Raw genomic sequence first — 57,671 nt, 5'->3', positions numbered from 1 at the left:
TCGTTGCGGCTAAAGCAGACAAAGAAATCAGCTTCCAGTTGATCAAGTTCATACGCGCCCCTTTCTCTATTCGGTTTTGATTCAACAAAGCGTTGTCGCATGGGCTGCGCCACAATTCTATGTATCCGCGCAGAGAAGGTCCTAGTCCGAACCCCATGACTGAAGTTAAAGGGCACTGCAGCTCGTTCCCGGACTCGTGAAGTCTTGAGACAAACCAACCCTGCGTCCGCTTGGATGATAGTCTTCTTTGATCCCATTCCCATCGAAACCGCAATATGCAACGGTCCCAATGCACCCAGCAATTCAACGATTCGATCAAAACGATACACGTCGTAGCCGCAAGGCGTTGGAAACAACCGACACCGAGCTCAGCGCCATAGCCGCGCCCGCGATCATCGGGCTGAGCAACACTCCAAAGATTGGATACAGTATTCCCGCCGCTACGGGAACACCGACCGCGTTGTAGACAAAGGCGAAGAACAGATTCTGGCGGATGTTTCGCATAACGGCCCGGCTCAGCCGCAATCCGCCCACGATGCCTCGCAAATCGCCCTTAACGAGCGTCAAGCCAGCGCTCTCGATAGCCACGTCCGTTCCCGTGCCCATCGCTATCCCCACATCAGCGGCAGCGAGGGCGGGCGCGTCGTTGATGCCGTCGCCCGCCATGGCTACGCGATACCCCTTGGCTTGCAGTTCCGTTACGATGCGCTGCTTGTCTTCGGGGGAAACTTCCGCATGGACGGTATCGATGCCAAGCTCGGACGCGACCGCCTTGGCCGTTCGTGGGTTGTCTCCGGTGCACATGACGACCGAGATGCCGAGCTTGTGAAGCGACTCGATTGCCTCTTTGGAGGACTTCTTGATCGGATCCGCGATGGCGATCAAACCAAGCAGGCTGCCGCCCTTTGCCGCCCAGATGATGGTATTGGCTTTGGACTGCAGTTGCTCCGCTTTTTCCACGAGAGATTGAGGAATCTCGATTCCTTCGGCTTCGATGAACGCTCGCTTCCCAACTCGAATCAGATCTCCTTCTAACCGAGCCTGCACACCGCCGCCCGTGGTGCTTTCGAAGTCGTCGACTTTCGAAATATCCAAGCTCTTCGACTTGGCCTTTTCCACGACCGAGCGGGCTAGCGGGTGTTCCGATTGGGATTCAACCGCAGCAGCCAAGCGCAACAACTCGTTCCCTGAAACGTCACCATGCGCCAACAGTTCAACTACAGTGGGCTTTCCTTCCGTGAGCGTTCCAGTTTTGTCGGTAATCAGGTGTGTGACCTTCTCAGCCCGTTCGATCGCTTCCGCATTCTTGACGAGGATGCCGTTTTGGGCACCTTTCCCAACCCCGACCATTATGGACATAGGCGTCGCTAGACCAAGAGCGCACGGGCAAGCGATGATCAGTACTGAAACCGCCACTACAATGGCGTAGGCCATTGCGGGAGATGGGCCGAACAGCGCCCAAATGCCGAACGCGACAAGGGCCACTAGAACAACCGCCGGAACGAAATATCCAGCTACCAAATCCGCCAGCTTTTGGATCGGTGCCCGGCTACGCTGAGCATCCGCGACCATACCGACGATGCGTGAAAGCATCGTCTCTTCGCCCACCGCTTCGGCCTCCATCACAAAACTGCCAGTCTGGTTGACCGTCGCGCCGATCACTTTGTCACCTACAGTCTTTTCTACCGGAACCGGCTCGCCCGTGATCATCGACTCGTCGATAGAGCTTTTCCCCTCCAAGATCGAACCGTCCAACGGGATCTTCTCTCCAGGTCGCACTCGAAGATGATCCCCTTTTTGGATACGGTCGATTTCCACTTCCTCTTCGTCGCCGTCTTCCTTCAGACGGTGGGCGGTCTTCGCTGCGAGATCGAGCAGACTCTGGATCGCTTTCCCCGTCTGGCGACGCGCTCGCGCCTCCAGCCATTGACCGAAAAGGATCAAAACCGTGATCACCGCTCCAGCCTCGAAGTAGAGAGCGACCTCACCATGCATGCGGAAAGAGTCGGGGAAAAGTTGCGGAGCCAAGACCGCGGTCACACTGTAAAGATAGGCCGCGCCAACGCCCAGCATGATCAAGGTGAACATATTGAGGCTGCGATTGACCAGCGAACGCCATCCACGAGCGAAAAACATGCCACCTGCCCACAGAATGACTGGAGAGGCGAAAGCGAGTTCTAGCCACCCCTGTATCCGCGGAGACAGGACACTCTCAAAGGAGAACCCCGGAATCATGCTGTCGAAAGCAAGCAAGAGAACTGGAAGCGTCAGAATCGCAGCCCATACCGTCTTGCGCTTCAGATCGCGAATCTCGCTGTCGTCTTCCTCCTCATCGTCGCCCGGGATGCCCATCGGCTCCAAATCCATGCCGCACTTCGGGCATTCGCCCGGATGATCCTGCTGTACTTCCGGGTGCATCGGACATGTCCAGATCGTTTTTTTCCGAGCCTTATACGACGGATTCCGCTCCAAGCTCATGCCGCATTTCGGGCAGTCGCCTGGCTTGTCGGATTCGACGCCCGAACACATGGGGCAATAGTACTTGGCGCTCGCCGATGGCTTCACGTCTTCGCCATGTGTGTGCTCATGGTGGTGGCAGCAACTGTGATTCTCCGACGAGCTTCCTACCGCCTTGCTGTCTTGCGAGCTCGCGCCCTGCTCGTGTCCATGACTACCAGTTTCTTGGTGTTGCTGCTTTTCGGACACAGGTTCGTGATCATGATGGCAATGGTGGTGATTCGAATCCGCCTTTGGATGAGAGCGGCTTCCAGGATGGTGTTTCATAGACGTTAGACTATCAGTTTTGCCCTTTGCATTGCTTTCAAAGCGCCGGGAAAAACTTTCAAAATCATGGCATCTTCCGCGACTTCGCTGCGATTTTCCGAAATTCGCGTGGGGTCATCCCCGTCTCCTTCTTGAAGGTCGCCGAGAGATGAGCGGAGCTACTGAAGCCGAGCTCGCTGGCAATTTCTGTGATCGATTGCTCGTCGTAAGCAAGCAGCTCCTTAACTCGATCCAGTCTCTGCAAAGTGAAGAACCGTTCGATCGTCACCCCTTGAGACTTCGAGAATACTTTGCTCAAATGACCGTATTCATATTTCAACTCTCGCGACAGATAACTCGACAGATTCTCACCGAGACCGCTCCCGCGATTACTCGCTCGATCCAACAGCAGACGCTTGATCGCCTCCACTGTTTTCGACTGCCGCGTCTCGAGCAAATCGAATCCATGCTGTTTGATTCCCCTCAGGAATGCTGCTCGCTCCTGGGGAGTCAACTTCTTCGGGAAGGTCGCCTGGCCCATTCGAACGTTCTCGACCGTGAGCCCCAAATCAAGCGCAGTCGTTCGCACGACATCGATGCATCGGCGACAAACCATGTTCTTTAAGTGGATCGTTTCCAATGCCCCTTAGTCTCCTTTCCCGTGAGATTTCATTTCACCCGATCCTGTCACATCAGAGTCTTCATGTCCACCATGGGAATGACCGCCCATCATAAGTAGATGGCAAGCGAACATGATCACGAGAAACAGCGTGTAGGTCACTCCTGAACTGACGCCAAACGACGGCAGGACAAAGATCAGCGCTATCGGGACAAGACAGCCAAACAGATGTAATATTCCATGCTTCATAACTACTTAGGTCTTTGAAAACCCGGAACGAAAACGGATACATACTTTTTCCGATAGCATGTTACCTCTCTCAAAAGGGATTCTCACGTGGAGTCACTATCAAGAGTACGCAGAGCTAAGGATCTTCCGGCTAGCGGCATTTTCGTCTCAAGGAGCCAAGCTTCACCTGTTGTATCCCAAAACACATTGCTATCTCTTCAATCGCCGGAGCATGCGGCATCCAATACCATTTGCGCTACCCTGTTCTTGAGCTCGTCGGAACAAACGGCTTCGACCTTAACCTGCGCCTGGCAACCAACCAACCTAAACACGCCGCAGCTCCTTAGGGAGCCTGAGATAACGAATTCTCCGTTACCGGGGAATCAATGCCAGTGAACAAGGCATCCGGCAGCGAGCTGTTCGTCGGAACCATGAATTAGACCGCAAGCTTGCCCTATCGGACTACCCGAGCCGCCGCCATCATCTTCATCGCATTCTTAAGTACCGAGTGGATTTTCGGCAGGTGAGGCAGAGCTCACGCTGAAACGAGGAAACGATTAAATCTCGTGAGAATCGAAAACTAAATGCGATTGCTCCTGATTTCATCCACGGGCTCAGAACCGAAGCAGCGAATTGCCACGTAGCTACAATCACCGCTCGTACGTTTCCAATTAACTATTTAAAAATCAACGTCTTGTGTAAATATCCAAAAAATGGAGACACACAATCGAATCCTAATAAAAACCTGTTAATCAGCACGTTATGGCGGAGAAGGAGGGATTCACCCCTCTAATTTTCCGCTGTTTTTCGTTTCTGACTTCTCTGTATTTCGTTGTTTACGTGAAGGTTGCGAGTTTTGGAAGGGAAATTTAGCAAACCCAAAACTTCCCGAAAAATTGGAGGTCGGACACTTCGAAGGCAATCGAAATGCCTCAAACAATCTCATTTCAAAATTGTCTAAAGAGGATTGGGATGGGCTCGTAGTTCTCAAACTTCTCGAGGGAAAATTTGAAATGTCCAAGTGGGGAGACTCTCATGAACTCGTGCTATTGCAGCAACCGATAGCTATTCCTTGGATACGATTGATCATCATGGTTCGTGTTTTGGGTTTTCACAAATATTCCAATACGTTAAAACCTCAAAGAAATTAGGGATAGAGAACAGCCCCCAAGTCGCGATCAAAGCGCAATCTCAAGTAAAGGCCTTCCCTTCGCGAAAACCAGGCCTCTCTCATTTCTACATCCTCTCGTCCCTCAACCCCCTTTCATTCAACACCCAACACTCAGGCTTGAAACCAGAAGGTTTGAAACCAAAAGCAGGTTGGAATAGCGCCGCGAATGTCCTTGGCCAGCTTGCCGACGAGCGACTTCACCGCGTCAGACTTTGCCACGCAGCCGATCACCACCCCGCGATCGATTGTCGATACCGAGGTCTTCATGGCACGGGTCGATTTGTGGTTGAACAGCGAATACTTGACCTGCGCCGTTATCGAGGCGTCCTCCATGATGGCAGCTACCTTTTCGTCGTTTTCAAACTTTTCCTTAATCGCGATATCGTTCTGCACGGACTTCACCCAGTCGATCTCCTTGGCGTAAATGTCGGTCAGCTCCTTCTGGGCCTCGCTATCGCTCGGTGCCGCTCAATGTCACGACGCCATAGTGAACGGAAACGTCCGTCGAGGTCGCGCCAGATAGCGTTACGTCCCCTTCTTTCGCCCTGGCCACGACATGGTCGCTATCCGCCAAACATCCCTGCGGCCACGTCTTGTCGCGTTCCAAAGTCGGGAAAGACCCCATCGTCCACGCGTTGTAAATCGGCTACGATCCCCGATCGACTCGACGCAAGGCACGCTGAGTAAGCGCAGGCAGCGTCGCTCCATTACCTATGAAAATCCAAGTCAATACAGGTCACAACATCGATGGACGCGAGACCATGGCCGAGCATATTACCTCAGTTGTGGAATCGACGCTGGGGCACCTGACCGAGCATGTCACCCGCGTGGAGGTTCACCTCAGCGACGAAAACAGCGAGAAAGGCGGACAGGACAAGCGCTGCCTGATGGAAGCCCGTCTCGAACGCCACCGGCCCATCGCGGTCAGCGACGAGGCCGAAACAAGCCATCAGGCCATCGCCGGGGCCGCGGAAAAGCTGAAAAAAGCGATCGGCCATCTCATCGACCGTAGCCACCAACACTAGCGCGATGCAGATGCGAGCGAGCCAATCGCGCAATCCTTATAACGTATCCAATAAACTGCGACGCATCGCTTTCGTGGGAGGTTTCGAGCCTCGGCGATGCGGCATCGCGACCTTCACCCGCGACGCCTGCGAAGCCGTCAGCGCCGCCCTGCCGTCAGCGACCTGCTACGCGGGCGCGGTGAACGACCGCAGCGAACGCTACGACTATCCAGAGCGCGTCCGCTTCGAGATCTCGGAAAAGGATCTCGATTCCTATCGCCGGGCCGCCGACTACCTCAATTTCAACAACGCGGATATCCTCTGCGTGCAGCACGAGTTCGGCATCTACGGCGGACCGGCTGGCAGCCATCTGCTCGCCCTCCTGAAAGAGGTTCGCATGCCGGTGGTGAGCACCTTGCACACCATCCTCCAAACGCCGAACCCCGCCCAACGTAGAGTCATGGACGAGCTAGCAAAGCGCTCGGACCGGCTTGTTGTCATGGCGCAAATGGGCGCTCGGATCCTCAACGAAACGTATGGGATCTCCAACGACAAGATAGACATCATTCCACACGGGATTCCCGATACCCCGTTCGCCGATTCCGAAAGCTTCAAAGTGCAGTTCGGCGTCCAGGGCCGCCAGGTCTTGCTCACCTTCGGGCTTCTGGGACCGGGCAAAGGCATCGAGCACGCCATCAAGGCCTTGCCGGAGATCGCAAAGCGCCACCCAAATGTCGTGTATTTGATTCTTGGAGCCACCCATCCGCATTTGGTCGAGGCCGAAGGCGAAACCTACCGGCTCAGACTGGAACGATTGGCGGCCGATCTAGACATGAAGGAGCATGTCATCTTTTATAATCGCTTCGTTTCACCTGAGGATCTGGCGGAATTCATCGGCGCCGCCGACATCTACCTGACTCCCTATTCAAACATGGACCAGATAACCTCCGGCACTTTGGCCTATGTTTACGGAGCGGGAAAGGCGGTCGTGTCCACGCCCTATTGGCACGCTCAGGAACTGTTGGCCGACGGGCGGGGCGCATTGGTCCCGTTCGGCGACCCAAGCGCGATCGCAAAGGCGGCCTGCGACTATCTCGAGGATCCGGACCTCCATGAGAAGACACGCCGCGCCGCCTACCAGCAAGGGCGCTCCATGATTTGGCCCGCCGTCGCGGAACGCTACCTCGACTCGTTTCAGCACGCCCTCTCCGACCGCAAAACCAGCCCGCGGACCGCTTTCGCGGGCTGGACCCTGGCCAACCGGCAATACGATCTGCCGCCGTTGCGCCTCGACCACATCGACCGCATGAGCGACGGCACTGGGATCTTTCAGCACGCAACCTACAACGTGCCGAATTTCGACGAAGGCTATTGCGCCGACGATAACGCCCGCGCCTACATCCTGTGCAATCTGCTCGCCGAGCACGGAAACGAGACCACGCTCAAAACGACCAATAGACTGGCTACCGTGTATCTCGCCTTTTTGTCAGCTGCATTGGATACGAAGTCCGGCCGCTTCCGGAATTTCATGAGCCACACGCGGAATTGGCTCGAAAAGGCCGGAGCCGAGGACAGTCACGCCCGCAGCCTTTGGGCGATGGGAGTCGGAGCCAGCCGCTCCAAGGACCTCGGGCATCGTAGGCTTTGCGCCGAATGCTTCGAACGGGCCCTGCCGCCGACGCTGCAGTTCTCCTCCCCACGCGCCTGGGCATTCGCTCTCTTGGGTATCGAGGAGCTCTTGCCAACCCTAAGCGACGCGGACTACGCGCTGAACGCCAGAACGACTCTAACCGAAAAGCTGGTCGATATCTGGCAACGGTGCTCCACTCCGGATTGGCCTTGGTTCGAATCGAATGTCACCTACGACAACGCCCGGCTCGCCCAAGCCCTCATCCTAAGCGGATACTCGACTCCCGAACCACAGGCGCTCGAAATCGGTCTGAAGTCGCTCCGCTGGCTCGTATCCATTCAATCCACACCGGGTGGATATTTTCGCCCAATCGGCAGCAACGGCTTCTATAAAAAGGACGGAGCCCGGGCAGAATTTGACCAGCAACCCGTCGAAGCCCTTGCCATGATTTCCGCCACCCTCGTCGCCTATCGCGTCACCCAAGAGGAATCATGGTCCCGAGAAGCCCATCGAATCTTTGAGTGGTTTCTAGGCCGCAACGACCTTGGCCTCCCCTTGTACGACTCCGCCACCGGGGGTTGCTGCGATGGACTCCATCCAGACCGCGTGAACCACAACCAGGGCGCCGAATCCACCTTGGCGTTTCACCTAGCCCTAGCGGAAATGAACAACGCCCAACACTTCGTCACGCTCAGCCCCCATTTGTCCGTATGAACGCGCTCCCCGTCCGCCGACACCCCCTCACGCTCACTCCAGACAGTTTGCGCGTCATCATTCGCTCCTTCATTCCGAGCGCTCCTCAAAGCATTTCGAATATCATACGGCGTGTGCTCGCTCTCAGTGAAGACGAGGTTAAGCGCGAGAAGCACGAGTTTCACAACAACTTCGACGGTCGGCACTACGATATCGAAGCCTCCCTGCTCGAGGTCTTCAAGAAGGTGCAGCTACATATTCCCGAGAAACACCAAATCTCTTATGCGAGAAAGATTCTCATAGGAGCGTACTTCTCGGGAGAATACGCCCTCGAGTCCGCCGCTCTCTTCAATCCCTCGATCGTTCCCCATCCAAACCAGGAGGGCCTACCTGAAGGGTCACTGCATTTCGTCATGAGTCTACGAGCAACCGGCGAAGGTCACATCTCGTCCATTGAATTCCGGACCGGGACAATCAGCTCCGACTGTAAAATCAATTTGGATACAGCGTCGCGCTTCGTCGCCGCTTCGAAGATCTCCATCAATCCTCGCTATCTCAAAAACTGCTTCGTCCTCAAACTTCGCGAGATGGGCTACTACAACAGGCACGCCGAGTCGATCTTGGAACCGCTCGCGGACGAATTCACCTTGAGCGAACTGAACGAGATCGTCGGTACCGTCCGCCACGAAAACCAACCAAGCTCGCACGAACTGACGCGCACGCTCGAGTGCATCCAATGGCTAGCGGATTCCAACTACGAGCTGAGCTTCCCCAAGGAGCTCAGCATGAGCGAGCGCATCATATTCCCGTCCACCTCCAACGAAAGCAACGGCATCGAGGACGCGCGCTTCGTGCGCTTCGTCGAAGACGACGGTTCCGAAATGTACTACGCCACCTACACCGCCTTCAACGGACGGGCCATTCTGCCCATGCTGCTCGAGACCGAGGATTTCCTGAACTTCCGCGTCCTCACCCTCAACGGCAACGCCGTGCAGAACAAAGGCATGGCCCTCTTCCCGCGTCGTATCAACGGCCTCTACGCCATGCTTTCACGCCAGGACGACGAGAACATTCTCATCATGTTCTCCGACAATCTCCACTACTGGAACGACCCCGAAGTCCTTTTGCGCCCCGCCGAACCCTGGGAATCCGTCAAGATTGGCAACTGCGGCTCCCCGATCGAAACGGAGGACGGATGGCTGGTGATCACTCACGGCGTGGGGGCTATGCGGAAGTACTGCATCGGAGTCGCCCTTTTCGACCTCGACGATCCCACCATTATCATCGGCCGACTAACCCAACCCCTCCTCTGCGCCGAAGGCATGGAGCGCGAAGGCTACGTCCCGAACGTCGTCTACAGCTGCGGCTCGCTTGTCCACCAAGGCCATCTCATCGTCCCCTACGCTGCCAGCGACCGCAACACCGCCTTCGCCAGCGTGCCTCTCGACGCGCTGATAGCGGCCCTCCGCCAAGGCCATGTCCCGGAATAGCAGTCGAGTCGTCCCTTGAAAAATACCGCAGGCTTCGCCGTCCAGTCCCACTAAACGTTCGCGTCAGAAAGCGGTCTACAATCACACGGGTATCCAAAACAATGGAAACAGGAGAACGATTCAACAGCATCACTCATATCATCGGCGCCGCCCTGGCGCTGTGCGGCCTCGCCGTTTTGGTTACGTTCGCCTCCCTGCAAGGAGACCCTTGGAAGATCGTCAGTTTCAGTGTCTACGGCGTTACCTTGCTGCTTCTCTACACCGCTTCGGCGCTCTACCATAGCCTCAACGCCGGACCCGCCAAAAACCTGTTCCAAACCGTCGACCACATTTCGATCTACCTTCTAATCGCCGGCACCTACACCCCTTTCACGCTGGTGGCGCTGCGCGGCCCTTGGGGCTGGTCGCTCTTTGGCTCTGTCTGGTTACTTGCCCTAATTGGAATCGCCTTGGAACTTCGCCCAATTGCCAAAAGCCGCGCCCCATCCGTCGCCATCTATCTTTTCATGGGCTGGCTGATCCTCGTCGCCATCAATCCGCTACTCGCAGTTCTGCCCGGCGCTGGTGTTTTCTGGCTAATCCTAGGAGGTTCACTGTACTCCGTCGGCGTCATCTTCTACGTATTCTCTCATCGGATACGCCACTTCCATGGCATCTGGCATCTCTTCGTCCTCGCTGGCAGCATCAGTCACTTCTGGGCCATTATATTCTACGTCAATTCGCCCGTCAGCTTCGGAGCCGGAGGCGAGGCGGCAATATAGGCAGCCGAACTACGGTCCCCTAAGGAATCTAACACCGGCAGGCGGGTAAAACCCCATAGAGGTTTTTCTCTCGCTGGTCTAGATTCGGCTCCCGACGCACGGAATCCGAAATCCACTCTGCCAATGCAATTGGGAAAATCAAAAATAGAACGACCTTCGAGTCGCGCTGACGCGCTGCATTCGCTGCTGAAACTGGTGTGCGAGCTCACCGGCATGAACGCGGCGCTGATCGCCCGCAAAACCGAGAACGAATGGAGAGCCTACGCCGCGCACGAGTGCGAACAGATCGGCATATCTCCAGGCGACACCTTGAGACTAGGCCAGACGAGCTTCGGAACAAACGGTGATTCGTGGGCAACGGTTTTCGGCGAATCGATGCCAAGGGATATGCTGCCGTCTCACCTCACGGAACGTAGAAGCGAACGCCGCAGTTACCTGCTCGTTCCTCTCTTCCGAGCAAACGGAAGCGTTACCGAAGCCATCTGCGCTTTCGACGGCAATGCCGCCGCCCTCGAACCGCGCATCGACGCCTGCCTCACTGTCGTGGCGAATCTCGTCGCCCTCCAGCTCCGTGAGGAAAACACGTTTCTGACTTTGAAGACGACGCTAACGCGCGAGCGGGCCAACAGCCAATCGCGAGAGGAGTTCATCGCCGTTCTGGGCCACGATCTGCGAAGCCCGCTAAACGGGATCAAGGGCGCCACAGAAGTCATCGCTCAATCGGACACGACGCTCAGCCACTCCGACATGATCGAGGTGATACGCGACAGCTGCACACAAATATCGTGTCTCATCGAGGACGTGCTCGACTTCGCTCGAGGTCAGCTCGGCTCGGGAATTCCACTGTCAAAGGGACCCGCCTTAGACCTGTCGCTTTTGGTCGCTATATCCGTCTCCGAACTACGCGTTGCCTATCCGAACCGGCAAGTCGTTCTGCGCAGCGTCGGGAATCTCTCAGCCCGCGTCGACGAGGTTCGCTTTCGCCAATTGCTGTCCAACCTGATCGGCAACGCCCTGAAGCATAGCCCCCTCGAAACACCCGTAGAGGTGAAGCTCGACAGCGGGGGAAACACGATACGCATCACGATTACCAACCAAGGCCCACCGATGTCGCCCCAGACCCTGAAAGAACTGTTCACGCCCTTCGCTCGAGGCGGCCATAGCGGGTCCAAATCGGGCCTCGGGCTCGGCCTGTATATCGCGGCCGAAATCGCCCGGGCCCACGGCGGCAGCGTCGAGGCGCGTTGCGACGACGCCGGCACCACCTTCACCGCATATCTGCCCAACGCGCTCGACTCCTAGCGATCGGCGGAAGCGAAAACGCGATCGAGCAACAACCCCCAGCATACGAGCGATTGCCACGGCCAATACCACCGCAACCCCCGAGTTAGGCACCTCCCGGTCTGTTCAGCACGAGATTCTTGACGGATTGCCTCACTATTCGCCTGCCGCTCGCGCGTCGCGGTGCGATATGTGAGAGCGTCTATAGTTTGGTTTTCTGGATACACTATTTCACTTTTTCGCGACTGCTACTTTTGGTATTCGCGGTAGCCGAGCTGACGGATCATTTCCTGTCGCCCTATCTGGATCCGGCCTTGAGGTAGATGCTCGAGGTAGCGCAATGCCCCATAGCCAAGGGGCTGCAGACAAGGTATAATTTGGCCGAATGAGTGCGCCCCACGCCCAGATTTCAACGAAGCGTACCTATTACTCTAACTCGTATCCTTACGTTAACTACAGGCACTTCCAAGCTCCATCCAACTAAACTTATGAATACACACACGCACGAAGAAATCTCCCAGCAAGCCGAACAACTCTGGCGTAGCCAAGGATGCCCCGAAGGGCACGACACTGAAATCTGGCTCGAAGCAGAGCGGAACTTGAGCGAGGGCAAAAATCTGCCTTCAAGCCCCGAGCCGGATAAAACGGCCAACCAAGCGGCGGCAAAGAAGGAACGTGCCCGCGCCCCGCAGGTCGCGCAATACGAGGCCCCCAAGTCCAAGCCCGCCGAACTGGGCAAGCCCCTCTGGCCCCAGCCGCAATCGTCGTAAGGCTGACCCGCGTCGGGCCTAAACAAGTTCATCAAATTGAAATCCACCTCTTTTGATATGGAGCAAACCCATACTACAAACCGCCGTTTCGTTCTCGCGGAGCGACCGAAAGGAGAGCCGACGGAACGCACCTTGAAGCTCGAAACAGTAGACGTCCCTTCGCCTCGCGATGGCGAGATGCTATTGCGCACGGAATTCCTTTCCCTCGATCCCTACATGCGCGGCCGGATGAGCGACGTTCCGTCCTACGCCCCGCCGGTCGAAATTGGCGACGTCATGGTGGGAGGAACCGTTGCCCAGGTGGAGCTTTCCAGTCTCGATGGATTCAAGAAAGGGGATTGGGTTCTCAGCGCAAACGGCTGGCAAGACTACGCCTTATCAAACGGTGAAGGAGTCACTTCCCTTGGCAGTGATCCGGAGCATCCGTCCTGGGCCCTGGGCGTGTCTGGGATGCCGGGATTCACGGCGTGGGCCGGACTCACCAAAATTGGCCTGCCCAAAGCTGGGGAAACGCTAGTGGTGGCCGCCGCGACCGGACCTGTGGGGGCCACGGTCGGCCAGATTGGAAAAATTCTCGGATGCACGGTGGTCGGCATCGCAGGCGGGTCGGAGAAATGTGAATACGCGCTTAAGACGCTTGGGTTCGATGCTTGCCTGGACCACCACTCCGCTAACTTCAGCAAGGAGCTGGCTGCGGCGACACCCGATGGAATCGATATCTATTTCGAGAGCGTTGGTGGCAAGGTCTTCGACGCCGTTCTGCCGCAACTCAATACCGGCGCCCGCATCCCCGTTTGCGGCCTGGTCTCGCAATACAACGCCACCAGCCTTCCTGAAGGTCCGGATCGACTGAGCTACCTGATGGGTCAGATTCTACGCAAACGAATCACCCTGCGTGGCTTCATCATCTTCGAGGACTTCGGGCCATTGTATTCAGAATTCTCGGATGAAATGCGAGCATGGCTCAAGTCAGGTAAAATCCACTACCGCGAGGAAATCGTGGATGGATTGGAACAAGCGCCCGCCACTTTCATCGGTATGCTAAAGGGCGACAACTTCGGCAAATGCGTTATCCGCGTCGGCCCCTCCACCAGAACGAAATAATAACCACATGAAAGTTCTCATCATTCTCACTTCGCACGACAAGCTGGGCGACACCGGCAAAAAGACCGGCTTCTGGCTGGAGGAGTTTGCCGCTCCCTACTACGTTCTTCTCGATGCCGGCGCCGAAATCACCTTGGCATCCCCGGCCGGAGGGCAACCGCCGCTCGATCCGCAGAGCGACGTGCCCGATGCGCAAACCGAGGCCACCAAGCGCTTCAAAAAAGACGATGCGGCGCAGCGCGCGCTGGCAACCACGACGAAGCTTGCGAAGATCGATAGCAACGACTTTGACGCGGTCTTTTACCCAGGCGGGCATGGTCCGCTATGGGATCTGGCGGAGAACGCCGACAGCCAGCGCATCATCAAAGAATGCTTCGCAGCGGGTCGTCCTATCGCCGCGGTGTGCCACGCTCCGGCCATCTTTAAGCACACGAAAGCGGACGACGAAATGTCGTTGATCTCAGGCCGCCGCGTGACAGGATTTTCGAATACGGAGGAAGAGGCCGTTGGCCTTACGAAAGTCGTTCCCTTTCTCCTCGAGGACCTGCTCAAAGCCAATGGGGGGCTCTATGAAAAAGGTCCGGATTGGGGTTCCTATGTGGTCGTCGATGGCAATCTCGTAACCGGACAAAATCCCGCTTCCTCAGAAGCGGCCGCCAAGGCCCTGCTAAAGCTTCTAAACCGACAATATGATTAACAACCATCAAATCTCTATGAAACTCATTCCTAAGGATAAAGCGCCAAGTCTTACAGTTCCACGTATGGGAGGCGGCAATTGGTCACTCGCTAATCAGCGGCCGGAAACCTTTCTATTGCTGATCTTTTATCGCGGCCACCATTGCCCGATCTGCAAGACCTATCTAGAGAAGCTAAACGACCTTCTTGGCGATGCCTCGAAGCAGGGCATCACCGTCTTTGTCGCCTCCGGAGACACGGAAGAGCGTGCCCGCAAGAGTTGGGACGAATGGAAGATCGACGACATCGACCTGGGGTACGGTATGACCGTTGCTCAGATGGATGAATGGGGTCTTTATATATCGTCCGCGATCGCGGAGGAAGAGCCCTCTGTATTCGGAGAGCCAGGACTTTTCCTGATCAAGCCTGATCATACGATATATTACGGTGCCTACAACTCGATGCCGATGGGTCGTCCCAATATAAACGAAGTCATCGAGTTCGTGAAGTTCATACGCAAAGAGGACTATCCCGCAAGAGGGGAGAAATCAATTGAAACCAAACTCGAAGGGTCGCTGGCCATATCGAATTGAATAGGATCCTCGATAGGAGCAAAGGAAGCGCACTCGACCGACACGGCGAAAAATGAATCAGTTAAATCCGGCGAGCCGATTCCCCTGGTAAAGACAGGACGTCAGCTGTGTTTCTCCCTCCAAGCCATCACCGATCGAAACGAAAGAGCCGGGCATCGGGATGCTTCTTTCCCTGAATGGCGTCCCTGACGATTTCGGCGGCGATAACGCTATAGGAGATACCGTTACTCCCGAAACCGAGAGTGAAAAAGCAACGCGGCAATTCGGGAACAGAACCGATATAGGCCAAACCATCCTTTGTCTCCCCGAAGGTGCCCGCCCAGGCATAGGCGGGGTCAAAATCGATCGCCGGAAACATCTCGCGGAATCGTTTTTCCAGCTTCGCGGCCTTTTTTCTAACACTGGCATCCCGGCGAATGGGGTCCCGGTAGTTTGCGTCCTCACCGCCTACGATCGCCCGTCCATCCACCGTAGTCCGCATGTAGAAATAAGGACGCGCCGTCTCCCAGAGAAGGCACGTTTCCCACCAGCCAGTAAAGGCCTCGATGGGTTCGCTGACGAAGGCGAACGAGGAATTCAAGTTGACGATGTCACGCTTGAGAAGCTCCACGACTTCGTAACCGGTGGCGAAGACGATCCATTTCGCTCGCACGGTCTCAACGGTCTCCGTGGTTGCGGTCACGCCCTTTGGGCTTACCTTATAAGACTTCATCGCCGTGCGGTCGAAGATTCGGCTACCCATCTCCTGCGCGCGCTGAAGGAGGCGGTGCGTGAGCCGGTAAACATCGACTTCGGCCGCCACCATCGAGAGCAGAGCGGCGGGACGGGAAAAGGAAAAACGCGCCTCTACATCCGCCTGCGAGAGAAAGTCCAGCTCGATTCCCGCCGCCCGGCGAGCCGCATACTCCGCCTGCAGGTCTGGCACGTCTTTCTGCCGTGAAGCCAAATAGACACTCGATTTCCAGGTAAATCCGCACGGGTCGCCGATCTCGTCGCACAGGGTTGCGATCTTGCCGATGCTCTCCAGACATACCTGATAGGCCCGTTCGGCATCGGCTTTGCCCATGCGTTCGATCAATTCGGTCAGCGGCGTGTCGATCTCGTATTGAAGCATCGCCGTGCTCGCGCTGGTGCTGCCGCTGGCCACATCGCGCTTGTCCAAAACAGCAACATCCACTCCTGCTTTGGCCAGATGATAAGCGCACAGCGCTCCCGTGATTCCGGCTCCCAGGACAAGAACCTCACATTTCAGGTTCGTCTTGAGCGAGGGATAAGATCGAATGAGACCGCTATTGAGCGGCCAGAAAGGGTGGTCGGAAATCAGATCCATTGCAGTGGTTTTTCGATAGCGAACTCGGCAAGGACTGAGGTGGTGATTTTCCACTTGTCCTAGGTTCGTGGATACGTCGCTAAATCGCCATTGAGAGTTACCCTAGCGAGCGTTAAGCTCGGGATGAGAATAAATCCTCCGCAATCCTGACTCTCTTGGAGTGCGGACCTTTTAGGCCAATCAAGTCCAGCGGTGCCTCGCTATTCATCAGACTTCCCTTCTTCGATGGCCTTCGCGGCTTCCTTTTTATCACCGGCGTCCGGCTCGGGTTCTTCGTTCACAACGGAAGCGGCGGGATCATAGTCGAAAACCGCGAGCATGGGAAAATGGTCGGATCCGATGTCCGGAAGGCGCCGCAGCTCAACGAGGAGAAAATGCTCGGACGCGAACACGTGATCGAGAGGATAGCGCATGAGGCGGCTCCTGGTGTCAAAGGTGTTGAAGTAGCCCCGGCCCACCCGCGGGTCGATCAATCCTCCGATCCGCTGAAAAAGATGCGTGGTGTGCGACCAGGCCACGTCGTTGAAATCGCCTGCGACAATGACGGGTACGTTTCCGAGTTTGTTGATCTCTTTGCCTACCGTTATCAACTCGGCGTCACGCATATCGGAATCTTCGCGCTCGCCGTTTTCGTCCTCACCCGCTTGTTCTTCGGTTCCGTTGTCCTTCGCTTCGTCGGAACGTTTGAGACCGGGCGGGCGAGGATGCAAACAATAGAAGGTTATGACGGTTCCCGACCGGAGCCGTACTTGCGCGCGAATCGACGGAATCTCCGGCTCGATCAAAAACCGGATCTCCTGATTTTCCATTTCCAGTCTGGAGTAAAGCAACATCCCGTATTGATTCTCCTGAGGCTGAAGTAGCGTGTAAGGATAATCCTTTTCCAAGCCGTCGAGCTGTTCAAGCCACCACTGGGTCGGTTCGTTTAGCAAGATAACGTCGGGATCATTGTCGCGAATGATATCGCGCAGCGCGTCCACTTGGCGGTTATCGGAGAGCACGTTGAAGACTAGGAGTGATATGCGATTAGAGTCCTTCTCGGCAAGGCTTCCAGCCATTTCGCGGGGATAAAGCGCCGTGTAAGGAATAATGCAATACAGCTGCCAGACCAAGCCCAATCCAAGCAACGCGGGAAGCGTGTATTCCCAAGGGTGCATTGACCCAAAAAATCGCAGCGCAACGTATCCAGCCAACGTCAACCCCATCAGTACGGCAATCTGGATACGTGGAAAATCCAAAATGCGTATCCACCAGGAGTCGCTACGAATCAATGGTATAACGGTCGCGATGACCAACACCAATGAGAGCAAGCCCGCAATGAGGCGGCAAAAATACAGGAGGGCGTTCACTACTTCAAAGGAGTTCATCTGACAGGTTCACTGGGCGGCGGCGTCCGTTGAGCACCCGATGGAGGAGAGCGAGAAGGCTAGCCCGATAATCGAGGCTTTCCATCCCGCCGATTCTCCCACCGCGCGCCAAGAAACCTCAACGCCCTGCGCCTGCCGGTTCGCTAATTGCCTCAGCGTTGCACTTGGAGTGCGCGAGTTCGTTGAGTGACTTGTTTGCGGCTTTTTCCTCTTTCAGAATGCTCTTGAGTAGAGAGGCGGCTTTCTTGCTGCCAAGCAATTCGGCCCATTCGTGCAGGCAGCCGTAGGTGGCTATCTCGTAATGTTCCACCTTTTGAGTAGCCGCAATGAGGGCGGCATTGACGGCTGGCGAGCCTTTGTATTCCGCCGCGATGTCGTCGCATTCCTTCAACAGACCGACGGTGGCCTCGCACGTTTTTCCCCGCGCCTTTTTGTCGAAGCAGGCGAAGACCTCTTCGAGTTTCTCCACGTGGCCTTCGGTTTCCTTCAAATGCGTTTGAAAGGCACCACGAAGATGTTCGCAAGTGGTAGCCTTGGTCACTTTGGGCAGTGCTTTCACAATGCGTTTTTCGGCGTCATAGATGTCGGCTAGTTCGTCCAGAAATAGATTCTCAAGTGTTTTCATGATTTCTTTTATTAGTCATTGAAGTGTTTGAAAAATCCCCCTCGGCCGGGCTTACCGACTAGGAGGGGGATGTTTTGGTCAACTGTACTTGGGCGCGGTAGAGACGCTTGGCTCGGGCGAACTCGAGGACTGGGCGACGTCAGATCCGTCCGGTTCGTCGTGCCCGGGCACGGACGATTCGCCGGTGGTGGATATGTCTTCGGCCCCGGCGGATTTGAAGATATCTTTGGCTCGGTCAATTTCATCCGAGTCTTCAGTGTGAACGGAGAGCAAGATATTGCCGGCCTTGACCTTGCCCTCATATTGCTTGGCCTCCAGCTCGGGGATGCCCAAGCCAATCAGTCCGCCGGTGATTCCACCTGCTGTCGCGCCGAGGGCCGCGCCACCGAGGGCGGCCATGATCGGACCCTGCGGCAATGAAGGGCCCGACCCCCGGAATGGCCAGGGCGCCTATGCCCACGATCCAACCCAACGCGCCGCCCACGACGCCGCCTGCGCCGGCTCCGGCAGCGGCGCCTTCTGGGGCCTTAGTGTTTTTCTCGTGCGCGAAATCGCGGGTGGTCCCCTTGTCGGGAAACAACACGGAGATGTCGTTGTTCGAGAAGTTCGCCGACCTGAGTTGATCGACAATACGATCCGCCTGCTGGCGGGAGGTGGCGATACAGAATACTGACTTTTTAGACATGCAATTTTCTTTGGTTAAATTGATTTGGTTTCTTTGCGGATTTTTCGATTTAGATACTGCTGGTGGCTACTGCCACTTCCAGTTGGTTGTCCACATTCGCGGCGCGGGCAATCCGGTTGGCGATCTCTCCGATCAACCGTTTCTCTTCAGCGCTGTTAACGGGTCCCCGCAAAGTGACTTTGCCGTCCTTGGTGATGACTTTCACGTTTTTGCCATTTATAGATGGGTTTTGGGTCGCGTTGATCTCTTTGCGGATGGAAGCCGTAGTGGCGGTATCCGCCTTGCTGTTGCCCTGATCCATTGGGGTGAGGGTCCGGTCGTTCCGGTCGCGTAAATTGCGGTCGGTGTTGTCCGCATCCGACGTCACAGCGTTGGCTTTCTCCCCGTTGTTCAATCGGTCCGTCCGTTGATTCCGGGTTAATTCATCACGCCCAAAATTCGACCGATCGGTACGAGAATAGGTGGAACGCTCGCGATCATACTCGTAGTCACTAGCGTCGAAATCCCCCGCTTCCTGTTCTGCGATAGCTACAATGTTTTCTTTTGAGTATCCTTGAAGGACTAAATGGTCCTTGTCTTCAGCGCTACGCGTCAGGCTGCTCATGGGCACACGGACTACATCGTCGCCAATTCCCATCAGTCCACCAACGGAAATAAATACATAGGAGCCAGGTCTGTTATTGGCATTCTCGTTGGTGGCATAACGGGAGTTGCTGTCTTCTAGGTGGTTCTTGTTGCTATCGATGGCACTATCGGAAGAACGCTTGCCCGACTTGTCATTGCCTTGGAGACCAGCCACGGAATGGAGTTTATACCCCAGACTGATATCTTTAACATCGCCAATCTTTTCTCCTGCCCCGTCGTAAACGGAAGAACCAAGAATATTTTTTGCGGTCGAAATTTGATCCAAATAATCCTCAGAGACTCTGGCTACATCTCCCCCGGATCCGGAGGACCACGATTGATCACCGGGAACAGCGGACGTTTTATCGCCGGCCATGATCGGATTGATGGCTATCGCCAGCGATGCGATGGCCAGCGTTTGTATTGTATATTTTATTTTCATCTTATATGTTATATGTTGGATTTATTATGACAATCTCATAGGTCACGCGGCGAAGTGAAATGCCCGTTTTGGTTCCATATTGGATAACCAGATCTTTACGGAACCTGTTCACTACCGGCTTCCACTCTAACATGAGAAATCCACATAAAATATGGGTTATAACCCCCCAAAAAAACATGAGCCTGTCCTAGCTAAGGAATAATATTAGGATGGAGGAATGTATAAAAGAAGCAGTCGAACCAGCCCTCGCAAGCAAGGGGAGCTGATCAAGCTCTTCGTTGCGGGATCCACAGCCAGGGCGGCTGCGGAGATCGTCGGCGTTCACAGGAACCCGCCGCCTCCACTGGGTAATACCCCATTTCGCTCACTGACGGCACGGCGTATATTCTGACGAATATATGACAACCGCACTATCCACTCCACAAAAAGCATCAAACGCACCCAACGCAAAAAAGAAGAGCAAGGCTTATCAAAGCGTGAATCCCTATGACGGGAAAGTCTTCAGGACGTTTGAAGAAATGACCGACCCGCAGCTCGAAACCGCTATCCAAACCGCCGCAGACTGTTTCGAGACCTGGCGGAATACATCCTTTGCCGAACGTGCGACTATCGTCGCCAAAGCCGCCGCTCTCATGCGGGAGCAAGCGGATAATTTCGCCAACCCGGTGACGCTCGAAATGGGCAAGCTCATCGCCGAATCGCACGGTGAAGCCGCCTTGAGCGCGGACATCATCGAGTACTACGCGAAAAACGCGGAAGGCTTTCTCGCCACGGAAAAACTGAAGCCGGCTTCCGGCGAAGCGGAAATCGTCAGCAGTCCAATCGGCGTGCTCTTTGGCGTGCAGCCGTGGAATTTCCCCTACTATCAGCTCGCCCGCTTTGTCGCCCCCAATCTGATGGCGGGTAATGTGGTGATGGTGAAACACGCCGGCTGCGTGCCGCAGTGCGCCATCGCGTTCGAAAAACTGTGGCGGGATGCCGGGGCGCCCGCTGGCGCATACACCAATCTTCAGATTTCGCACGAGCAGGTTAACCAAGTGATTGACGATCCGCGCATCAAGGGCGTCGCCTTGACCGGCAGCGTAGAGGCCGGAAAAATCGTGGCCGAGCGAGCTGGCAAAAACCTAAAGAAGTCCACCATGGAACTGGGCGGCAGCGACGCCTTCATCGTGCTCGACGACGCCGATCTCGCGAAGACTGTGAAATGGGCGGTCTGGGCAAAGATGAACAACATGGGCCAATGCTGCGTCGCCGGCAAACGATTCATCGTGGTCGACTCTTTGGCCGACAAATTCCTCGAAAAATTTCAAGCCGCCCTCGCCGCCCTGAAGCCAGGCAACCCGATGGACAAGGAAACGACCCTCGGTCCGCTTTCCACAGAAGGCGCGCTCTTGAAATTGCTCGATCAGGTCAAAGAAGCCGTCGCCAAAGGAGCCACGCTGGTGATGGGCGGCAAACGAATTGATCGCCCCGGTTCCTACATGCAGCCGACGATTCTTACCAATATCAAACCGGAGAACCCCGCGTTCCGCGACGAGTTTTTCGGACCGGTCGCCCTCATCTTCCGCGTCAAAGACGAAGACGAAGCCATCGCGCTAGCCAACGATTCGGACTTCGGCCTTGGCGGCTCGGTCTTCACCAAGGACATCGCCCGTGGCAAACCGTATCGAAACCGGAATGGTATTCATCAACCACCCGACCTGGACGGCGGCGGATCTCCCCTTCGGCGGCATCAAGAACTCCGGCTATGGACGCGAACTTTCCAGCCTAGGCATCCAGGAATTCGTAAACAAAAAGTTGATACGCGTCGCTTCAATCGACGCGGCTAGTTGATTGCGAACGTCTCGTATACTTTTGCCCGCTTAAGATTGGGAAAGCAGAACGTTTCTCCTACTATGCGCGTGGGCGACTCCGCGGTTGGACTAGAGGCGTGCACCCGATTACTCGAATGCCTGCCGGCCGATAGCGGAGCCGCGATTGCAATCGTCAGTCACGTGAGAAACATGACTACCCAACTTCACGAGATCCTCCCAAGCTTCTTCTCCATGCCGGTGGAGCTGATCACAGAGAAATTCGATATCCAGCCCCGATCGCGTCTAAATCCTTCCGACCCAGCGTGACTTGAATACGCTCGATGGAGAATTTCGGCTTCGACCTGTATCCAAAACTCGGGGATGTCGCGACGTGATCACCGTCTTCCTGCGATCTCTCACCAGTCACTAGGAAGGCAAGCTGATCGCCGTCATCGTCCGGATACGATGGCGACGGGGCCGACGCTCGATGCGGCGTAGAAGAAGCGGGGGCATTCCCATCTCGCAAACCCACGATACAGCAGCGCAGGCCGACATGCCTGAGATGGCATCGCAAGCGGGTACATCGACTTCGTCCACTCACGCGAAGATATTGACGCCAAAATAGTCCAAATCGCTCAGGTAGCACAAACGCATCCGCGACGAGAGCGCGCGCATTCGGGCAATGAGCGACGATCCCATATTCCTCTTCGCCAGCGGGTTATGCCCCATAGCCAATTCCGCGAGAACTCGCTAGTATGCTTCGACGACTAAACCAACAGACGCGCATATTCGTTGTTAGAGCGCATTTTGAACTTTTGCAGTTTCTGGAGCCAAATATGAGGAATCCAGAAAGGGAGGAAAGCCCGGGTGAATGGGGATTCGCCCGGGCTTGTTCGCGGAACCAAGCGCGACGGCCGAGATCGTGTCCCGAGCGTCCTTGAGCAACCGTACGGTTGCTTGGAGATGGTGATTCTGGGCTGGCTGCCCGCGAGAAGGCATCGTTAGCAAACGGGCGTACGGGAGGGACGGCGACTCGGGCGAAGATGCGTGAAGCGATCCGGCACGGTACGTTTTAAACCGAGGAGGACAGAGTTTCCCAAACTGATATCCCAAGCACCGAGCACAGTGGGTTATACCCCATGTGCTCGCGGCGCCCTTTAGCATAGGATGCTCCCACCGGACGTCCCCGCAGTATCCACTTTCGAGGAGGCTTCCTCTTCGCGAAACGACGCCGTCGGCGGTTCCGGTAATTCCTTCATTCTGATGCGAACTTTGCTAGGTAGCGCGAAACAGTCAAACGTGTGGCTCGCCACGAAGCGGGCCTGGGCACGATGGGTGGAAGAGGATGGAGACCAACGCGCCGCCGCCTTTTCCTACTACCTACTGCTCTCGCTCCTGCCTTTGGCCATTCTGCTCGTGACGGCGGGTTCGCTGTTCGTCGGGCGAGAAGAGGCGACGCAAGCGATCGTGAAGTTGGTAGAGCACTACACGCCACTGACCAGCGAGCAGAAGAGCGGGGCCGAGGCGGGTATTCACAAATGGCTGCAGGAACGCGGCAAGATCAGCCTAACGGCGCTACCACTGTTGCTTTGGGGTGCGCTGAAATTCCAGCGCACCCTGATTCGGACCACCAACCGTATTTGAAATCTGGAGCCGTACAACTGGTGGCGCCTGCCTTTTAAAAGTCTCGTCTTGCTCGGCATCACGACCAGCGCGGCGCTAATCGGAGTCCTGCTGCCCAGCCTAGCGCGGCTCGTACAGGAATGGCTCAACGGCTATCTCGAATTTCCCCGGTGGGCCTTCGGACTGTTGTTTTATCTGCTCCCGTGGCTCGTTCTATATTACGGGTTGGTCATGATCTACAAAATGGCCCCGAGTCGCCCCACTCGATTTTCCGAAGTGTGGCTCGAAGCCTTGGGCGCGACGGTCCTAATCCGGCTTGGCGAGCTGCTGTTTCTGGCTTACGCGGTCAGCTTCTCCAACTTCAACATGCTCTACGGCGCCTTGGGCGGCATGGTAGCGCTTCTGATTTGGGTCTATCTCTCTGGCTGCGTGGTCGTGCTAGGCATTTGCGTTATCGCAACGCGAGCGGAGGCACAGAGCGCAAGCGAGGTCGTTCAATCCGATCTAAAACCAGAGTAACCCAATCCTGCCCCATGAACCAAACTACTCGGAAGAGAAGAAGGAACTCGTAAACAGAAAACTGATACAGGTCGATCGGGCCGGAGCGGAGGCCTGATCGCGGCGCGTCCCACTTCCTCAAACGAGCAACCGCCATGACCCCTACCGGTGAAGATATGAAGACCGAATCTCCAGCCAACGACTTTCCCATCGTCTGCGTGGGCGGTTCGGCGGGGGGTCTCGATGCGTACATCCGTTTGTTGAAATGCCTACCAGCAGATATGGGGGTCGCGATTGTTATCGTTAATCACGTGCGGAACGTGGCGACTCAGCTTCACGAAATCCTGCCCCGTTTCACGACCATGCCGGTGGAACTGATCACGGATAAATTGGAAATCCGCCCTGATCATGTGTTCATCATTCCGACCCAGCGCGATCTCCATGTGCTCGACGGGGAATTTCGGCTGCGGCCGGTATCCAAACCGCGAGGCTGGTCCGACGTGATCACCGTCTTTCTGCGTTCCCTAACCAAGCGCTGGAACGGGAAACTGATGGCGGTGATCGTCTCGGGATACGATGGCGACGGGGCCGACGCCCTGTGCGGCATCAAGGAAACGGGAGGCATAACCATCGCCCAGAAACTCGACACCGCCGCCCAGCCGGACATGCCCGAAAGCGCCATCGCCAGCGGGTGCATCGACTTCGTTCTTTCTCCCGAAGATATCGCTGCGAAAATTGCCCAAATCGCTCACGTGGCGACTGAGTAACGGTGAGGCGTATTCGGAATTTTAGTCAGAACTCCCTCCTTAAACGACAACAGCCTATCGAATCGCGACGCCTTATTTTCCCACGTTCGCAAAGAGATGGAGCGTGGCTCAGTCAGCTCCGGAATCCGAGAAGACCATTTGCCCACTATAGCATTGCGGCCTCCGGTAGTCGCCAATACCGTCAAGGGAGCATTTGGGCTCGTATCTTAGTGAACTGCTTAGGCCCCCCATGCTCTCTCACTTGCCGACGGTTGTATGAGCCGTACGTCAGTCCAACCGTCACGGACACCCTCAAATAATGGGAAAAAAGACCCCTTCGAATCCACCGAAAAAAAACACTGCCCGTCCGCGCAAAGCGATCGCCAAGAAAGCGAAGGAACCTTCGCTTGGCTCCAGCCTCGATTTCCCCATCGTGGGCATCGGCGCCTCCGCGGGAGGGCTGGAGGCCTTGGAGCAATTTGTGCAGCACGTGCCGCGCGGCTGCGGCATGGCCTTCGTGGTCATTCAGCACCTCGATCCCACGCGAAAAGGGCTCATGCCCGAGCTGCTTCAGAAGGCGACATCCATGGACGTCATCCAGGTCCAGGATCGAACGAAAATCCATCCCGACTGCGTCTACGTGATCCCGCCAAACAAGGACATGTCCATCCTGCATGGCGTGCTCCATTTGTTCGAGTCCACCGTCTCCCGCGGCTTGCGCTTGCCTATCGACTACTTCCTCCGCTCGCTCGCGCAAGACCGGCAGCAGTCCAGTATCGGGGTCATCCTCTCCGGCATGGGCTCGGACGGAACGCTGGGGATGCGCGAGATCAAGGACAAGGCAGGCCTTACCTTCGCCCAGGATCCGGCCAGCGCTCGCTTCGATAGCATGCCGCGTAGCGTCATTGATGCGGGATTGGCCGACGTGGTGGACGCTGCCGATAAGCTGCCTGCTCGAATTCTATCCTGCCTCAAACGCCCCCCGATTGCCAGCCCGGCCGACGAAAGGGTTGATCCCAAGACCCAAAGCGCCCTCGATAAGATTCTCATCCTCCTGCGTTCCCGCAGCAGCCACGACTTCTCCGGCTACAAGAAAAACACGCTCTACCGCCGGATCGAGCGTCGTATGGCGATCCACCAAATTGAGAAGATCGCCACCTATGTGAGCTACCTGCAGGAAAATCCTCAGGAACTGGACCTGCTCTTCAAGGAGCTGCTCATTGGCGTTACCAGTTTCTTTCGTGACCCCGCGGCTTGGGAAACGCTGCGCTCTAAGATCCTCCCGGAACTGATCAAGGCCCGCTCCCATGGTCCGTTTCGCGCCTGGGTGACCGGATGCTCGACCGGAGAGGAGGCCTATTCCCTCGCCATCGCTATCCGCGAGGCCATGGACGAGGTCGACCCGCACAAGAAAGACTTCAAGTGCCAGATCTTCGCGAGCGATCTCGACAGCGACGCCATTGCCAAGGCCCGCGAAGGGGTCTTTGTCGAGAACATCGCGGCGGACATGTCCCCGGAACGCCTCCGCCGCTTTTTCGTCAAGGTGGAACGCGGCTATCGAATCCGTCCGGAGATCCGCAAGATGGTGGTCTTCTCGCCGCACAACCTCATCATGGATCCGCCCTTTACCAAGCTGGACTTCCTCAGCTGTCGTAACCTCTTGATCTACCTCACTCCGGAGATGCAGAAGCGGCTGTTTCCAATTTTCCACTACAGCCTCAAGCCGGGGGGCGTTCTCATGCTGGGCAGCGCGGAAACCGTGGGCTCCCAAACCGGACTGTTCACCGCCCGCGACAGCAAGTCGCGCATCTTTCAGCGAACGGAATCGGCCGTTCGACCCGAGCCCATCGACTTTCCGTCCAAGTCGTCTTCTTTGAGCGGGGATACATGGAACGATTCACCTGCGCCGTCCAAGGGCCATCACAGCCTGCAAAGCTTGGCCGAGCAGCTGATCCTGCAGCGCTACGCCCCGGCGACCGTCCTGACCGATGAAAAGGGCAATGTCGTCCACATCAGTGGGCGGACGGGAAAGTACCTCGAGCCCGCCGCGGGCAAGGCCAACTGGAACCTCTTCGCCATGGCTCGCCAAGGCCTCCGCTACGAGCTAACCCGGGCCTTCCAGAAAACCTTGCACGACGAGGGCCGCGTTGTCGTGAAGGCCGTTAAAATCGAGGAAAGCGATTCCCCGCAGTACGCCGACCTAACCGTCGAGAAAATCGATTCCCAGGAGCCGCTGGCCGGGATGGTGATGGTGGTGTTCAGCGAAACTGCTGCCGCTCCGACCCGGTCGAAACGCCGCTCCAAGAAATCCGATGCCGAGAACCCGCAGGTCAAGGAACTGGAGCAGGATTTGCAGCGAGCTCACGCGGAGCTTCAGAGCAGTCGCGAGGAGATGCAGTCCTCTCAGGAGGAACTTCGGTCCGCCAACGAGGAGATGCAGTCCACCAACGAGGAGATGCAGTCCACCAACGAGGAGCTTACCACCTCCAAGGAGGAAATGCAGTCGCTCAACGAAGAGCTGCAAACCGTCAATGCCGAGCTGCAGGGCAAACTGGACGAGCTCTCCCGCTCCAACAACGACATGAAGAACCTGCTCAACAGCACCGAAGTCGCCACCCTCTTCCTCGACAACGACCTCAGCGTCCGCCGTTTTACCAGTCCCGCTGCCAAGATCATCAAGCTCATTCCCAGCGATGTAGGACGCCCCATTACCGACCTCGCTTCCGAGCTGCTCTACCCGGAACTGGCCGACGACGTCAACGAGGTGCTGCGCAAGCTTGGCTCCATAGAGAAATCGGTGCGGGCCAGCGACGACCGCTGGTTCACCGCCCGCATCATGCCCTACCGAACGCTGGACAATCGAATTGAGGGGGTGGTCATTACCTTCTGGGACATCACCGACGCCAAAAGGCTGGAGGCGGAATTGCGTCGCATCCAGGGCGAGCTGGAAAGCCGGCTGGCCGACAAGACCTTGGAGACCGACCAAGCCAAGGGCGAACTGAAAGCCTCCCGCGCACGCGAGAGCAAGCGAGATCGGGAACCGTCGCGGTCAAAAAAAGCTCCCTAGCCCCGAACTGCCATGACCAGAAAAAAGAAAGCTGCCGCTCAGACGCCTGGGCCTGAGGCGAAACGTCCAGGGCAAGACAGCGATGCGCGATCGGAGAGCGACGTGCAGAAGCTGTTGCACGAGCTCGAAGTCCATCAGATCGAGCTGGAAATTCAGAACGACGAGCTAAGGCTCGCTCGCGACGAAGCGGAAGACGCCAGAGCGAAATACGCCGATCTCTATGATTTCGCTCCCGTCGGCTTCCTCACGCTTGACCAGAGCTCCCTCATCAAAATGGTGAACCTTTCAGGCGCCAGTCTCCTCGGTATGGAGCGGTCTCGCCTCGTTGGCCGCTCCTTCGCCCTGCATCTCGCCTCGCCCTTCCGCTCGGATTTTCTCGCGTTTCTGGAACGCGTGTTCGCCACAGAGGAAAAGCTATCAATCGATCTCGAACTACTCGTCGAAGGCCAGGAGAACCGTCCGGTGACCGTCGAGGCCCGCCGCGCCCCCGAAGCGGCCTCCGAATGCCAGTTGACCGTGGCCGACATTACCGAGCGAAAGCGGGCAGAGGCGGCGCTTCAACGCAACGTCGCTCTTTTCACCAACCTTTTCGAGCAAGCACCTATTTGCGTCCTTTTCATCGACTCCGCCTTCCGGCTCCAGCAGGCGAATAAAATGGCAGAGCCGAACTTCGGAGACTTGGTTTCTTGTCTCGGTCAGGACTTTCGCGAAATCCTTGGGCAGCTTTGGCCCAAGCGCGTTGCGGACCGCCTCGCCGCCCGCTTCCGGCATACCCTCGAGACAGGCGAGCTCTACATCGCTCCCGAATTTCGCGAGCGGCGCAAGGACACGAAGGAAATGGAGGACTACGAATGGCAGATCCAAAGGCTGACACTCCCGGATGGCGACTATGGCGTGGTGGCATTTTTCAACAACATCACCGAACGCCGAAAGGCGCAAAGCGCTCAGCTGAAGCTCAACCTGCTCACCGCCTCGAATTTGAAGCTCAAGGAGGCAATCGCGCGCCGCAAGGCCATCGAGAAAACCCTTCGCAAAGCGAAGCGGAAGTTAGCCGAACTCCTGAAGCAATCGGACTGCCAGCAGATTCAACTGCGCGACCTCTCCCACCGCATCATCGAAGCGCAGGAGCAGGAACGGAAACGCATCAGCCGCGAGCTGCACGACGTCGTGCTGCAATCGCTGGCCGGCATCAATTTTCAACTGGTGGTCGTTGGCAAATACTTGGCGGAAGATCCACAGAAGTTGCAGCAAAAGGTCGAACGGGCCCAGGGCTTGGTGCAGGACTCCATGGACCTCGTGCACACCTTCGCCCGCGAGTTGCGACCGTCCGTCCTAGACGACCTTGGGCTGATGCCCGCCCTCAATGCCCTCATCAAAAACTATTTGGAAGACAGTGGATTGCGCATCGATCTCAAGGTCTTCGAAGGCGTCGAATGTATCGAAGGTGTCGAACGCATCACGCTATACCGCGTGGTTCAGGAAGCGCTCGCCAACGTCGCCCGCCATGCCCAAACAGACCGTGCGGAAGTCAGCATCCAACGCCACCGCGACACCATCCGCTTGGAAATCACCGACTATGGAGAGGGCTTCGACACACGGGCCGAACGCCTTGCCCGCAAGAAAGGCCGACTGGGCATGCTCGGGATGAAGGAGCGCGTGGAAATGGTCGGCGGCGTCTTCACCGCGCGCTCGACCCTTGGAAAATCAACCACCATTCGCGTCGAGCTTCCCCTTCCCAGTCAAGACGTTGTGTCCAGCAAGCCTTGAGGAGGCTCGGTCGCGGCGCGAAGCCGTCCCCCGCAACATCCGTCGATTCAACAACGGGCGCGGCAATCCCAAGTCGGGCAGACGGTACGAATTGGCCGTGCCACGATGCTCAATATCCGGCGAAAACTCGTCTGCGCCTTACTCTAAAACGCCTTGGGATTTCCCGCAGGCGCCGGAGACCTGTATCCATTTTTCGGATTCACGCTCAGCTCGATGATCGCCGTCGTCGCAATGAGCCTGCGGAAAGTCACTTTGTTGAGAAAGGCCACTGATAGCTCCCAACGCCATGGGCGCAAGGCCCCATCGTGCAGAGCGTACCGAAGCGCTATCATTAGCCCATGAATATGCTACTACTCATTCTCGTTCTCTTGCTTCTTTTCGGCGGCGGTGGTTTCTACTTCGGCGGCGCCACTATCGGCGGCGTTAGCATCGGCGCCATCCTCCTCGTCTGTCTCGTCATCTACCTCATGGGTGGTTTCCGTACACGGCTCTAACATGCCGAGACGGTTATCAAAAACCAACTACGTCAACGCATGAACAATCCACCCGCGGCGCTTTGGGCGGCATGATCGACCTCTGCATTGGGAGTCTGGTCGCTCATCGCAATTCTCGTCGTGGTCGTCTTCCTCTTTGCCCTGAGCAAAAAGCGGCGCAGGGAATCGTTTCCAGCAGATCCAGCCTCCTATCCGCTCGTATCCAATTCCATCGTTGCCCAGCAAAAGGGTTTCGGCGGGAACCTCTTGCGGGCGCCTCCCTTCTCGGGTCAGGGACGAGCCAATGCTATCCTTCTGCTCTCCTTCCAATCCAATCCGATCAACCAAGGTGACATAAAACGGAGCGTCGAACCATCGACCGTTCGATCACACGGTTTGCGTTTGCTATAGGAGTCCTCTGCCCGACGCACTTTTGCCTAGTCCAGACTGAACAGAGGCAAGAACGACCAAACCCGCTCGGGCAAGCGCGGCATAGCTCCGGAATCGCGGACTCTCCTTGCGTGGAAAAACGAGGCCCAAGGCAATCACCCACGGCGCATAGGGCAGAAAGGGTCGAAGCATGCCCTGCAGAATTCCAGCCTTGCGTATCCAAAGCAATGGCCGCGCGCCACGCTCAATTGTTTCCACACAAGCGCGACGACGGCGCTCGATGGTTTCGAGGCGCCTCGCTTTGTGAAGGGCAAGCCGAGCTAACTCGCGTCGCGAGTACATTTCCGATCCCCTTTCGATTTCCTCGATCGTGCCGGCAAACGATTGCGACTGCCCAGTCAGGTAGCGACGAAAGGCTATGATGATGGCAATGAAAACCGCACTGAAAAAGCAGCCCATCCCTCAAGCGCTGCGAGTCGGGCGCTTTCCCAAAAGAAGTAGACAATTGTGAGACTGACGAAGGACAAGGCCATGGCCGCCGCGAATACAGCCGTGCTGATCCAGACGAAAATTTGGACCAGTCGAAAAACTCCCCTTGCACCTCGATCGAAAACAGCTCGACCCGCGCTCGAAGAATACCGAACAAGTTATCCCCTAGTTGGCGCAACGCTCCGAAAAGCCCCGTTGCATTCGAAAAAGTATCCATCCTCGTGGAGCAAGCGCCCTTTATTTGGAGTTGCCACGTCCTGTCACTGCACCCACGAGAAGACCAATGCCGGCGGCAATGGCAAGCGACTGGTATGGATTCGCCCGCACGCTAGCATCTGCGCTCTTCGCGACCGAAGCTACACGAGTCTTCGTATCCGTATACAGTTCTTCGATACGAAGCTGCGTGCGATCGAAGCGATCGCGCAAGCTTTCATGATCGCCATGGATCGACGCTTTCGACGAAGCCTTGTGGATAAGCTTTTCCGCTTCCGACACAAGGGCGCGCAAATCGTCCAGCAGTTTTGTAGGGGAATCTTGAGTTGTTTTATCGTTTTTTTTCATTGGTGTAATGTTGTCGAACAAGGGTGTTTGGTTCGCTCCCCCTAATGTGGCGCAACGCAGAACGGCAAGCGCCGATCCTACGATTGCCTTGAGTTGCCCCGGAACAGGCCAGCAAGACCTATCGCGAGAAGCGTCACGCCCCCAACCATCATCCAGATCGCTTCATCCGTTGGCGAACCCGTAAAGAAACGGGAGAACGACGAACCGATGGAATCGGCGGCGCTCAAGCCGTAAACAATGAGAGCGCCGCCACAGACCGAAAGGCCAATTGAAAATATTCTATTCATACGTCTATATTCCCCATGCAGGCTTCTTCTTCAAAACGGCCAGCATATACGAGGAACAGCATCCCCGCCATGGGGCCTAACCCGCATGGAGTCGATAAGGCCCGCTGCGCTACCCTTCGATCAGAAGGCTCATCGCACCCCTTCCGACCTTCGCTCCTCGAGGAGTTCCTGAAACGTCGAGGTCAACGAAAACCCGAGTAGGCGAAGACCCCGTAGCCTGAGAAACCGCGAGCCTATATAATGCCCTCCTACCGAGAAAAACGAAACCGATGCTGACAGACACGAAAACACTCTCCCCAAAGCCCATCCAGTCTTCCCAAGGGAAGATGGGCCGCGTCGCCGACTTCTACGTCGACGACAGAATCTGGAGAATACCGTATTTGGTCATGGAAACGGATTCGTGGCTACGCGGACGCCTGGCCCTTCTCGCCCCGGTCGCCTTCGACCCGAACGCGTTTGCCAGCCTGGATGCCTTTCGCGTCAATCTAAGCAAGGACCAAGCGGAAAACTGCCCGCCGTTCGATAGCTTCCCGGCAGTTCCTCGCTCCTACCTGCAAAGGGTCCAGCAGCACTATCAGTGGGAGGACTGCTCTTCGGATGTGGACAAAGGAAACACAAGCATCGGGGGAATGGACGCTCCCGTTCAACCGAGCCAGCTATCAGGCGACGAGAGTCACGTGCGAACCTTAAAATCGTTCTCGGGCCTTCGCCTCCATGCGAGCGATGGCCCTATCGGCAGGCTCGTCTCAATGACTATGGACACCCGAACATGGGAGATCGCCGAACTCGTGATCGAGATCGGACATTGGTTATCGGTGAAAAGGATCCCGATTCTTCCAGATTCAGTGAATCGCATCGACTACGATGACGCTACCATTCACGTCACATTGACTAAAGATGAAATTCGGGAAACGCGAGACACCGACGTTGCCCAACATGCTGTAGTCTTTTAACAAATACAACAAGCCCATCCTAAACAGGAACACGAACCAATCGCATTTATGAAATCAATTCCGTCAACCATTCTCCTCATCTCTTTGGTCGCTATGGCAAGCGGCTGCTCATCTTTGGGCTACAAAAAAGCCCAAGACACCTCGTCCTCCTTGCGAGAAACTGCGCAAAGCATCGAAGATAGCATACCGCCGCTCGACGCGGTCATAGTCGCTCTCGGGGACCTTGCGCAGACGCCGAACGAAAACATCGTCAACCAATACCAAAGCTACCGGTCCGCCCTAAGCGAGCTGGAATCTTCCATTGGACTGATCAACTCCAGGGCGCAAGACATGCAGCTTCTCGGAGATGCCTACTTTCTCAACTGGGAGGGCGAACTCGCGAAAATCCGGAGCTACGATATTGCGACGGACAGTCGCGATCGTAAGGCGATTGTATCCAAGAAATTCAACTCGCTGAGCAAGAGCTATGTATCACTGAACCAATCGCTTGTCCCCTTTATGTCAGACCTGGCCGACATTCGTACCGTCCTTGGCACCGACCTGACGAAAAACGGGCTGAAGTCCGTCGAAGACTCTCTCAAGAAGGCGAACCGCGATGGCGCTCGTATTCGCAACTCCCTCTCTGGTCTCTCCGAGGGCTTTCGCGATCTGGGCATCGAAATGGGGACCTCCTCATCCGCTACAGCCTACGCTCAATAGGCCCGACTGGCTCTCAAACCGAAAAACACCAGCTCCCTCGCCCCGCATATTCGCCCCCTTTATTAAGTCGTCTTTTATAGGAAATAGAATCCGAGAAACCTCGCAGGCTTACCTTCGGATATCCGTCCCCTGAAGCTTGGCTCCAAGGCATACCTCTGTCCCTCCCTGCAGCCTATAGGTTGGACCCTGCCGCAAGCGCCCGCCAACGAAACAATCCCGTTAAGGAAAATGCCTATCGCCATGCCAGCGCTCGTCGTCGCTTCATGGCGACGGAGCAGCATCCAGAAAACGGGGCAAGCGGCAGGTCGGCGCCCTACTCCAGCCTTCTCGCAGGCGAGAGCTTGGTCGCGTTCTCCTGTATCCAACTCTCCAACACGCGAAGGATAAAGCAGCGCAAACCCTGAGGTTGCCACGTTTCCGCGGAGCGGTTCGATTCGGAACCGTATCTTCGAAATGCGGAACCATCGTTGAGAATCAAGAATAGCGCCTTCTTGTCGGAGCCACGATCCGGGAGAGAAGATAGGCAACCAACGGGATCCCGGCCAGGACTACGAGCAAGAGCTTGTCCTGAAAAAGCTCATAGAATAAGAGGGAAAGAATCGCGGCGAAGGAATCCTCACGGCTCAGCCCGAAGGCGATCAATGCGAAGCCTATTGCAAAACCGCTTATTATTAAGAAAGGTTTCATAAAAAAGATTTGGGAGGCAGGTCTCTGGCAAGAACCATCCAGGCGTCGTTATCGACAGACCCAACCGAAGCTCGAAACGCAAAGATTAACCGTTGGTCATCGGTTTGGAAATAGGGCGCAACCCGCTCCCCTTGATCGCGGCCTCGCATTCAGGCGCGTCGATTCTTCCTGACATCCCGAAATCCGACTAGTCGCCTGGCCTCTTCGTCCCACAGGCGCAGCCGCAAGGCGCCCAGACTCGACCGAAGGGTCACCGGCTTAACCGAACGAAAGAGCGGGTCGGACCGATGACAGGCTTCCAGCCGATAGTTCGGGACGCGGGCGCTCAAATGATGAACGTGATGGTATCCAATATTCCCCGACAACCATTGCAGCGCTTTCGGCAGGCGATAGAAGGAGCTTCCTTTCAACGCAGCGTCGACAAAGCTCCATTCGTCGCCACGTTCCCAATACACGTCTTCAAATTGATGCTGCACATAGAAAAGCCAGACGCCCGCCGCCCCGCTCACCGCGAGAATCACAAGCTGAATAAAAACGTAGGCCTGCCAGCCAAACAACCAGCTCAGCACGACGGCCAGAGCCACCAGACAAACATTCGTCCAGAGAACGGAACGCCGTTCCGGCTGGCCCGCTCCGGACGACGAGAAACGCTGCTTGATCAAAAAAAGAAACAAGGGCGCGAATACGAATAGCGTGATCGGATTGCGCGTCATTCGATAGCGAACCCGTTCCCAGGTCGACGCCTTCACATATTCATCGACCGTCATCGTTCCGACATCGCCCACGCCCCGCCGGTCGAGGTCCCCAGAGGTCGCGTGGTGCCGCGCGTGCTCCCAACGCCAGTGGGCGAAAGGAGTGAAGGTCAGGACTCCGGCAACGAAGCCCACCCAGGAATTAGCGTGTTTGGATGCGAAAAACGATCCGTGCGTACAGTCGTGGAAAATGATGAAAACGCGCACGAGAAACCCTGCTGCCAGAATGGCCAGACCAAGCGTTAGCCAAATCGACACCCCAAGCGTCAGATACATAAGCAGCCAGAGCGCTGCATAGGGCGTTAACGTATTGACGATCTGCCAATTCGCCCGCAAGGCCGCAGGCCGCTGAAATCTGGCCACCACACGTTTCCAAGCGTGAGGATCTTCTAACGAATCGGACGACTCGTCATTGATTCGATGGTCTTCTCTTCTATCCATTCGATCAGATTGTACCCGAATCGCCACTCCCGTATATGGAGTCTTACCCGCGCTCGGAGCTTCATATCCCTATCGATGGCAGGAACTCTCGAAAACGTTTTGCCCAAACCTGCAAAGCCCGTCCTGCAGCGGCAACGTTAGTCGGGTTGCGCCACATAGGCGCGGCCTCGCGGACAGCGTATTCTCCCTAAACAAGCAAGCTCCGGCCAACGCCTCGAGCGACAGCAACACTATCCCAAAACACCTTGGTTATGCCGAAACAAAAACCGCGTTCGCTCGATCTGCAGACGTAGTCACCAATCTCAAAGAAGTACTCGTCGATCAGGTTGAAGTCGCGGACCTTCTCGGTCGCTTTGCGCTGACGCTCCGAGCTCATAGGCTTATTTCCTTGGCAATTGCTAGGGCTTTGGACTTTAGCGCTATTCAGCCAGCAACTTCTTCAGCTCTGCGTTCTCCTTATCGATGTCCCGCAGACGCTGAGCCGCCTTGATTTCCATGCCTCCATACTTGCTTCTCCAGCTCTAGTAGCTCGAGCGCTTATGTTGCGCTTGCGACAGATATCCTCGGTCTTCAGCTCGGTATCCGCATCCCTGAGGATGCGAATGATCTCCTCTACGGTCCTTCTCGTCTTCTTCATGGATGTCTTCCTTTCGTATTCCACAGAAATAATCTCATCAGAAGTTGGCTAGTCTAACAGGGTCCTACCAACTCCGCGAGGGCCGATACCAAGCGACAGACTTCCTAGAAGCTTCGCATTTTTCAGAAGCCTATCCACTTGAAAATCTTCTCGCCAACTGGTCTGCCAAGACGACCGGTGCCTGAGCGCTGAGCCTATAGCTCGATACCATAAGGGCTACGAAATCGCGTCATATCACAATGGCGGCCGGCAGAAAATCGAATAGGTCCGCTCCTCTATATAGTATCTTGAAATAGACGACATTTGCAGCGACTTCCAAATCTCCGAGAGAATGCCAAGAAAACGCATCTACGGAATTAGAATCGAAACAGCAAAGGATCACCTAACAACGAGCATCACTCCGCACCCATCCAAGTTAGCCACTCATCTCCAGCAACTTATAATAAGCACAACCTTATGGAAACACACTTTAAAACCGTTAAGAGGTTGCCTATCAGCATGTTATGGCGGAGAAGGAGGGATTCGAACCCCCGGACGAGTTGCCCCGTCACCTGATTTCGAGTCAGGCCCATTCGACCACTCTGGCACTTCTCCATGAAAGGCTTAGGAAAAAGAGGGAAGATCTCCCTCTAGGCAATGATTTTCGACGAAGAAAACGACGCAGGTAAAGCGACCGCTCGCCTCGGCCCGAAATGGAGCCGCTTCCTCCGAGTCAACTCTACTGCGATAGCCGCCAGACGCCGCCCTTGTCCGAGGGTATCGAGTGAGTCGTAACCTCTCCGCTCGGCCATCTCACTCTGGCTTCGACCAAGGCGCGAGTATCTGTGACTGCGACCCAAAGCGCCGCTTCGCCTTGGGCGAGCCATCCGCCCCCCGAACTGACTTCATGGGTTGAGACGCTGCCGTCCGTGTAGCTCAGCTCGATGCGGGCTCCGATGCCATCGGGGTTGGCGGAAGGCCCGCGGAGCTCAATCTTCGTCCATAGCGCCGAATCTGACGCACTTTGCAGGAAACGGGTAGAACCTCCCTGCTGCGTCATAAACAGGCCCGGTCGCGACTGTCCTGCAGGATCCAACAGAGTCAGGGCCATTGCCGGGCCGGAAATCGCTAAACCCGATCGATCTGGGGGCAGAACCTGAAAACCTCCCTGACCATCTCCTATTAGAAAAACGCCGAGGGCTCCCTCGAAGGCTGGATAGGAGACGTCGGAGTTCTGCACGGCGCACAGGTCGATGCTCCCGTCGCCGTTCAGGTCGCTCACGACCAGCCCTTGCATGGGTCCTGCCTGCGCCAGATGAGGGAAGGCCTGAAATGCGAAGGAGCCGTCGGATTTGCTCAGGAAAACGCCAGACTGGAAGGAGTCGGCCTCGAGCAGGTCGGCCTGCTCCATCTGTTCCACGCCAAATACGTCTTCCATGCTTGCGACCGAGTAGTCGTTGTTTCGTGGATACGACCGGTAGATCTCCGACAGTGTCGAGCCGAGATCTCCTCGGGAGCGAAGCGGATACCATTTCCCATCTTCGTAATGCGCCTCGATCATCACCTTGGTGGATCTCCTTCCAAAGACGCCATAATAGAGACGAGCTGGATGCTCGCGAGACGCTTGGTAGCTCGTATTCAACCCCAGGTTGCCAGCGACAACGTCGAGTCGGCCATCGCCATTGAAATCACCGCTTGCCAGACTGTTCCACCAGCCCCGTCCTCCCGATTCGAATCCCCACGAAGCGGTGACGTCCTCGTACACGCCTGCTCCCACGTTTCGGTAGCAACGGATGAAATCCCATTCCAAGGCCAGCAGAAGGTCGGGTTGCCCGTCGCCATCGAGATCGCGAAACAGGGCGTCCTTGACAAGGCCGCATTCGCTGAGACCGGTCGAGCTTTGGGTTATATCGACGAATCGGCCGGCGTCATTTCGAAACAGATAGCTGCGCGGCGTTTCGGGATAGCTTCCAGGAATGGAACGTGCGCCGATGAACAAGTCTAGATCGCCATCCGCGTCGACATCAGCCAGGCAGGCGGCGCCGGCGTTTATTTCCACCGCGGGGAAGCGCTCCGTGGCAACCAGCTTGCCGTCCTCGTTGACTGAATACAGAACAGGGATGAATCCCTGAGGCCATCGGGAACGATTGGCGCTCGATCGAGTCACCAGCAGATCAAGTTGACCGTCGCCTTCGGCATCGAAGAACAAGGATGGTCCGTGCTCGACCGAGGGCGGCTCGGACCCGAGAGGGAGCGTTGTCCTGTATCGCCCCTTTTCTGCAATCAGCAACTTCGCGGGAGAACCTGTGGTCGCGGTGAGAAAGAGTTCTTGCATCCTGTCGCCATTCACGTCGGCGACGGCGATTCCTGGCCCTCGCCTATCGGTTCGAAACGGGAGCAGAGCCTGCTCGCTCTCAGGTAAAGCAGGCCGCGACTTGTCCTCCATCTGAAGACCATAGGCTTCGGTTCGATCTTCGAAAAGCGGCTTCTCCGCTTCCACCACGATTTCGCTCCCAGACGGCTCCTCGGTGATCAGGTAAGAATAGTCGCTTTCAAGATTTTCGAAAACCTGTTCCGCTCCGGAAGGCCAGCGAACCGTCAGCTTGCGCACCAGTTGGCTGTCGCCCAGACCGAAGTGAGCGACGAGTTCGCTACCGGAAGCGTACCCTCTAGCAGGAGTGAGCGAACGCAGCTGCTGCCCCATCTCGGTCTCAGCCACGATCACCGCGTCCACACCGAAGCGATTGGATCGGGTGCCTTTCAGCCGCACCTGTATTCGACGATTCCCTACATTGTCGTTTCGATGAACCGTCACACCACCATCGTGATTGAGATAGACTAGGTCCAAATCCCCATCCTTGTCGAAATCAGCCGTTGCCGCCCCGAACGAAACGCCTACCTGATCGAGTCCCCAACTTTCCGATACATCAGTAAACTTCACTCCTCCTAGATTTCGGTAGGCGAGATTGGACTCCTCCAGCTTTGGCGCTCTTTTCATCACCGCCACCCGCTGACTTTCGGAACGCGCGCGCATCATCTGGGTAAGAATGTCGCTATTGTTGGCTTCCCGCAGCATACCGTTAGTGACGTGCAAGTCCTGCCAGCCGTCGTTGTCAAAATCCTCGAAACGCAGCGACCAGGTCCAATCCGTGGCCTCGAGTCCGGCTAGGCAGGCAACCTCCATGAAGACCCCGTTTCCGGCGTTTAGAAACAAGGTGTTTCGCGCATACTGGCTCACCATACCGCTTTGAGCCGCCATAGCGAGGGCCGACTCGGTAGAAGCAGCTGGCTGACGGCGGCGTTCCGTGATTCGAGAGGTCGCCGCCATGTCCGCGACCAGAAAATCGACTTTCCCATCGTTGTTGATATCCGCGCGGTCCGATCCCATGGAGGAGTAGGAAATATGGGGCAGCATCTGGCTCAGGACGTTCTCGAAACTTCCGTCGCCACGATTTCGATACAGGTAATCCGGCCCGGCGTAGTCGTTAGCGATGTAGAAATCCTGCCAGCCGTCCAGATCGAAATCGAACCAGAATGCGGAATGCCCGAAACTCACCGCAGAAATTCCCGCCTGAAGCGTCACCTCCTCGTAATATCCATCCCCAAGATTTCGATACAGGCGATCGGCGCGGCCGCTGGGCTCCGAGCCGTCGACTTGATTGGTCAGAATCAGCACATCCAGCCAACCATCCCGATCGTAGTCGGCGAAGGCTCCAATCACGCTCCCATCCGCCAAAGCCAGTCCCCGATCTTCCGCCTCCTCCTCAAAGGTTCCGTCGCCTTGGTTCATGTAAAGAAGATTCGGGGCGTCATTTCGGCAAACGAAGAGATCGAGCAGACCGTCGTTGTCCACATCAGCAAACACGGAACCATGCCGCCAGATCACGCTCTCGTCCGATGAAAAGGCTCTGGAGACCCAGTCCAAAATCGAGCCCTTCTCCGACAAGCCAGCCTCTTCCGTGACATCCTCGAAACGCCAGTCTCCAAGGTTTCGATACAGCCGCCCAGGCTTGGTCTTGAGCGTGACGTACAGATCGACCCAGCCATCGCCATCGTAGTCTCCAGCAGCCACGCCCGAGCCCATGCTGCCACCCATGTACTCGCGGTAGCGATTTCCCCACATGGAAGGATCGTCATAGAGGTTCTGCGCCACGATGCCGGTTCGATCGGAAGAAAGTTCACTGAACAATCGTTTCCCATCGCCCTGCGACGCATCGAGAAAGGGTTGCTTGCTGATCGCACCGTCGTTTTCAGCGGCCTGCAGCATGGAGGCGCCGAAGCACAGAATGGCGGGGACGAATCGAAGAGGAACGTCGAAAAGCATGGTCGGGGTAGAAGATTAGGCGGCGGTCTTCGGGAAAAGCGGATACCTGTGATCCGAAGTTAAAATACAACAAATGTTCGCTGACCGCGCAATTCCTATGTGAGAGGAAGCGCTTTCAACGCGCACCGGCTTGAGGTTTCGGCAAGGAGCGAGGCGGAGACGCAAACCGTTCGAAAAGGGCATGCAAGCGACGAAACTCCTGGAGCGCCCACTCGCTGAGCCAATCGGAGCGGCTGCGAATACCGCTGCCCCTTGAGCCAGGTCAGATACCGCTCTCGAGCCCGAGCCCGCAGGCGGCGATTTTAAGCTTATCGTAAAAACCGGGGGGGCGCTTGCGAAAAGCCTGCGCGAAGCTCCATTCCCGTTGGATGGAAGCCTGCACCCGCTTCGCCACCGTTCCCAACTCTCGAATCCAACCACGCAAAAAGCTAAACGTCAACGAACCCCGCTATTCCCATGGTCAAATCCCTAGCGAAACCCAACGACCCGAACGGCGACAGCAACGGCTCTTCGCCTCGCAAGCGACCGGCAAGAAAAACCGCCAGGATCTCTCGCAGCGAAAACGAGCAGCGACTGCAATCCATCGTAAGCACGCTCCTCAACGCCACCGAAGAGGTCACGAACAGCATCACCGACGCCACCGACGCGGTCCGCACCCTGGAGAGCAACATGGCGAAGGTGAGCTCCGCTTCCAGCCGCACCGCCGACGCCGCCGACCAGGCCCGAGTCGCTATCGAATCCATCGAAAAAACGGCCACCCGCTCCAGCGCCAAAGCCAAGAACGCCATGGATCAGGCCAGGGATCTGAAGAACCGCTCCGCCGACACCTCGGAGATGATTCAGCGACTGATCCTCGGAGTGAACAACACCGCTCGGGCCAACATGGAATCCGCCGGAAAGATCGCCGAGCTGGAACGTCAGTCCGACGAGATCGGCAACATCGTGAACGCGGTGGCCCGCATCGCCGACCAGACAAACCTGCTCGCCCTCAACGCGGCCATCGAAGCGGCTCGGGCCGGAGAGCACGGAAAAGGCTTCGCGGTGGTCGCGGACGAAGTAAGAAACCTGGCGGAGCTCTCCGAAAAAAGCGCCCGCGCCATCCAGGACGTCGTCCAGCAAATTCAGCATCAGGTCAAAACCGTCACAGCCGACACCGAAACCGCCGCCGCCAAGGCCGAGGAAGAAATCGGCAAAGCCGAAGTCATCACCGGCGACCTGAGCTCAATCTCGACCAATTTCAATGGCATCTTCGACACTGCCCAACGCATCGCGAACTCCGCCGAGCTCACCAACGCCGCGGCGCTCGACTACTTGCGAAACGCCGAGGAGATCGCCAGCGCCGCAGAGCAAGCCAGCTCATCGGCCGAAGAATCCTCCAAAGCGGTGCAGGAGGAAAGCCGGGCCTTCGCGGAAATGGCCGGAGCCGCCCGCGCCATGACCCGTCTGGCACAGTCTCTCAGCGACTCGGACGACTCCGAAAAAAGCTCCGAGGAGCTCGCGGCGGCAGCCGAGCAGATGTCCGCCAACGCTGAAGAGATCCGAGCGTCCGCAGCGGAGATCTCCGTGGCCATTTCGGAAATCAATCGGGCCATCCTGAGACAGACCCAAGCCTCCAAAGACTCCATCACGGTCGGCGCCCAGCTCGACGAGCAAGCGAGAGAAATGAGCGAAGTCGCCAGAGAAAGCAGCGCCCTCGCCGATGACACCTGCGAACTGCTCTCGAAAAACAACCAGAACATCGCCGACCTCATTCGAGACATCGAGGAATCCGCTTCCGTCGGAAACCGCTCGGCCAAAAACATTGAGGAGCTGCGCAACCGCATGCGCCAGATCGACAAGATCGTCGATACCATCGTCACCATCACCATCCAAGTGAACATGCTGGCGGTCAATGGAAACGTCGAAGCGGCCCGAGCGGGTGAATTCGGAAAAGGCTTCAGCGTAGTTGCAGCGGACATACGCTCGCTGGCCAACGAATCCTCGGAAAACGCCGACAAGATCAAGGATATGGTGCGCAGCATCTCCGACCAGATTTCAGAGGTTTCCTACGAGATCCATCGCGCCGCGAAGACCTCCAGCGAAGAGGCCGGGCGGGCCTCCGCCACGCTCAGCAGCCTGAACCAGCTGGTCAGCGAAACCTCGCGCATTTCCGATAGCATCAAGGAGATCGAATCCGAAAGCTCGTCGACCGTGAACCTGCTCGACGAAGCCCTGGCTTCCTCCAAGGCGATCAGCCAATCAGCGGAGGACGTATCCAAGGAAACGGAAGCCGCCGCTCGCGCCGCCAGCGAAGGAGCCAACTCCGCAGCCGAAATCGCCAACGCGGTCGAGGACATCGCTCACCAGGCGGACGAATTGCAGCACCTCAGCTAGTCGTTGCTACGTGTCGTACCATGAAAACCGATACAGGCAGCGATTCGCGCGACGCCCATGCTGAGCGACACGCCTCGCAAGAGGAGGAGACCTCTTCGCAAGTCGTCACCTTTCAGGTCGGGGCGGAAGAATACGGCTTCGACATCCTTGACGTTCGGGAAATCGTTCGCCCCATCCGCGCCACGCGCATTCCACTCGCTCCCGCCCACGTAAAAGGAGTCGCCAACCTGCGCGGCGAGATTCTTCCCATCGTCGACCTGAGAAAGAAATTTGGCGCAGCCGTCAGCGACCTCGGCGACAAGTCGCGCATCCTCGTCATCGACCGAGCCAAGCGACAGACCGGGTTGATCGTCGATGCGGTGCACTCGGTGCGAAGGATAGATCGCCAGCACATCGAGGACGCGCCGCAATCCATCAGCTCCGCAAACGGTCGATACTTGCGAAACGTGGCTCGTCTGGACGATGGAAGCCGCATCGTGATGAACCTCGACACGGACAAGATATGCGAGATCGAGATCGATCCTACGCTCTTCGAGCGGGCACCTTCGGAAACCGTGAAACAGACCAGCGGAAAACCTAAATACGTATCCGAAGAGACGCGACAGGTTGTCCTATTCGAAATCGACTCGACGGAATACTGTCTGCCCATCGAGCAAATCCAAGAGGTCATTCGTATCCGCGATCCCAGGCGCCCCTCGAACGCGCCTGCCTTCCTAAGCGGTTTTCTCTCGCTGAGAGGAAATGTCCTGCCCGTTATCGATCTCAGAAAGATCCTGGGACGCCAGAGCATAGAGAAGCAGCGTCAGAGGGAGCTCAGTCTCCTGAAGCTCTCCTTCGAGAGTTGGAGCGATCGACTGATTGAAGACATGGCCAAAGGCTCGCTTTCCGATGACCACCTTCTGTCAGGGCTCGAAATCGCCGATTCAAACGATCTAAGATCGTCGAACGATTCGCTCAACCAGGCTTACGATCAGCTGCGACTCTCCATGCTTGCCTGCCTCTCGGAAGCGAGGACGCTGTCGGAAAAAACCTGCGAAAAGCAGGAGCAACGGTTCCGCGAAAGCATCTCCGCCACCTCGCAGGCCTTCGACAAATGCTCTCGGCTGATTCAAACCGGAGCGAAAGCGGACCAGCGAATCGTCGTCGCGCGCTCCGGATCCATGGAGGTCGGACTGCAAGTCGATCGCGTGCGCGAGATCAAGGCGATCCCCTTGTCCTGCTTCGAAGAGGCCCCCTCGCTCTCGAAGAAGTCCGGCATCGAGCTGGCGGGAGTCGCCAAGATGGAAGCCGGGAAACGCATGGCTCTCATGCTCGACCCAGAACGCATCATTCCCGCCCGCGAACGAGCCGAACTGGAAGCTTCCATCAGCGAAGCGCAAACCAAGAAGGAAAAAACGCCAACCAAAGAGATGAACGCTAAGTCAAGTGTAACCGCAGAAGAACTACAGCTAGTCTGCTTCAAGTTGGGAGACGACGAGTTCGGAGCGTTGATCCAGCATGTGCGCGAGATCGATCGCCTCACGCGCATCACCCCCGTCCCCGATGCGCCGGACTACATCGACGGAATCGCCAACCTCCGTGGCGAGGTCCTCTCCGTGGTAAACCTCCGAAAGCGCCTGCAGCTCGAAGACAAGGAAAACGATGACAAGTCACGCATCATCGTGGCGGACGTGGAAGGGCAAAAGACGGGTCTGCTGGTCGACAGCGTCAGCCACGTGCTTCGCGTCCCGGCCGATGTCGTCACCGGCCCTCCCAAAGAAACCTCCGGGGCCCCGATCACACGCTTCGTCTCAGGGATAGCGAAAGCGAACGGCGGGAAGCGCATCATCGTGGCGCTGGACTTGAAGAAACTGTTAAGCGAGACCGAAACCGAAGCCGCCGAGTGACGTTTTCAACGCGTTTTACACTAAACTGAAATCTCCCGGCGAACTTCGCGCGATATCTCCCGATAACGAAAACGAACGAATCCATACCTCGTCCATGCCCATCCCAAGGAAAATCCGAGCCATCGTCGCGGACGACTCCACTCTGACTCGCAGAGCCATTTGCCGCTTGCTCGAATCGGATCCGCAAATCGAGGTGGTGGCGATCGCCCGCGACGGCGCGGACGCGGTCAACATGGCTCGCGAATACCGCCCTGACGTTATCACGCTGGATATCAACATGCCGCGACTGGACGGGCTCTCGGCCCTCAAGCAAATCCTCACGGAAGGCTATTGCCAGGCCATCGTCGTTTCGACCCACACCCCCAGAAACGCCGACGCAACCATCGAAGCCCTCTCGCTGGGCGCCTTCGACTGCGTCGCAAAACCGGATGGTGACGACTCCCGCGACTTGCAAGCGATTGCCCACGAGCTAATCGAAAAAATAAAGGCCGCTGCCCAAGCCGATCTCAAGCAGCAAAGCGACGATGCCAGCGCTCGTAAGCCGGAGGCCATCTTCGAGCCCGACTTTTCGGCCGAGCAGGAACCGATCGATCGAGGAACGCCTGCTCCGACGCGCGCGATCGCGATTGGCATTTCAACTGGCGGTCCGACGAGTATCCAGAAAGTGCTGCCACGCTTTCCTGCCGATCTTGATGCAGCGATATTTCTAGTGCAGCACATGCCCGCAAACTTCACCTCATCGTTTAGCAAAAGGCTCGCATCCAAATGTTCGATACAGGTAGAGGAAGCCAGAGCGCGGCAGAGCATACGCTCTGGCGTATGCTACGTTGGACAAGGCGGTCGCCACATGGTGCCGCATCGCCGGTCTGACAGCTCGATCACCATGCGGTGCCCTACGCAACCGCAGAGCCTATTCGTACCCTCGGTCGATGTCATGTTCCGAGCTGTCGGAAAGGCGTTCGGACCGCAAAACACCATCGCCATCCTGATGACCGGCATCGGTCACGACGGAGCGGAGTCCATGCTGGAACTGAAGAATGGCGGAGCCTACACCATCGCCGAAAGCGAAGAAACCGCAGTGGTCTACGGGATGCCGCGCGCCGCCTACGAACGCGGTGGCGTCTGCGAAGCGCTGCCTCTGCACTGCATCGCCGACGCGGCGCTCAACCACTTCGCAACCCGTTAAGGACATGGAGGCGCTCGATCTGAACACCCTTCTAAAAGGCCTCAAGCACGAGGACGAAACAGAGCGCATCTACGCAGCCGAGGATCTCGCGCACCTACAAGACGACACGGCCATCGACCCGCTCATCAAGCAGTTCGAGCGCGACGATTCGATCGCGGTTCGCGAGGCCATCAACCAAGCGTTGCTGACTTTCGACTCCCCTCTTCTGGTGGAAAGAGTCTGCGACTGGCTCTACAGCGGCGCCGCTGCCACCCGCAACGCCGCAGTCCGCTTGCTCCAGAGCAAGGGCGAGCGAAACTGCTCGTTTCTCGAAAGCCTGTATTCGTCAGAGCGCGACGCGGACATCCGTAAGTTCATCGTCGATGCCGCGATGATGTTTTCTCCTCAAAACTGCTGCCGTTTCATGGCTATGGGACTGGAAGACGAGGATATCAACGTACGCATCGCAGCGGTGGAATACGCGGGACAACGCCAGCTGCTCGAACTAGAGGATCACATTCTTCGTTTGCTGAAGGCCGAACAGGAACCCATGCTCGTATCCAGCATCCTGGAATCCCTTTCTAACTTCGACTCGCCAAAGGCTTTCGAAGCGATCAAAGCTCGATTCAGCGAACTGCGTGAAGAGGAAGGTTTCTACCTGCCATGGATCGCTCGTCTCTACGGAGCCCACGGCCAAGAGAAAGATCTCGACTACTTGATCGCCCTGCTCGAAACCTGCCCTGGCCAGGTGGACGGCGTGCTGTCCGAGGGCATATCGCGCTTGCTGCAGCGCTTTCCAGACCTCCCCCTGCCCGACTGCCTGCATCCCTGGTACGAGGCGCTGTTCGAGCAAAGCCTCGACGACTGCGCCATCGACAACGCTCTCGACTTGCTCGTCAAGCGATCCCAAACTCCGCAGGCTCGTCAGCTTCTGACCGGAGCTCTGAACAGCTCCAGCAGCCGCGTTCGCACTTTGGCAACCGAAGCGATCGATGGCTCGGCAGCGAAAAGCGCGCTCCTCTCTGAACTGGAGAAACGACTTCGCATCGAACGCGACCCCGAAACCAAGGAGGCCCTGGAAAATGCAATCGGCTAGCCAGACCATCCCTTTCGAAGTCTTCACGCGACTGCGCGACTTCATACGCGAGAAACTGGGCATTCACTTCGGAGACAACAAGGCTGCCTTTCTCGAAAAGCGGGTGCTGCAACGTCTCCAGTTTCTGGATATATCTAGCTTCAAGGAATACTACCACCACCTACGCTACGCGGACAGAGACGGCTTCGAACTGCAGGCTCTCACCGATCTCATCACGACCAACGAAACCTACATGTTTCGCGAGTTCGAGCAGCTGGAAGCGTTCGCGAACAGCTGCCTTCCCGAAGTTTACGAAAAGAAACGGAAGCAAGGCGACGCCACGCTGCGCATTTGGTCGGCGGGTTGCTCGACCGGAGAAGAGCCGTATACGCTCGCCATCATCCTGATGGAGGTGCTCGACGACTATCGCGAGTTCGAGATCGAGATCGTCGCTACCGATGTCGATACGCGAGCGCTCGAGCGGGCCAAGACCGGCTACTACCTCGATCGCTCCGTCAAGCATGTTCCGAAGGACTACTACGGGCGTCACCTCCAGTTCAACGGCAAGGAACACACGGTGCTGCCCGACACCCGCAAGCTGGTTCGCTTCGAACACCTCAACCTTTCCGATCGACGAGCCATGCGCCGCCACCGTGGCTACGATTTCATCTTCTGCCGCAATGTGCTCATCTACTTCGACGAGCTCGCTCGCAAGAACGTGGTGGACCACTTCTATGTCGCGCTGAACCGAGATGGCTACGTTTTCCTCGGTCACTCCGAGTCAATCGGGCGAATCTCCAACGCATTCCATCTCAAGAAAATGAACAACCATCTCGTGTATTCGAAATCCTGATCCGCTATGAATAAAGTACTCGTAGTCGATGATTCCCTGACCGCCCGCAACTACCACCGTAGCATCTTGCAGAGCGCCGGATTCACCGTAGGCACAGCGGAAGATGGCGCCCAGGGATTGGAGCTGCTTTTCAAGACGCCCTACGATGTCATCCTGACCGATATCAACATGATAGGGATGAACGGATACGACTTCATCCGCCGCGTTCGAGCGGAAGAGGAATACCAGGAGATCCCTATCGCGATCATCTCCACCGAAAAGGAGGACGAGGACATGCGTCTCGGCTACGAGGCCGGAGCCAACGTCTACATCACCAAACCCTGCAATCCTATGACGCTGCTGGAAAACGTCAAAATGCTCGGTCGCTAGAGATTATGCCTATCACCGTTTCACAATCCGAAAACGTCACCACTCTCGTCTTCGCCGAACGCTGCGCCATGGACGACGTGGCGCACGCCCTGCCGCAGCTGAAAGCAGCCCTTCAAGACTGCACCGACCTACGCTTCGACACCGCGGAGGCCCAAAGCGTCGACACCGCGGTCGTGCAGTTCGCCCTATCGGCCGCCCAATCCGCCTCCACATTTCACAGTCACGACGATCCATTTTTCAACGACGCGCTCAAGCGTTGGGGAATACCAGCCCTTACAAAACCATAACCGAAAAACAACTACAATGTCTCGTAAAGCGATCACCATAGACGACTCAGCTAGCATGCGCCAGATGGTGCGGCTCACCCTGAAGCAATGCGGGTTTGAAGTGCTAGAAGCGGAGAACGGACAATCAGCGCTCAACCAGCTGAAGTCCACGCAAGTGGATCTCGTCATCTGCGACGTGAACATGCCGATCATGAACGGCATCGAAACGACGCGTCAGCTGCGGGCCATGCCAAACTACCGCCGCACGCCTATCGTTCTGCTGACCACCGAGTCGGAGGAGAGCAAGAAGATGGCCGGACGCCAAGCAGGCGCCACCGGCTGGATCATCAAGCCATTCCAACCGGCCCAGCTGCAGAAGGTCGTGCAACGCGTGTTGCCCAACTGAAGCGGCAGTTGACCGGTCAGAGCCGAAACCGTCAACCTCATCACTTCCCCAGAATATGGATACAGACGCCATCATGCGCGAGATGCAGGCTTCGTTTCGCATCGAAGCCGAGGAGCTCGTGACGGATCTCGAAGAGAGCCTGCTCCAACTCGAGTCCGACGAAGGCAACTCGGAACTGATCGATCGGGTCTTCCGCAGTTTGCACACGCTCAAGGGTTCTGGCTCCAGCGCTGGCTTTCTCAAGCTGGCAGCCTTCCTCCACGTTTTTGAGGACGCGTTCAATCTCGCTCGCGAAGGCAAGCTCCAGGTTTCGCACGCGTTGATCGAACTCTCGCTCAAAACGGTCGACCAAATAACGGCTTTCGTATCCGAAGAGCCATCCGATGCCTTCGATAAAGCCGCGGTCGAAGACGACCCGATCTTGAGGGAGCTTCGCCGCCTGCTGCCCGCTCAGCAAGCGTCCACCACCAGAGGGACGCCTTCCGAAGCAGATTCTCCTGCCAGGGAAATCGGAATCTATTCCATCACCTTCTGCCCTCACGAATCCTTCATGGAGTTCGGAAACGACCCGGTAAGCGTGCTTGACGAACTCAGGGAGATCGGTCACGCGAGCTTCTCCACGCGCTGCGCTATCCCAAATCTGGATACATTCGACCACGAGAAGACCTACCTGTCCTGGCAGATCGAGCTCGTGAGCGAAGCATCCGAAGAGGACGTGCGTGAAGTGTTTTCCTTCGTCGAAATGGATGCCGACATTTCGATCGAACGCGACACCCGCCTGATGGACGAAGAATCGAACGCCCCGGGTCTTTTCGATGCGAACACGCTCGAGGATTTCGAAGGCGAAAGCCAGGAGCTGCTCGACACGATCAACGAAGCGATCCGCGCCTGCCGCGACAGCTTCGACACGGAGGAGCCCTGGACCCGCATCGAGCGCGCCCTGCACTCCTTCAAGGGGAACGCCGGCATTCTGCTCAGTTCGGCAGGCCAAACGACGAGGGAATCCCACCCTCTGCGCCGCATCAACGCTTTGGCGCGAGCGGGCGAGCGATACGCCCACCAAACGCTTTGCCAGGGTGAGCTTCAGACGGCTCCGGAACGCGTCGCGACCATGCAAGCCCTCGCCCGAACGATCCGCGAACTCTATCGATCCTTCATCCTTCGCTATCAGCCCGCAGAGACGCAGCCCGATCTTTTGTCGGCCCTCGGACTTCCTCCAGCCGAGCTCGCCGACGCTCCGATCACCCGCGCCGTCGAAAATCGGCCCCCACAGGAAGAGGCGTTTCACAATATCTTTGAACAGAGCATCGCCATGCTCGCCGACTGCAAGTCGCGCCTCTCCCAGGAGACTCTGTCGAATGAGCTTCCGATCATAAAGCGAGGCGTCGCCAATATTCTCAGAGCCTCGAAAGCCGTGGACCAATCCGAAGTCGCCGAAGTTTGCGCGGTCTTCGCGAACGAGTGCGACTCCGTATCCAAAAACGCTGACATGCTGTCGTCCCTCATCGAAGGGACTTTGGAAAAGCTGGATTCGGCAGCCCGTTCCAACAGGGAACAATCAGGTCAGACCAATGCCACTCCGCGGTCCGCAAGCGAAACCGCCGCCAACTCGAACGCGACTGCAGATCAAAAGGGCAAGTCATCGCTCAGAGTCGACGAAGACAAGATCGATCGACTAATGAGAGCGGTTGGAGAGCTGCTCGTCGCTCGCGGAGCCTTCCCCCTCATCGCCAAATCCGTGCTCGACGACCATGGCCTCACCTCCGTGGCTCAGGAGCTGCGCGAAGCCGGGGGAAACGTTTCCCGATTGGCCGACGAGCTGCAAAGCGCCGTGATGTCCATTCGCATGCGATCGCTGAGGGGCCTTTTCCAACGCTTTCCTCGCATGGTTCGCGACGTATCCAAATCGTTGGGAAAGGAAATCGCATTCGTAGTCAAGGGCGAGGAGACGGAACTCGACAAGTCTATGGTGGAACAGCTCGGCGACCCCCTCGTTCACATCTTGAGAAACGCCCTCGATCATGGCATCGAGACCGCGGAGGAACGCTCCCGAACCAGCAAGCCACCGGTGGCCACCATCTCCCTCTCCGCAGCGACCGAGGGCAGCGCCGTAGCAATCAGGATTCGAGACGATGGCCGCGGCCTCGACCCTGAAAAGCTCAAGAAAAAGGCCATCGAAAAAGGCCTGATCAGCAGGGAGGAAGCCTCCATCATGCAGGACAACGCCGCCTACGAACTGATCATGCGGGCGGGCTTCTCCACCGCAGAGGCCATCACCGACCTCTCCGGTCGCGGCGTTGGCATGGATGTAGTTGCAAATAACATACGAAAGCTGCACGGAAGCATCGAGATCGACAGCGCCCTCGGCGTCGGCACCACCTTCACCCTTCGTCTTCCCACCAGCCTCCTGGTCTCCGAAGCGATTCTCCTGCGAAGCGGCGCCGAGGAATACCTGCTACCGACGGAAAATGTCGCCTCGCTGGAAAAAGTCTTCACTCGAAACATCCGCTCCCATGGAGGTTCCCGCATGACAAGCATTCGCAACGAAGTGGTCGATCTCGTGGATCTGCAAGAGCTGCTCGGAACGCCTCGCGAGCCGGACGAGATGCCCGCATTGCTCAACGTGGCGCTCGTGGACAGCCAAGAGGGAAAACTGGGCCTGATCGTCGACAAGTTCGTGGGTCAGGAGGAAATCGTCGTCAAACCGCTCTCCGGCGAACTTGCGAACGTGAAGCTCTTCTCCGGCGTGAGCATCATGGGCGACGGTCGCGTGGTGCCCGTTTTCAACGCCCACGAAGTGCGCAACTTCTACCTCAAGAAAGCCAGCGAAGCAGCCGAAGCAGCCCTTCGCTCCTGATGAAGCGGACCTCGATGCATCGATTGGAGGTTTAGGGAAATCGATGCGGCAAGGCCTGCCCCCTTCGGGAGAAACACCGAAACGGACTCGCTCGACGCCTCTACCCGCCTCGCTTCAAGGCATCGCTCGCCGCGATGGGCAGCTCTCCAACCGCATCTCCCTGCGCCAAGAGGCCGAGCCCGCCCGAGAAGCGGGACAAAAAAAAGGCTCCCCGCAAAGGGAGCCGATTTGATAAAAGCAAAGCGCGTCGAACGATCTACTTCTGCTCTTCGCCGATCTGGTAGCGCACGAAGCGGTTGATCTGCATGTTCTCGCCGAGCTTGGAGATCTTTTCGGTCAAAACGTCCTGAACGGTCTGGTCCGAGTTCTTCACGAAAGGCTGCTCCAGCAAGCAAACCGAAGCGTAGTACTTGTTGAGCTTGCCCTCGATGATCTTCTGGATGGCGGCGGGAGGCTTGCCCTCAGCTTGAGCGGTAGCGACTTCGCGCTCCTTCTCGATGAGCTCAGCAGGCACCTGCTCGCGGCTGACGCATACCGGGCTCGCCGCGGCGATGTGCAGGCAGAGGTCCTTGACAAAGGCCTTGAAGTCATCGGTCTTGGCCACGAAATCGGTCTCGCAGTTGACTTCGATCAATACGCCGACCTTGCCACCCAAGTGGATGTAGGACTCGATCAATCCTTCGGAAGTGGCGCGGCCAGCCTTCTTGCCAGCGGAAGCGATGCCCTTCTTGCGCAGGATCGTAGCTGCGACTTCCAGGTCGCCGTCGGCTTCAGTCAAAGCCTTCTTGCAGTCCATGAGACCAGCGCCGGTCTGGCCACGGAGTTCGCCTACTAGTTTAGCGGTGATTTGTACGCTCATTTCTTTTCGAAGTGGATGGATTTGAAACGGGGCTTCGATCAGCGCCCGCGAATTGGTTGAATAGAAATTCTAGTTGAGAAAACGAAGGCGGCGTTGACCTAGCAACGCCGCGTTCGTGACAAATGGGAAAAGGCTTAGCTGTCCGCCTTCTCGCTCGCTTCAGTCTCGGCCGGGGCCGCTTCCGCTGGAGCTGCAGCCGCTTCCGGAGCCGGAGCTTCAGGAGCTGCCTCCGTCGCAGGAGCCGCTTCCTCGCTGGCCGCAACCATCTCGGCGCCGGCAGCTGCCGCTTCGCCCTTGGCGCCGCCCTTAGCCATGCGAGAGGCGCGCTTGGCGCGACCAGCCTCGATCGCGTCCGCCACCGTCTCCATGATGATGCGGATAGACTTCACCGCGTCGTCGTTGCCAGGGATGGCGTAGTCGACGGTCGTCGGGTCGGAGTTGGTGTCCACGATCGCCGCTACAGGGATCTTGGTGCGACGCGCCTCGGCGACCGCGATGTCCTCGTAGTTGACGTCGACCACGAACATGGCCGCCGGAAGCTTCTCCATCTTCACGATGCCTTCGAAATTGCGGTGCATACGCGCCATCTCGCGGCGGATGGCCGAACCTTCCTTCTTTGGCAGCTTGGCCAAGCTGCCGTCCGCCTCCATCTTCTGATACTTCTTGTACTTGGAGATGGAGCTGGTGATGGTCTTCCAATTGGTCAGCGTGCCGCCCATCCAGCGATTCACGCAGAACGGCATGCCAGTGTTGGCCGCCGTTTCACGAATGATTTCCTGAGCCTGACGCTTGGTGCCCACGAGCAGGATCTCGCCGCCCTTGGAAACGACTTCCTCGATGAAATCGTAGGCCTTCTGCAAGCCCTCGTAGGTCTTGGCGAGGTCGATCACGGAGATGCCCTGGCGGTGATCGAAAACGAAAGCCTTGGACTTCGGGTTCCAGCGCTTCACCTGGTGGCCGAAGTGCACTCCAGCGTCGAGTAGATCAGTTAGTTCAATATTCATAATAAAAAAACACCCTTTCGCGAGGGCGAGGCGTCACGAATGCCGCCTTACATGCTAGTATTTGATGTTATCGGTTGATGGTTCTGTTTTGAGAAAAGCGAGAAAGGTACCCCCCGGCCCACTCATGGCAAGCGGGAATTTCCCCGTTTTCCTCACCTTTTTCAGAAAATTCATTGACACATGGTTTTGAATCTCACTTTGTACGCCTCCTCCGAGCACCAGAGCGGAGATTAACAGTTTAGCAACTGCAGATGCAGGGTGGAGCAGTCTGGTAGCTCGTCAGGCTCATAACCTGAAGGTCGCTGGTTCAAATCCAGCCCCTGCACCCAATGGAAGCCGATCTCGAAAGAGGTCGGCTTCCTCCATGTTCGGGTGGAGTTGAACCAGAGACCGGTTCCTCACGAGGGGAGCGAGATGCCTGACTATCGAGCCCCTGCTCCCTTTTAAGCCCGATATGCAAAGCGTTGGACCTGAGCTTTTTTTCGAGGCGAATTTGAACCAAAGGTGCGGCTCCACCCAAGGGCGTCGACGTGTCGCATCCTGCAAGTCCCAACGTTAGCCTCGTCCCTTCGATTCGCCCCAAGGGATCGCTCATCGGCGTTTGCCTTGCGGCACCACCATTGCCAGACAGTGCAGCGCCCCGCCTTGGAGGGCCATCGCGTCGGTTGGAATCCAATGAATCTTCGCGTTCGGGTACACGAGTCGGTAGGCTCGCTCAACTTGCATTTCCCACCCTCTAAACGCTGCGCTCGATTCTCCCTCCTGCGCCCGATAGCGCGGCAGAAGCGCGACGGTCGGGCCGTTCTCCACCTGGATCAACAGCGCATTCGCATAAGTCCGGTACACGGTGCTTCCCGCAACCCTGCTGTCGATCAGCGTATCCAGGTCTTCCTTTAGGTAATGCAAGGTCAGCCGGTTGAGGTCGCTTCGATTTGATAGTCGCGCCGGATGCCCGACCAGCGAAGCTAGGCGAGTATCCACTTTCTCCTTCACTTCCGCATGATCAGGACCTGGCTTTTCGACGTACCAATAGCTGTCGAAATCAACGTCCAACTCCTTGCAGACGAGCTGCAGCACTTGGGCGCTCAGGACCAGCATCGCTTCTTCCACCGACTCCTCCCAAATCGGAGGTGTTGGAATAGGGACGAGAGTGACGTCCGAGCAGCGCTCCCGCAAATAGGCGATGTTGGATTCGAGAGAACGAGTCGCCAGCGTCTCCAGCTGACGGGACGAGCGGCTGCCTCCCTTTCGCGTCTTCGGCGGTTCCGCGTACAATAGCACGTTCGGGCTGATGAACTTCAAGTTCATGTCGAGATGCTTCACGGCGTTTCCAGGCAGGGCCGACAGGACATGCATTTCCTTCGCCCCGAAATAATATCGAAAGGTTTCCGCTAGAGCAGATTCTCGGCCTCCGTTGGAGATCAAGGTGTCTTCCGAAATGAATACCCGATTTTTGCCATCAGTCAGAAAATCGCCTCCTTGCAGGTAGAGCTTTGGTCGCACGCAATCAACAGTGTATCCAAAGTATTGACGCAGCACGTTTGCCAATCGCAAGGGAGCCAGCTCAGCTCGTCTCCCGTTGGAGCGAAAGGCTTGAAACAGCAAAGCGTTTCTCGAGGGGCTATATCCCTCGAGCTCGTTTAGGGACGAAGCGAAAAGATCCATTTCGTCCTCTAGTCCTCGATACATGGAATCCACCAGAATAAGAGAGTCGTCGGCAGCCCTCGCGAATCCAGGTCCGTAGTCTCTTGTCCAATACGAGTTGCATCTCGAATCGAAGAAATGCGTATTTCCCCTCTTCGCCGCGGCATCGCTCACAAGTTCCTCCCTCAATCGAGGCCAACTCCACGCTGACTGGAAGTCGAGCCCGACCACGACCGGCAGATATTGCGAAACGACCTCGATGAACTCTCGATAGAAAGCCAGGACCTCGGGCTGCTTGCAGACGCTGGGAAGCGACAGATTTATCCAGACAAAGCTGGCCGCTTCCCATTCGCCCACCGGCCGCTCCGCCGCAAGCGGAGCTGTGGGTTCGGTCTGACGGTTGAACAATGGATAGGACTTAGCCCCTATCGAGGACGTCTCTACGCGCTCATCCCCGAACACGTCTCCGAGAGTCGACCTCGTTTGAGCGAGGAAGAAGACCAAGACCATCAAGCAGGTGCCGCGAAGCAGGAGCGCTCTGGCGCTTTTCACCTCCAGTGTAACCGCCCCGCGGCCGGTCCTTGCCAAGTGAATCATGAGCGCTCCCTCCCTCGAGGGAGAGCGAGCAATGCACGATGCAAGGTGCCTCCGCGAACGGTCAAGGGGTCGGCATCCACCCAATGGATCATCGCGTCGGGATAAGCGAGGCGATAGGCGCGCTCAACCTCCCTCTCCGTTTGCAGGATCAACCCTGCAGCATCGTCCTTCTGCGCAGCGTATCGGGGCAGCAGCACTACGGTTGGCCGTCCTTGAAGTCCCAATACAAACGAGCTGGTGTAGGAACGAAAAGGCGACCGATTCTGTCGCTCCTCTGCAACCAATCGCCATAGCGAACGTCCCAGCACCGCAGGAACGGTTTCCGCCAAATAATCGTCATCGCTAAACTGACCGAGATACCCGACCTTCTCCTTTAGGTAAGCATAGATCCTTTGATCGTACGCTAGTCGTTTCTCGTCGACAGCGGGCAGCGACCGATAGAGGTCGAAGTCGATTTGAGCATTTTGGCAAATCGCTTTGAGCAGACGAACCCGAACATGGTAAAGCAAGGGCTGATTCGAGACTTCCGCAATGGGCAATGTCGGGAGCTCCACCCGACGCAATCTCGGCTCGAACTTCTCTAGGTACTGCCAGTTGGATCGAAAAACGGCTTCCGCTCGCTCGCGTTCGAACGATGCCGCCGCTTGACTGAGGGGCGCTGAAAACTGAGGGCGCGTAACGAAAACATAACCGCCTCCCGCTAGCTTAACCTGGCTATCCAATCGTAGCGATCCCCACTCGCGCAATGTATCCAAAAGGTGAATCTCCTCCGCCCCAAAGTAGTCTCGCGTGAGTCCTTCGAACAAAGCGACCCGTCCCCCGTTTAGGAACGCGGCCTCCTCAGCGACGAAGAAGAGCCCCTCCCCATCCGTCTGCATTTCACTACCTGGAAGGACCAAAGGAGGCCGGGTCGTTTCGCTCGACAGACGAAAGCTCTGTCTCAGGATTTTCATGACAGCCAAGGGAGAAGTGTCGCTTTTCAAACGCTTTGTTCGAAACTGCAGACGCTTCTCCAGCTCGACGCCTATTCCCGGTCCGGTGAGATCGCCCGTTTGCTCGAAAGCGTCGATCTCCTCCCTCCAATCTCTATAAATCGTATCGACCAGAACCAGACGGTTCGAGGCGCTCATGCAAAAGATCGGGCCGTAGTCGCGTATCCAATACTCGTTTGTTTTAGAATCCGCTGTTTCGACGGGAAACCGATCCTTAGCATCAGAATTGGCGGGCCTCAGAGCGTCTTCCAAACGCAAGGCGAATCGGCTGTCCTCGCCATCGTATCCCACCACCACCGGCACGTAGCGCGTGAGCGCCTCCACGATCTGCCGGTAGCACGCCAGTAGATCAGGCGTTTCCAGCACCTCCTGCGGGGAGACGTTGATCATGACCGCCCCTGCCGGCTCCCAGTCCGCCAAAGCTCGAGAGCCTGCTATCGGCGCGGTCGGCTCGGTCAACCCGCCAAAACCTTCGCTGGCCAACGGTGGCGGGAGATCGGCTACCGATGCCGCGCCGAGCGTTGCAAGGGTACTAGCGTCGAAAACCCAAATCGATGTTATCCAAGCGATGCCGAGCCTCAGCGCCTGCCATTTCCCCCGCAAACGGTTTGTAGGTCCCACTCCCATTTCCCACTCCCTTTTTTTGATCGAGACAGCAATTTGATTTCGAACGAACTTGCAAGTGAATATCCACCAGCCGGCGAATCGAACCCGCTGCGAATCGCCCCTTACCCTCAAGGCCCATTGCCGACCCCATGCCACGCCGAGCGGCGAAACCGAACTCCGCTGCATTGACGAGACCTCATTGTTGGATCACCTTAAGGGCGTGATTGGAATCCGCCCCTTGTGTACCGCCGCCATCTTGCTCGCAGGTAGCGCCCGCCTTTTCGGCGTGGAGATCGAGGTCCAGTTTTCCATCCTCGAAAGCTCTCGAACAAACTCCATCGCCTATTCCACTGGGGATAGCTCTGAGCAGGACATTCGCCAAAGCGGGGTCATGGACGCGATACTGAGCTTCGACCCGGCGACGCAGCGTCCTGTTGCCATTCGTTTCACCGGCGGCTCGATCCACGAAACGCCTTGGACGCTGAAGAACACAGCGAAAATCAGCTTTGATGGCTTCGGCGTGAAACAGGTTTCGGTGGAGCAAAGCAGCTCCGGCCTTGAGCTCGAAGTAACCACTATCGGAGCGCCGCAATCGATCGATACGGACGGCAGGTTGCTGGATCTGTATCGCCTCCGGTCCTTTCCTCTTTCAGGCAGGCTCACCGCAAAACTCACCATCGACGGGCAAACCCAGACTC

Annotated in this window: 47 protein-coding genes, 2 tRNA genes and 4 pseudogenes (2 of these 53 cut by a window edge); 31 read left to right on the top strand and 22 right to left on the bottom strand. The window is 56.9% G+C overall.

Annotation, left to right across the window (positions count from 1 at the left end; genetic code table 11):
* From QEH54_RS17105 to QEH54_RS17090, 4 genes are all read right to left on the bottom strand, one after another.
* Positions 1–52, bottom strand: the start of a protein-coding gene (locus QEH54_RS17105) for a cupredoxin domain-containing protein (RefSeq protein WP_309019927.1). 530 nt of this gene lie to the left of the window's left edge; only the first 52 of its 582 coding nucleotides appear in the window; it begins with the start codon at positions 50–52; its stop codon lies beyond the left edge, outside the window.
* 263 nt (positions 53–315) lie between these two features.
* Entirely contained in the window at positions 316–2,784 is a 2,469-nt protein-coding gene (locus QEH54_RS17100; RefSeq protein ID WP_309019926.1) for a copper-translocating P-type ATPase, read from the bottom strand.
* 64 nt (positions 2,785–2,848) lie between these two features.
* Positions 2,849–3,379, bottom strand: a complete 531-nt coding sequence (locus QEH54_RS17095; RefSeq protein ID WP_309019925.1) for an AraC family transcriptional regulator — start codon at positions 3,377–3,379, stop codon at positions 2,849–2,851.
* Positions 3,380–4,892: 1,513 nt separating this feature from the next.
* Positions 4,893–5,174 carry a hypothetical protein gene (locus QEH54_RS17090; RefSeq protein WP_309019924.1) on the bottom strand — a complete coding sequence of 94 codons (282 nt, stop codon included), beginning with the start codon at positions 5,172–5,174 and terminating at the stop codon, positions 4,893–4,895.
* A gap of 320 nt (positions 5,175–5,494) precedes the next feature.
* Between QEH54_RS17090 and QEH54_RS17085 the strand changes: the two genes are divergently transcribed.
* The 9 genes from QEH54_RS17085 to QEH54_RS17045 all read left to right on the top strand — a co-directional run bounded on the left by QEH54_RS17085 (position 5,495) and on the right by QEH54_RS17045 (position 14,782).
* Complete coding sequence (locus tag QEH54_RS17085; RefSeq protein ID WP_309019923.1) at positions 5,495–5,806, top strand: HPF/RaiA family ribosome-associated protein; 312 nt, start codon at positions 5,495–5,497, stop codon at positions 5,804–5,806.
* Between the two features lie 4 nt (positions 5,807–5,810).
* The gene (locus QEH54_RS17080; RefSeq protein WP_309019922.1) at positions 5,811–8,129 is read left to right on the top strand and encodes a glycosyltransferase family 4 protein; all 2,319 of its coding nucleotides are present in this window, start codon (positions 5,811–5,813) and stop codon (positions 8,127–8,129) included.
* The gene (locus QEH54_RS17075) at positions 8,126–9,598 is read left to right on the top strand and encodes a glycoside hydrolase family 130 protein (RefSeq protein ID WP_309019921.1); all 1,473 of its coding nucleotides are present in this window, start codon (positions 8,126–8,128) and stop codon (positions 9,596–9,598) included. Before QEH54_RS17080 ends, QEH54_RS17075 begins: the two co-directional genes overlap by 4 nt.
* A 101-nt stretch (positions 9,599–9,699) precedes the next feature.
* Complete coding sequence (locus QEH54_RS17070; RefSeq protein WP_309019920.1) at positions 9,700–10,359, top strand: hemolysin III family protein; 660 nt, start codon at positions 9,700–9,702, stop codon at positions 10,357–10,359.
* A gap of 123 nt (positions 10,360–10,482) precedes the next feature.
* Entirely contained in the window at positions 10,483–11,661 is a 1,179-nt protein-coding gene (locus QEH54_RS17065) for a HAMP domain-containing sensor histidine kinase (protein ID WP_309019919.1), read from the top strand.
* A 467-nt stretch (positions 11,662–12,128) separates the two neighbouring features.
* Positions 12,129–12,410 carry a DUF2934 domain-containing protein gene (locus tag QEH54_RS17060; protein WP_309019918.1) on the top strand — a complete coding sequence of 94 codons (282 nt, stop codon included), beginning with the start codon at positions 12,129–12,131 and terminating at the stop codon, positions 12,408–12,410.
* Positions 12,411–12,467: 57 nt separating this feature from the next.
* A complete protein-coding gene (locus QEH54_RS17055) occupies positions 12,468–13,514 on the top strand; it encodes an NADP-dependent oxidoreductase (protein WP_345785671.1) in 1,047 nt (348 codons plus the stop codon).
* Between the two features lie 7 nt (positions 13,515–13,521).
* A complete protein-coding gene (locus tag QEH54_RS17050) occupies positions 13,522–14,211 on the top strand; it encodes a type 1 glutamine amidotransferase domain-containing protein (protein WP_309019916.1) in 690 nt (229 codons plus the stop codon).
* 16 nt (positions 14,212–14,227) lie between these two features.
* On the top strand, positions 14,228–14,782 hold the full coding sequence (locus QEH54_RS17045; protein WP_309019915.1) for a redoxin domain-containing protein: 555 nt from the start codon (positions 14,228–14,230) through the stop codon (positions 14,780–14,782).
* Between the two features lie 127 nt (positions 14,783–14,909).
* Here the strand turns inward: QEH54_RS17045 and QEH54_RS17040 are convergent, their stop codons facing one another.
* From QEH54_RS17040 to QEH54_RS17020, 5 genes and pseudogenes are all read right to left on the bottom strand, one after another.
* Complete coding sequence (locus QEH54_RS17040) at positions 14,910–16,112, bottom strand: FAD-dependent oxidoreductase (protein WP_309019914.1); 1,203 nt, start codon at positions 16,110–16,112, stop codon at positions 14,910–14,912.
* Between the two features lie 200 nt (positions 16,113–16,312).
* A complete protein-coding gene (locus QEH54_RS17035; protein ID WP_309019913.1) occupies positions 16,313–17,479 on the bottom strand; it encodes an endonuclease/exonuclease/phosphatase family protein in 1,167 nt (388 codons plus the stop codon).
* A 118-nt stretch (positions 17,480–17,597) separates the two neighbouring features.
* The gene (locus QEH54_RS17030) at positions 17,598–18,104 is read right to left on the bottom strand and encodes a ferritin-like domain-containing protein (RefSeq protein ID WP_309019912.1); all 507 of its coding nucleotides are present in this window, start codon (positions 18,102–18,104) and stop codon (positions 17,598–17,600) included.
* Positions 18,105–18,182: 78 nt separating this feature from the next.
* Positions 18,183–18,789: pseudogene (locus tag QEH54_RS22930) on the bottom strand (DUF3341 domain-containing protein).
* Between the two features lie 49 nt (positions 18,790–18,838).
* Positions 18,839–19,855, bottom strand: coding sequence for a BON domain-containing protein (locus QEH54_RS17020; protein WP_309019910.1), 1,017 nt, complete (start codon positions 19,853–19,855; stop codon positions 18,839–18,841).
* Positions 19,856–20,072: 217 nt separating this feature from the next.
* Here QEH54_RS17020 and QEH54_RS17015 point away from each other — a divergent pair.
* The 7 genes and pseudogenes from QEH54_RS17015 to QEH54_RS16985 form a co-directional block, all read left to right on the top strand.
* Positions 20,073–20,183: pseudogene (locus QEH54_RS17015) on the top strand (IS1595 family transposase); the annotation flags it as partial.
* 70 nt (positions 20,184–20,253) lie between these two features.
* Positions 20,254–21,688 (top strand): annotated as a pseudogene (locus QEH54_RS17010) (NAD-dependent succinate-semialdehyde dehydrogenase).
* Positions 21,689–21,750: 62 nt separating this feature from the next.
* Entirely contained in the window at positions 21,751–21,975 is a 225-nt protein-coding gene (locus tag QEH54_RS17005; protein WP_309019908.1) for a chemotaxis protein CheB, read from the top strand.
* Between the two features lie 840 nt (positions 21,976–22,815).
* Positions 22,816–23,790, top strand: a pseudogene (locus QEH54_RS17000) (YihY/virulence factor BrkB family protein).
* A gap of 155 nt (positions 23,791–23,945) precedes the next feature.
* Positions 23,946–24,536, top strand: a complete 591-nt coding sequence (locus QEH54_RS16995) for a chemotaxis protein CheB (protein ID WP_345785670.1) — start codon at positions 23,946–23,948, stop codon at positions 24,534–24,536.
* Positions 24,537–24,834: 298 nt separating this feature from the next.
* Complete coding sequence (locus QEH54_RS16990; protein WP_309019906.1) at positions 24,835–27,582, top strand: chemotaxis protein CheB; 2,748 nt, start codon at positions 24,835–24,837, stop codon at positions 27,580–27,582.
* Between the two features lie 12 nt (positions 27,583–27,594).
* Positions 27,595–29,349: a PAS domain-containing protein gene (locus QEH54_RS16985; protein ID WP_309019905.1), complete on the top strand. Its 1,755-nt coding sequence runs from the start codon at positions 27,595–27,597 to the stop codon at positions 29,347–29,349.
* A 143-nt stretch (positions 29,350–29,492) separates the two neighbouring features.
* Here the strand turns inward: QEH54_RS16985 and QEH54_RS16980 are convergent, their stop codons facing one another.
* Complete coding sequence (locus QEH54_RS16980) at positions 29,493–29,681, bottom strand: hypothetical protein (RefSeq protein WP_309019904.1); 189 nt, start codon at positions 29,679–29,681, stop codon at positions 29,493–29,495.
* A 6-nt stretch (positions 29,682–29,687) separates the two neighbouring features.
* Here QEH54_RS16980 and QEH54_RS16975 point away from each other — a divergent pair, with 6 nt between their 5' ends.
* A complete protein-coding gene (locus tag QEH54_RS16975; protein ID WP_309019903.1) occupies positions 29,688–29,843 on the top strand; it encodes a hypothetical protein in 156 nt (51 codons plus the stop codon).
* A gap of 1,095 nt (positions 29,844–30,938) precedes the next feature.
* Here the strand turns inward: QEH54_RS16975 and QEH54_RS16970 are convergent.
* Positions 30,939–31,262 (bottom strand): hypothetical protein, encoded by a 324-nt coding sequence (locus QEH54_RS16970; protein ID WP_309019902.1) that lies wholly within the window; start codon positions 31,260–31,262, stop codon positions 30,939–30,941.
* A gap of 77 nt (positions 31,263–31,339) precedes the next feature.
* Positions 31,340–31,549, bottom strand: a complete 210-nt coding sequence (locus tag QEH54_RS16965) for a DUF3185 family protein (protein WP_309019901.1) — start codon at positions 31,547–31,549, stop codon at positions 31,340–31,342.
* Between the two features lie 269 nt (positions 31,550–31,818).
* Here QEH54_RS16965 and QEH54_RS16960 point away from each other — a divergent pair, with 269 nt between their 5' ends.
* From QEH54_RS16960 to QEH54_RS16950, 3 genes are all read left to right on the top strand, one after another.
* Entirely contained in the window at positions 31,819–32,502 is a 684-nt protein-coding gene (locus QEH54_RS16960) for a hypothetical protein (RefSeq protein ID WP_309019900.1), read from the top strand.
* Positions 32,503–32,550: 48 nt separating this feature from the next.
* The gene (locus QEH54_RS16955; protein ID WP_309019899.1) at positions 32,551–33,201 is read left to right on the top strand and encodes a DUF2959 family protein; all 651 of its coding nucleotides are present in this window, start codon (positions 32,551–32,553) and stop codon (positions 33,199–33,201) included.
* A gap of 179 nt (positions 33,202–33,380) precedes the next feature.
* Entirely contained in the window at positions 33,381–33,605 is a 225-nt protein-coding gene (locus QEH54_RS16950; RefSeq protein WP_309019898.1) for a hypothetical protein, read from the top strand.
* 70 nt (positions 33,606–33,675) lie between these two features.
* Here the strand turns inward: QEH54_RS16950 and QEH54_RS16945 are convergent, their stop codons facing one another.
* The 6 genes from QEH54_RS16945 to QEH54_RS16920 form a co-directional block, all read right to left on the bottom strand.
* Entirely contained in the window at positions 33,676–33,888 is a 213-nt protein-coding gene (locus QEH54_RS16945) for a hypothetical protein (RefSeq protein WP_309019897.1), read from the bottom strand.
* A 149-nt stretch (positions 33,889–34,037) separates the two neighbouring features.
* A complete protein-coding gene (locus QEH54_RS16940) occupies positions 34,038–35,081 on the bottom strand; it encodes a fatty acid desaturase (protein WP_309019896.1) in 1,044 nt (347 codons plus the stop codon).
* A 187-nt stretch (positions 35,082–35,268) separates the two neighbouring features.
* Positions 35,269–35,457, bottom strand: a complete 189-nt coding sequence (locus QEH54_RS16935; protein WP_309019895.1) for a hypothetical protein — start codon at positions 35,455–35,457, stop codon at positions 35,269–35,271.
* Positions 35,458–35,520: 63 nt separating this feature from the next.
* A complete protein-coding gene (locus QEH54_RS16930) occupies positions 35,521–35,718 on the bottom strand; it encodes a hypothetical protein (RefSeq protein WP_309019894.1) in 198 nt (65 codons plus the stop codon).
* 504 nt (positions 35,719–36,222) lie between these two features.
* Positions 36,223–36,312 (bottom strand) — tRNA-Ser (locus QEH54_RS16925).
* Between the two features lie 124 nt (positions 36,313–36,436).
* Positions 36,437–40,021, bottom strand: coding sequence for an FG-GAP-like repeat-containing protein (locus QEH54_RS16920; RefSeq protein WP_309019893.1), 3,585 nt, complete (start codon positions 40,019–40,021; stop codon positions 36,437–36,439).
* 456 nt (positions 40,022–40,477) lie between these two features.
* Between QEH54_RS16920 and QEH54_RS16915 the strand changes: the two genes are divergently transcribed.
* The 9 genes from QEH54_RS16915 to QEH54_RS16875 all read left to right on the top strand — a co-directional run bounded on the left by QEH54_RS16915 (position 40,478) and on the right by QEH54_RS16875 (position 51,271).
* A complete protein-coding gene (locus QEH54_RS16915; protein WP_309019892.1) occupies positions 40,478–42,394 on the top strand; it encodes a methyl-accepting chemotaxis protein in 1,917 nt (638 codons plus the stop codon).
* A gap of 20 nt (positions 42,395–42,414) precedes the next feature.
* A complete protein-coding gene (locus QEH54_RS16910) occupies positions 42,415–44,280 on the top strand; it encodes a chemotaxis protein CheW (protein ID WP_309019891.1) in 1,866 nt (621 codons plus the stop codon).
* Between the two features lie 94 nt (positions 44,281–44,374).
* Positions 44,375–45,466: a chemotaxis response regulator protein-glutamate methylesterase gene (locus QEH54_RS16905; protein WP_309019890.1), complete on the top strand. Its 1,092-nt coding sequence runs from the start codon at positions 44,375–44,377 to the stop codon at positions 45,464–45,466.
* A 4-nt stretch (positions 45,467–45,470) separates the two neighbouring features.
* The gene (locus QEH54_RS16900) at positions 45,471–46,541 is read left to right on the top strand and encodes a HEAT repeat domain-containing protein (RefSeq protein WP_309019889.1); all 1,071 of its coding nucleotides are present in this window, start codon (positions 45,471–45,473) and stop codon (positions 46,539–46,541) included.
* The gene (locus QEH54_RS16895; protein ID WP_309019888.1) at positions 46,528–47,373 is read left to right on the top strand and encodes a protein-glutamate O-methyltransferase CheR; all 846 of its coding nucleotides are present in this window, start codon (positions 46,528–46,530) and stop codon (positions 47,371–47,373) included. Before QEH54_RS16900 ends, QEH54_RS16895 begins: the two co-directional genes overlap by 14 nt.
* Positions 47,374–47,379: 6 nt before the next feature.
* A complete protein-coding gene (locus tag QEH54_RS16890) occupies positions 47,380–47,742 on the top strand; it encodes a response regulator (protein WP_309019887.1) in 363 nt (120 codons plus the stop codon).
* A gap of 5 nt (positions 47,743–47,747) precedes the next feature.
* On the top strand, positions 47,748–48,029 hold the full coding sequence (locus QEH54_RS16885; protein ID WP_309019886.1) for a hypothetical protein: 282 nt from the start codon (positions 47,748–47,750) through the stop codon (positions 48,027–48,029).
* Between the two features lie 16 nt (positions 48,030–48,045).
* On the top strand, positions 48,046–48,414 hold the full coding sequence (locus tag QEH54_RS16880; protein ID WP_309019885.1) for a response regulator: 369 nt from the start codon (positions 48,046–48,048) through the stop codon (positions 48,412–48,414).
* Positions 48,415–48,469: 55 nt separating this feature from the next.
* The gene (locus tag QEH54_RS16875; RefSeq protein WP_309019884.1) at positions 48,470–51,271 is read left to right on the top strand and encodes a chemotaxis protein CheA; all 2,802 of its coding nucleotides are present in this window, start codon (positions 48,470–48,472) and stop codon (positions 51,269–51,271) included.
* Between the two features lie 256 nt (positions 51,272–51,527).
* Here QEH54_RS16875 and tsf read toward each other — a convergent pair whose 3' ends face one another.
* Positions 51,528–52,130 (bottom strand): translation elongation factor Ts, encoded by a 603-nt coding sequence (gene tsf / locus QEH54_RS16870; RefSeq protein WP_309019883.1) that lies wholly within the window; start codon positions 52,128–52,130, stop codon positions 51,528–51,530.
* Positions 52,131–52,264: 134 nt separating this feature from the next.
* The gene (gene rpsB, locus QEH54_RS16865; RefSeq protein ID WP_309019882.1) at positions 52,265–53,134 is read right to left on the bottom strand and encodes a 30S ribosomal protein S2; all 870 of its coding nucleotides are present in this window, start codon (positions 53,132–53,134) and stop codon (positions 52,265–52,267) included.
* Between the two features lie 252 nt (positions 53,135–53,386).
* Between rpsB and QEH54_RS16860 the strand changes: the two genes are divergently transcribed.
* Positions 53,387–53,463, top strand: a tRNA-Met gene (locus tag QEH54_RS16860).
* A 262-nt stretch (positions 53,464–53,725) separates the two neighbouring features.
* On the opposite strand, the gene QEH54_RS16855 is transcribed toward QEH54_RS16860, so the two are convergent.
* Both QEH54_RS16855 and QEH54_RS16850 read right to left on the bottom strand, forming a co-directional pair.
* Positions 53,726–55,375: an agmatine deiminase family protein gene (locus QEH54_RS16855; RefSeq protein WP_309019881.1), complete on the bottom strand. Its 1,650-nt coding sequence runs from the start codon at positions 55,373–55,375 to the stop codon at positions 53,726–53,728.
* Positions 55,372–56,994: an agmatine deiminase family protein gene (locus QEH54_RS16850; RefSeq protein ID WP_309019880.1), complete on the bottom strand. Its 1,623-nt coding sequence runs from the start codon at positions 56,992–56,994 to the stop codon at positions 55,372–55,374. The genes QEH54_RS16855 and QEH54_RS16850 overlap by 4 nt, the downstream gene beginning before the upstream one ends.
* A gap of 55 nt (positions 56,995–57,049) precedes the next feature.
* Here QEH54_RS16850 and QEH54_RS16845 point away from each other — a divergent pair, with 55 nt between their 5' ends.
* Positions 57,050–57,671, top strand: the 5' portion of a protein-coding gene (locus QEH54_RS16845) for a hypothetical protein (RefSeq protein WP_309019879.1). It continues 617 nt past the right edge of the window; 622 of the gene's 1,239 nt are visible here — the first part of the coding sequence; its start codon is at positions 57,050–57,052; its stop codon lies off the right edge, out of view.

This window comes from Pelagicoccus sp. SDUM812003 (genome assembly GCF_031127815.1).
Classification (GTDB): Bacteria; Verrucomicrobiota; Verrucomicrobiia; order Opitutales; family Opitutaceae; genus Pelagicoccus.
Note: the sequence above shows the minus strand (reverse complement) of the source record. Positions and strands in the feature narration are given on the sequence as shown.

Excerpts from the sequence above, each read along its gene's own strand:
- QEH54_RS16955 (WP_309019899.1), top strand. The coding sequence starts at position 32,551 with ATGAAATCAATTCCGTCAACCATTCTCCTCATCTCTTTGGTCGCTATG.
- QEH54_RS17075 (WP_309019921.1), top strand. The coding sequence starts at position 8,126 with ATGAACGCGCTCCCCGTCCGCCGACACCCCCTCACGCTCACTCCAGAC.
- QEH54_RS17045 (WP_309019915.1), top strand. The coding sequence starts at position 14,228 with ATGAAACTCATTCCTAAGGATAAAGCGCCAAGTCTTACAGTTCCACGT.
- QEH54_RS17035 (WP_309019913.1), bottom strand. The coding sequence starts at position 17,479 with ATGAACTCCTTTGAAGTAGTGAACGCCCTCCTGTATTTTTGCCGCCTC.
- QEH54_RS16965 (WP_309019901.1), bottom strand. The coding sequence starts at position 31,549 with ATGAATAGAATATTTTCAATTGGCCTTTCGGTCTGTGGCGGCGCTCTC.
- QEH54_RS16890 (WP_309019887.1), top strand. The coding sequence starts at position 47,380 with ATGAATAAAGTACTCGTAGTCGATGATTCCCTGACCGCCCGCAACTAC.
- QEH54_RS16930 (WP_309019894.1), bottom strand. The coding sequence starts at position 35,718 with ATGAAGAAGACGAGAAGGACCGTAGAGGAGATCATTCGCATCCTCAGG.
- QEH54_RS17055 (WP_345785671.1), top strand. The coding sequence starts at position 12,468 with ATGGAGCAAACCCATACTACAAACCGCCGTTTCGTTCTCGCGGAGCGA.
- QEH54_RS17070 (WP_309019920.1), top strand. The coding sequence starts at position 9,700 with ATGGAAACAGGAGAACGATTCAACAGCATCACTCATATCATCGGCGCC.
- QEH54_RS16975 (WP_309019903.1), top strand. The coding sequence starts at position 29,688 with ATGAATATGCTACTACTCATTCTCGTTCTCTTGCTTCTTTTCGGCGGC.
- QEH54_RS16875 (WP_309019884.1), top strand. The coding sequence starts at position 48,470 with ATGGATACAGACGCCATCATGCGCGAGATGCAGGCTTCGTTTCGCATC.
- QEH54_RS17020 (WP_309019910.1), bottom strand. The coding sequence starts at position 19,855 with ATGAAAATAAAATATACAATACAAACGCTGGCCATCGCATCGCTGGCG.
- QEH54_RS17060 (WP_309019918.1), top strand. The coding sequence starts at position 12,129 with ATGAATACACACACGCACGAAGAAATCTCCCAGCAAGCCGAACAACTC.
- QEH54_RS16920 (WP_309019893.1), bottom strand. The coding sequence starts at position 40,021 with ATGCTTTTCGACGTTCCTCTTCGATTCGTCCCCGCCATTCTGTGCTTC.
- QEH54_RS16900 (WP_309019889.1), top strand. The coding sequence starts at position 45,471 with ATGGAGGCGCTCGATCTGAACACCCTTCTAAAAGGCCTCAAGCACGAG.
- QEH54_RS16945 (WP_309019897.1), bottom strand. The coding sequence starts at position 33,888 with ATGAAACCTTTCTTAATAATAAGCGGTTTTGCAATAGGCTTCGCATTG.
- QEH54_RS16980 (WP_309019904.1), bottom strand. The coding sequence starts at position 29,681 with ATGATAGCGCTTCGGTACGCTCTGCACGATGGGGCCTTGCGCCCATGG.
- QEH54_RS17100 (WP_309019926.1), bottom strand. The coding sequence starts at position 2,784 with ATGAAACACCATCCTGGAAGCCGCTCTCATCCAAAGGCGGATTCGAAT.
- QEH54_RS16960 (WP_309019900.1), top strand. The coding sequence starts at position 31,819 with ATGCTGACAGACACGAAAACACTCTCCCCAAAGCCCATCCAGTCTTCC.
- QEH54_RS16990 (WP_309019906.1), top strand. The coding sequence starts at position 24,835 with ATGGGAAAAAAGACCCCTTCGAATCCACCGAAAAAAAACACTGCCCGT.
- QEH54_RS16970 (WP_309019902.1), bottom strand. The coding sequence starts at position 31,262 with ATGAAAAAAAACGATAAAACAACTCAAGATTCCCCTACAAAACTGCTG.
- QEH54_RS16935 (WP_309019895.1), bottom strand. The coding sequence starts at position 35,457 with ATGAGCTCGGAGCGTCAGCGCAAAGCGACCGAGAAGGTCCGCGACTTC.
- QEH54_RS16855 (WP_309019881.1), bottom strand. The coding sequence starts at position 55,375 with ATGATTCACTTGGCAAGGACCGGCCGCGGGGCGGTTACACTGGAGGTG.
- QEH54_RS17095 (WP_309019925.1), bottom strand. The coding sequence starts at position 3,379 with ATGGTTTGTCGCCGATGCATCGATGTCGTGCGAACGACTGCGCTTGAT.
- QEH54_RS17085 (WP_309019923.1), top strand. The coding sequence starts at position 5,495 with ATGAAAATCCAAGTCAATACAGGTCACAACATCGATGGACGCGAGACC.
- QEH54_RS16885 (WP_309019886.1), top strand. The coding sequence starts at position 47,748 with ATGCCTATCACCGTTTCACAATCCGAAAACGTCACCACTCTCGTCTTC.
- rpsB (WP_309019882.1), bottom strand. The coding sequence starts at position 53,134 with ATGAATATTGAACTAACTGATCTACTCGACGCTGGAGTGCACTTCGGC.
- QEH54_RS16880 (WP_309019885.1), top strand. The coding sequence starts at position 48,046 with ATGTCTCGTAAAGCGATCACCATAGACGACTCAGCTAGCATGCGCCAG.
- QEH54_RS16895 (WP_309019888.1), top strand. The coding sequence starts at position 46,528 with ATGCAATCGGCTAGCCAGACCATCCCTTTCGAAGTCTTCACGCGACTG.
- QEH54_RS16985 (WP_309019905.1), top strand. The coding sequence starts at position 27,595 with ATGACCAGAAAAAAGAAAGCTGCCGCTCAGACGCCTGGGCCTGAGGCG.
- QEH54_RS16915 (WP_309019892.1), top strand. The coding sequence starts at position 40,478 with ATGGTCAAATCCCTAGCGAAACCCAACGACCCGAACGGCGACAGCAAC.
- QEH54_RS17040 (WP_309019914.1), bottom strand. The coding sequence starts at position 16,112 with ATGGATCTGATTTCCGACCACCCTTTCTGGCCGCTCAATAGCGGTCTC.
- tsf (WP_309019883.1), bottom strand. The coding sequence starts at position 52,130 with ATGAGCGTACAAATCACCGCTAAACTAGTAGGCGAACTCCGTGGCCAG.
- QEH54_RS16850 (WP_309019880.1), bottom strand. The coding sequence starts at position 56,994 with ATGGGAGTGGGACCTACAAACCGTTTGCGGGGGAAATGGCAGGCGCTG.
- QEH54_RS16940 (WP_309019896.1), bottom strand. The coding sequence starts at position 35,081 with ATGGATAGAAGAGAAGACCATCGAATCAATGACGAGTCGTCCGATTCG.
- QEH54_RS16905 (WP_309019890.1), top strand. The coding sequence starts at position 44,375 with ATGCCCATCCCAAGGAAAATCCGAGCCATCGTCGCGGACGACTCCACT.
- QEH54_RS17050 (WP_309019916.1), top strand. The coding sequence starts at position 13,522 with ATGAAAGTTCTCATCATTCTCACTTCGCACGACAAGCTGGGCGACACC.
- QEH54_RS17030 (WP_309019912.1), bottom strand. The coding sequence starts at position 18,104 with ATGAAAACACTTGAGAATCTATTTCTGGACGAACTAGCCGACATCTAT.
- QEH54_RS17005 (WP_309019908.1), top strand. The coding sequence starts at position 21,751 with ATGCGCGTGGGCGACTCCGCGGTTGGACTAGAGGCGTGCACCCGATTA.
- QEH54_RS16910 (WP_309019891.1), top strand. The coding sequence starts at position 42,415 with ATGAAAACCGATACAGGCAGCGATTCGCGCGACGCCCATGCTGAGCGA.
- QEH54_RS16995 (WP_345785670.1), top strand. The coding sequence starts at position 23,946 with ATGAAGACCGAATCTCCAGCCAACGACTTTCCCATCGTCTGCGTGGGC.
- QEH54_RS17080 (WP_309019922.1), top strand. The coding sequence starts at position 5,811 with ATGCAGATGCGAGCGAGCCAATCGCGCAATCCTTATAACGTATCCAAT.
- QEH54_RS17065 (WP_309019919.1), top strand. The coding sequence starts at position 10,483 with ATGCAATTGGGAAAATCAAAAATAGAACGACCTTCGAGTCGCGCTGAC.